The sequence below is a fragment of the Methylomonas sp. Uni0011 genome, assembly GCF_056850255.1.
The window spans coordinates 1-56,428 of the sequence record NZ_JBVVNO010000011.1; the positions used below are offsets into that span (position 1 = coordinate 1).

Below are 56,428 nucleotides of genomic sequence, written 5' to 3' on the forward strand. Positions count from 1 at the left end.
ATCAGGGTCCGAAGGCCTATCAAGTACCTTCATCAAGAGACCGAATATATGGCTGCAATCTTGATCTCTGTTGGAAACATCAATTTTGATAACACTTGGCTTGCAATTGGGGAGGAGTCCATATATGGGCGTTGATCGTATTGGCCTTTGTGGTCATCACATATCCGTTCCTTGGACACGCGGTCGCGTTTGAGCCGCTGAACAATGGTTTGCCGGCCGGTATTTTGATTGCACTATCCGCTCAGCTCTTTACTCAGTCCAAGAGCATCAAGGAAGCCAGAGAGAAGCGATCGCTTTTCTACTTGGATTCGTGTGTCAAAGCATTCGAAGAAGCGAGGAGCCTGCTTCAGGACGGAAGCAACGATCGCGTCACATGGATTGCAGCCGGACGCGCGCTCGGACACGCGCACGAACTAGCGAAAAATGTGACTGAGGATACACACAAGAAGGTGCTGGAGCTTCATCGGTTGAAGTACAGGGGCGTTTTCGGCGCTCTTCTGGCCGATAAACCAGCAGCATTCTTTTACGGTGTTGATCCGACTCTGCCCATTGATGAGGCCGCAAAGCAATCCTCCAAAGGCGAAATGCGGAATGGTCGGCCCCTGATCTCCGGCGTCCGTGCTCTCTCCGACAAGGCGCTACGTGCGGTGTGGGAAGCAGCACAGTGGCCTGAAAACTACCAAGATCCCCTAGACAGCGGCTTCACCGCACAAGAGCAGGAAAGTCTGCGTATTATTTACCCGGGTCTTCACGATTTTCTGGAGCACAAGGCACAGTGGCATTCAGTCGCGGGAAAATTACATTCGCAGGCGCCCAAGGATGCCCTCTAACAAGCGCATACAACCGACGCTCGAAAGGCCTCACGCAGCCGACGCGCAGCGTTGGCCATCAATTCTAACGGTACGCTAGCGCCCTCCATCAATACCGAATCCGATACCAAACCATCCCGACCGCTTCATGCGCCAGCAGGAAAAGGTTGGCCCAGGCCGACGGCGACGGTAGCCAGTCCGGGAAGCGGGGGTCGCCGTTGCGGCCGATGAAGGCGGTCGGTGCCGGCAAGACGTTAAAGCCGGCTTGGCGAAACGCCATCAACGCCCGCGGCATGTGGTAGGCCTGCGTTACCAGCACGATGTCGTTTATGCCGTATTGGCTCAGCAAGTCCCGACTGAAGCGGGCGTTTTCGGCGGTGTTGCGGCTGTCCCGCTCCTGCCAGGCCACCGGGGTTTTGAACTCCTGGTCCAATATCGCCGCCATCAGGTCGGCTTCGGCTACATCGTCCGCCGCCAGCGCGCCGCCGCCGGAAACCAATACCGGCAAGCCCAGTTCCCAGGCCAGTTTGGCGGCATAGCGCAGACGCAGCAGATTGCGCGGATGTAAGGTGATTTGGCCGGGATATTCCGGCGTGTCGAATTGCAGGCCGCCGCCGATAACGACCAGCGCGCCGGGTTTGAAGGTTGCGGCCGCTGCGGCCGGCAACGGCGGCACCCGCTCCCACCACTGCGCCAAGCGGTTGACGACGATGGGCAGACTCAGCAACCACAGCAAAACCAAACTCGTCAGCGCCATGCTCCGCCCCCATTTGCGTTTGCCGGCCAGGACCCCGACCAGCGCCAAAACCAGCAGTAAAACCGGCGGCAACAACAGCGACTGCAGCGCGTAAACCAGCATGGCGGCTATCCTAGCCTAGGCCGGTTGCGCCGGGTTAAACCGCAAACCGCCGGGCAAAGCTGCCTAGCCGGCCAAGCCGGAAATGCCGACCGCTGCCCGCAATTGCTGAATGAACGGCCGGCTGATGGCGCGGGCTTTTTCGGCGCCTTCCTGCAATTGCTGTTCGATATGTTCCGGCGCCGCTATCAAGGCTTCGTAACGCTCGCGGGCCGGGGCGATTTCGTCGTTGATTTTCTCGAACAATACCTGCTTCATCTCGCCCCAGCCGATGCCTTCGGCATAGCGCTGGCGAATCGCGTCCACTTCGTGGTGGTTGGCAAAGGCCTGGTAAATACCGAACAGCGTGCAACCTTCCGGATCTTTCGGTTCGCCCGGTTCCAGCGAGTTGGTTTTGATCTTGTTGATCAATTTGCGCAGTTTCTTTTCCGGCTCGAACAACGGAATCGTATTGTTGTAACTCTTGCTCATTTTGCGGCCGTCCAGGCCCAGCAAGGTCGCGGCGTTTTCTTCCAGCACCGCTTCCGGCAACGCGAAATGTTCGCCGTAGATATGGTTGAAGCGGGCGGCGATGTCGCGGGCCATTTCGATATGCTGGATTTGGTCCTTGCCGACCGGCACCTTGTTGGCATTGAACATCAAAATATCGGCGGCCATCAAAATCGGATAGCTGAACAGGCCCATCGTGATGCCCTTGTCCGGATCGGCGCCTTCGGCTTCCTCATTCTCGGCCACGGCGGCTTTGTAAGCGTGAGCCCGGTTCATCAAGCCCTTGGCGGTGACGCAGGTCAGCATCCAGGTCAGTTCCAGAATTTCCGGTACGTCGGACTGGCGGTAAAACACCGCATTCGAGGTATCCAGCCCCAGCGCCAGCCAGGTGGCGGCGATTTCCAGGCTGGATTGCTTGACCCGGGCCGGCTCGTTGCATTTGATCAGCGCATGGTAATCGGCCAGGAAATAAAACGGCCGGACCTGTTCGTCTTTGCTGGCCTTGATCGCTGGCCGGATAGCCCCGGCGTAATTGCCCAAATGCGGCGTGCCGGTGGTGGTGATGCCGGTAAGAACGATGGATTTAGTCATACTGCTGCCTGCGCTATCGAAATGAAAAAGTGGCGCGATTTTACACAAATCGCCGGGGATAGTCAGGCTCGACGCCTGCGGCCGGGCCGGCGCGGCCGCGGTTGGTCAGATCCGGTCGGCCAGCAGCCGAATCGGATGCATCAGTTTGCGGTCGGTTTCGCCGCGCTCAGCGTTCAGAAAAAACGCGCAGCCGAAATTGGTGCTGACGGCGATATCGGCGCCGCAACCGGCAATGGCCTGGCGCTTCAGCGTTTTTAGTTGCCCAGCATTTTCCGGATGGCTCAACATATAACTGCCGCCGGCACCGCAGCAGGTGTGGTTGTCCGGCAAGGCTTCGATATTCACGCCGGGGATTTTCGCCAACAAGGCATAAACCGCCTTGGCGTTTTTCAAGACGTTACGCTGGCTGCACGGCTCGTGCACCGCGATATTCAGGTTGGATGCCGCCGGCTGAAGCTGGTCCGGCCAATGTTCCAGCAAAAACTCATTGATGTCGCGCAAACTGCGGGTGAACCAGCCGGAGGTTTCGCTATCAGCGCCCTGGTATTCGGTTAGCATCGCCCCGCAACCGCTGGCCAGATACACCACCGCCTCGACTTCCAGCTCGTAAAACGTGGCGATATTGTTTTCGATCAGTGCCTCAGCCGAGCGGCCGTTATGCTGGTGGATCGCGCCGCAGCAGCCCTGGCCTTCCGGCACCACCACCTCGTAGCCGACCGCATTGAGTAGTTTGATCGCCGCCCGCAGCGTGGCGCGGTCGAAATGTTCGGCCAGACAACCGGTAAACAAGGCGACGCGGCCGCGTTGGCGGGCGCGTTTACTCACAGGAAAAACTCCGGCTAAACCGCCGAGCGCCGGCTCGCAGACTAGGCGCTCGGCGGCCGCCAGATTCAGTTTTTGCAACAGGCCGCTCGCCCGCAACGGCTTTTGCAGGCCCGAACGCAAATATAGGGTAAGCAACGGCAACAAGCTGCGCCGCCAGTTTTTGTGTTCGATCAGACGCAGCGCCAATCCGGCAAGCCAGGACGACGGCTGCAATTGCGTCAGTTTGTGCCGCGCCAGGTCGAACAGTTCGCCGTATTTCATCCGGCTTGGACACACGGTTTCGCAGGCCCGGCATTGCAGGCAGTTATCCAGATGGGTACGTTCGTCGGCGCTGAGCGCTTCGTCGCGCAACACTTTTTCGATGCTGCGAATCCGCTGGCGCGGGGTTTCGGCGTCGGTTTGGGTCAAACGGTAGGTCGGGCAGCCGGTCACGCACATGCCGCAGCGCATGCAGTCCTGCGCCTCCGGAATATACGGGCCGGTGTTGGTCGAAAACGATGCGCCGCTATCCTCGCCGGAATCCAGGCCAAAATCCATGTAATCGAACACGCTAACCCTCCATCATCGTTTCGTAGGCGCGGCGCAGCAACTCCATCTCGGCCGGCGGCCGGCCGCGCAGTTCGGGTAAGGTGCGCATCCGGCAATCCAGGCTTTGCATCAACCGGTGCGGCGGATCGAGCAGTTTAAAGCGGGCGATGTAGACGGTGACGATGCCGCCGGGGGTGTCGACCGACTGCTTGTAGCCGGCTTCGGCCTGCAGCAAATCGGCCTCGAAGCCCATCAGCTTACTGATAGCATTGACCAGCGTTGCCGGATGCACGGTCAAACCGGCCGCTTCGCCGCTGTCCTGGTCCAGTGCGGATGATAGCGCCGGCAGCGGTTGCGGAAAACAGACGCTGCCGTTGGCTTGCTGGGCGAATAAAGTCAAAGCGCTGATGTCGCCCTTGTATAACAGCAGCAACCGGTGCCGCTCGAAGTGTTCCGGTACAGCCAAGGTCATACGTTATCCGGCGGCATAGTTGTCCCATAACGATTTAAAACTGGTATCCAAGCGCGACAAACGACCGTTCAATTGGTCGAGCAGCGAATACTGCGGAAATCGGGCTTTATTGCCGGCGTCGTACCATTGCTGCATCGCCGTGGTCAGTTGCGACTTTTCGGCAAAACAATCGGCGATTTGCTGCTTCAGCCAACTGATGCTGCGTTGCGGCGCCAGCTCGGCAATCCGGTAGCGCAAGCCGTTATGGAAAATCCTTACCCCGCCGCCCTGAGCCGCGGTGTGGTACAGCGCTTGCGGGTCGACGACTTCGACGCCGGCCAGATAATCGATACCGAACTCGTGCAATTGCGGCAACCAGGGCACGGTCGGCCCCATCAAAACCGTGGTGGCATGGGAGGCCAGTTCGGTCAGGCGCGGGAAGGTCTTGTTGGTGATGCTGCTGCCGGTCAGAAACACCCAGTCGGCCTGCGGCAACAAAAACTCGCACGCCGAGTCCGGCAGATCGGACGCCGTCGGCTGCCGCTCCAGCACCGTCAGCAACATTTTGTCCTGGTAGCGTTCGATACCGGGGTAGCGGCCGATCACGACCACGTGCTTCCCCTGCAACTGCGGCAGAAAATAATCGAACACCGCCAGATTGGCGTGTTCGCCGTGGCAATCCAGGGCCACCGATTCCGGCAGCGGCCGGGCGTTGATGCAACTGTTGATCGCCGCCATCGCCACGGTGGCCTTGAACGGGTCCCATTCGGTAATCCAGGCCGCCAGATCGGTGACCGGCTTGCCGACCAAGGTCCCCGACCAGGTCAAGGTGCGCGTGGCGAGGCCGGGGCTCATCGCCAGACCGGCCGTGGCCTTGCCCTGACTTTGGCATATGGTCCAGACCAGGCCGATCATCAAATTGTCCACCACAGCATCGCTGCTGCAATAGTCCAACAGCAATTCGTACAAGCGTTTGGGATTAGCCATAGCGCCTCCTTATTGCGGAGTTTCCAACAATTTTGCTTCGGTTTTGATGTTGTCCTGCCGGCCCCAGGCGTTGATGGCCTCGACGAACCAGAGCTTCTTGGTCGGGTGCGGCTTTACCACGTCGTATTCGGCGTAAAAACTGCCGTCGCCGTGGAATTTGATCTGGCCGATGCGCTGTTTGCCGGCGTTATACCAATATCCCACCAAATCCCGGCTTTGGGTAAACGGATCGGTGACCAGACTGAACACCGCGGCATCGAAATCCGGCAAACTCAGATCGGTCTGCAGCGGAAAGCCCAGCTTGACGATGTTCTCGGTCATACGCTGGCATACCGCCTTACCGAAGCTGCGTTTGGCTTCGACTTGTTGCTGCAATTCTTCGCTCACGCCGCATCCTCCGCCAAGGCCTCGGCCAAGTGCATGATCACCGAGCCGCCGGAACGGTCCAGCGGATCCAGTTGCCGCAACACCGCCAGCACCAGCCGCGCCTCCTCCTCCAGTTGCCGGCGCAGGCGGATGAAGCCCAGCGCTTTCAAACTGTACAGATAAAACAGGCAGACGTCGCTGGCATACATATCCCACTGCCCGGCTTCGACCGCCAATTGCCGGTAATCGGCCGGAAACCCGCCTTGGCGCGCCGATTCCGCCAGCGCCGCCAAAGCTTCGCGCTCGGCCTCGGCCAGACGGCCCTGGTAGAAATAAAACTTGTACAGCGCGAAATAGGTCTGCAGGCAGGCCGGATCGAGCTGTTGCGCCTGCTGGAAGTACTTTTCCGCCAGCGGTTTATCGGCATGGCTGGCCGCCACGGCCATTTGCAGCAGCTTGTTCACCGCCTCGGGCACATCCGGGCTAAACAGCACCCGCTCTTCCAGAAACGCCACTCCGGTCATGGCTTACCAGACCTCGGCCGGCACTTGCAACGCCTCGACCGGCGCACCGCCCAACAAATGCTGGTCGATGATGGTCTTGACGTCGTCTTTGGTGACTTTGCCGTACATGACGCCTTCCGGATAGACCAGCACGCTCGGGCCGAGCATGCACGGCCCCATGCAACCGGTGTTGGTCAGGCCGATTTTCTCGAACAGATTCCGGGCCTGGATCTGGTTCATGAACTCGTTCATCACCTCGGCGCAACCGCTGGCCGAGCAGGACCCGCGCGGATGGCCTTGCGGACGGGCTTGAGTACAGACGAATACGTGTTTTTCGGGGCGTGGCATGATAGCTTTCCTTTTTTAAGATAAAAAAATTGGTGTCGCTATCGCGACGTGGATTTGAGTGTCGGTTCTCGGACCGACAACCGAGATACTTTCGCTACGAAAACCATCCTTGGTTTTCGCCCTATCGGGCCAGCCTTTGGCTGTTCAAATTCGTTCCAAACGAATTTGTGCGTCGCCAAAAGAAAGTATCCAAAAGAAACGACACCCGGATTTCGCCCTTATCCTGCGCGTCTCGTTTTTTGCAGGGGTTGGCAAAAGGGGCTTCCTACCCCTTCGCCAACGAGCGGCATCCCTGCCGCTCCCCTTCGGGCGAATCCAGCAAAAAACTGCGATGCTCGGGGTCGAAATACGGGAGTAAAACCATCCCCAATATGAGCGGTTTTCAAAAATATCTACTGGCACTCCGACCAACTACACTGGGACGGAATTTCCCGTATGCCGCGCCGAACGACGAGTCACCGCGTGGGCACAAAAACCGTGCCCACCCTACTCATCCGACGGAGCTACGAAATAAAAATCAAGCCGCAACCTTATGCTCGTGCGTAAAACAATCCTTAGGACAAACCTTGGAGCAGGCCTCGCAACCGATACAGTCGGCGGCGTTTTTCAGGCTCATCACCATACTGTTGTCGTCGTCCTCGAAATCTTCGTAGTCGTCGTCAGCCGCATCGGCCAACACCTCGTCTTTCTCGACCAGATCGAACACGTCGCGCGGGCAGACTTTGAAACAACGGCCGCAGCCGATGCAGGCACGCTGATTGATATCGGTGACGTAGGACGGTGTCCAAACCGTACCGCCGAAGGTCACGCCGGTTACAAATTCGCTCATCGTTCCTCCTAAGCTGAAGTGGCGCTGGCCGCCAAGAATTTCTTGTTGGCGTCGTCCCAGGCCTTGCAGGCATCGTAGGTGGCTTGCGCCACGCCCATCAGTTCGCCGTAGGCATCGGGCAACCGGTCTTCGATCAAGTCGTGCAGTACCGACGCCGCCTCGTTGGCCAGGCGTTTGTTTTTCTTCACTTCTTTTTCCAAGGCTTTAATATCTTCGTCACTCATAATTCACCTCAAGCTTCGGCCACTTCTTTGTATTGCTCGATCAAGCTGACGGCCTTTTCCAGAATCTTCTCGGTCTTCTCGTTCAATTCTTCCAAACTGCCGAAACCGAAACGGTGCACGTCGCGCAAGACTTTATCGACCGCGATCAATTTGCCGACCAGCACCAGCGCCCGGCCGAACCCTTCGTGGGTGATGTTGATCACCGGCACCGCCATCAAGCCGGTGCGTTTTTCGGCCAACGAAGCAATCGCGTTGTAATAGGCCTTGACTCGCGCCAACGTAATTTCGTCCGGATCGCCGACGATCGGAATCTCACGTTTACGTTCCTTGGTCATGATCAACGGATCGATGATTTTCTCTTCCGACCAGCCTTCGTAGGTATCGTAGGTATCCATCGCCCGAAGCTGCTTCAGCATTTCGACGACGATGTCGGAAGTCATCAAGGGGTCGCCGGCTTCGACGACAAGTGCGGGTTGGGACATGGTGGTTCTCCTATATTTAAGTATCAAATCTTTCAACGGCTTCTACTATCGCCAAGCCGTTCCCCGTATGCCGTGCCGAGCATCCGTGGCGTTTATCGAGATCAGCCCGAAGGGGCGCCGCAAGGATGCGGCGCGGCGGCGGAGGGGCTGGGAAGCCCCTTCTGCCGACCCTCGATAAACGTCGCCGAGCGCAGGAAAAAAGCGGCGTCCGGGTGTCTTTTCTTTTGGATACTTTTCTTTGGACAAGCAAAGAAAAGTATCTCGGCTGTCGGGCCGAGACCCGACTTCTAACTCATCCGTCGCGATAGCGACACAAAACCTGTTTTCGGGGAGGGCACAAAACCCGTGCCCACGCTAAACATCAGCACTATTCATCCCACCCCTCATCCTCCATCGCACTGAACCGATCCGGACTCGGTCCTTTATGCTGGTTGATGGCCTTGGCTAGCCAAGTCGACGGGCCGGCTTTCATTTCGTGTTGCAAGTCGCCGATCAAATCCTTGATCGTGGCACCTTCCTGAACCTTGATCGGCTGAATGCCCTGGGCCACGATCTGCTTGATCGCCGAGGCGCCGATGGCCTGGCAGTAAACCGCCGCGCAACCCTCCAGCAATTGAATCTTCACCGACAATTTGTCTTCGTTACCATCCTGCGCCAGTTCGCCGAACTGGGCCGCTTCCAGCATTTCCGACTGCTCCGGGTCCACGGCATAGACGGCAAACGATCTGGCGGAACCGAAATGCTGGTTGACGTGAACCATGTCGGTGGTGGCGAAAGCGACTTTAATGGCGGTTTCCATAGGCATCCTCTGGTCTGGGGCATGCAATACCTGCATGCGGCGTGCTAATGACATGACGGCGAGCAGGCTTGACGTTCGTTTTCCGGCTTTTGGGCGTACGGCGAGTAGTACGGTTCGATGTCCTCGTGGGCGAAATTGATCACCAGATTGGCGAGATCGAACAGGGTTTGGCGAGAGCCGCGGTAGCCGATCCAGGTTTTCTGGTAGCCGCCGATGATGTCGTACAACGGAAAGCCGACCCGCAGAATCGGAATGCCCAAGCGCTCGGCACTGGCCACTGCATGCGAGTTACCGATCAACAATTGCGCCTTGCCGGCGCGGGCCAGGTTTTCCAAATCTTCGAGGTCGCCGATCTTAACGCTGGCGACCGGCGTGGTCGCCAGCACCGGCGCGTTGCCGGCCGCGACCGCCGCAACCACTTCGGCGCCCATGCCGGTGACCAGATGCGCCAACGCGTTCAGTTGATCCGGATCGCCGGCAATCGCCACCCGCAATTGGCCGAGCATGAAATGGGTATCCAGCATCGCATCCTGCAATTGCGCCCGCTGCCGTTCGACCTTGCCCGGTACCGGCATTTCGCTGATGCCGGCCAACGCGCAAATCAAGGCATCGTTGGCTTGCAGGCCATAGAGATGGTCGAAGAAATGGCTGGGAACGCCGGTTTTTTCCTGCAACAGTTCGCCGGCTTTGCGCAGCGACGCGCCGATCACCAGCGTGGCGCGGGCCTCGCCCAGCGTTTTCAATTCCGACACCGGGGTACCGCCTATCGTCACCGGCGAAAAGTCGTCGTCGGTCAAACTGCCGTCCAGCGAATCGGAAATGTCCGGCACCAGCACCGGCCGTAAATTGAATTGCTCGATCAGGTCGCGCAAAGCTTCCAAATCGCCCGGCGTCAGCATAGGGCTGACCAGGACGTTGACCTGGCGCTGCCGAGTTCCCGGCTTGGTGCCGGCCTGCTCGGCGTCCGGTACCAAGCTGCGCACGATTTCGGTTAAGGTCGCTGCATAGCCGGTTTCGACGCAACCGGTAAAATCGGGCGTATTGACTACCACGACCGCGACATGGTCGTATTCGGGATATTTGGCGCGAAATTCGCGCAGGTTACGCTGCACATCGCAACCCTGGGTTTCGGCCAAACCGGTGGTCAATACCGCAATCAAGGCCGGGTTGGATTTTTCGGCGATGACCCGGATGCCTTCGATCACGTTCTCATCGGCGCCCAGCACCGAACTGGCCTGGTCCATCGCTGTGGTTTGCAACGGAATCGGTTCGCGGAAATGGCGCACGAAAAACACCTTGGCAAACGCGGTGCAGCCTTGCGAGCCGTGCAGCATCGGGATCGCCCGGTCGAAACCCAGGCAAGCCAACGAGCCGCCGGTGGGTTGGCTGGCTTTCAGCGGACTGACCGACAGGGCTTTGTTGCGTTTTAAAATTTCGGCCATGGCGAAATACCCCGGTTAAGCGGCGACGGGCTCAGCGAACAGCACCGCCTGTTCGGCGGCTTTGGCAACCTTGGCCGCGGCTTTCCAAGGCACCGGCGCTCTGACCGCTTCCCACACCGGGCTTTCCAACGTCAAAGCCAATTGGCGGACCAGTTCCAGCATGCCTTGGTAACCTTCGTAACCGAATTCGCGCTCCTGGTTAATGTCCAGGAACGGAATCCGCGCTTTCAAGGCGGTGTACATATTGCGGCCACCGGCGATCAGAATGTCGGCCTTGTAGTCGTGCACGACTTTCAGCAAGGCTTTCGGGCTGCCGTCTTCGATCATTAGGGTGTCTTCGCCCATCAGTTCGCGAATCCGGGCTTTGTCTTCTTCGGTGGATTTCTTGGTGCCGGTGGCGACCACCACCATACCCAAATCTTGCAGCGCCGAAATCACCGACCAACTCTTGACGCCGCCGGTAAACAGCAGCACCCGCTTGCCTTTCAGGCGTTCGCGCCACGGTGCCAAGGCTTCGCGAATCCGGTTTTCCTCGCGGGCGATGATGGCTTCGGTACGGGCGGTCAAATCCGGATCGTTAATGACGCGGGCAAAATCGCGTAAGGCCTGGCTGGTATCGGTAATGCCGTAGAAACTGCCTTCGAACCAGGGTATCCGGTATTGCTGTTCCAATTTCCGCGCCACGTTGATCATGGCTTTGGAACAAACCATCATATTGACTTCGGCCTTGTGCATGGTTTGCACTTCGCGGAAGCGGGCATCGCCGGACAAGGTGCACAGCACGCGCAAGCCCATTTCGTCCAGCAGCGGCAATACGTGCCAGAATTCGCCGGCGATGTTGTATTCGCCGACCAAGTTCACGTCGTGGATTTTGATGCCGGCTTTCTCCGCTTCGATTGCGGCCGGCGGCAATGGATCGGGGTCGCGGGTGCCGACCACGTATTTGATCATCGCATCGGCGGCGATGCGGTTGCCCAGGTTTTTGGTACCGTAAAAACCGGCGGCGTCGATCGGCACGACCGGCACGCCCCATCGTTCGGTGGCTTCTTTGCAGGTGGCATTGATGTCGTCGCCGACCAGGGCCGGCACGCAGGTGTTGTAGATGAATACCGCCGGCGGATTAAAGGTTTCCACCGCTTGCTTGATGGCGTGGAACAGGCGCTTTTCCGAGCGGCCCATGACAATGTCCTGCTCGGTCAAGTCGGTAGTCATGCCGATCCGGTAAAGGTCCGGGCCGGAAGAACGGGTACCGCGGTTGTCCCAGGAACTGCCGGCACAGGCGATCGGGCCGTGCACGATATGAGCGACGTCGGCGATCGGTAACAGGGCGATTTGGGCGCCGTCGAAGGCGCAGCCGCCGGCGGCGGAGCCGGGTTTGGGTTTGGCGCAGCCGGATTTTTCCTTCTTGTTATGCTCGCATGCCGGTTCGTCCAGCATTTCGGCAATGTCTTTGGTCGATTTCATGGCACAACCCCAAGTTTTTTGTACTATCTATTGCAACCGTTGTGCCAAGTGCTAAGACAATGATTTTCAAGGTCTTGGCCCGATTTTTTTTGTAGCAAACCCGACAATCGACGATTGCGACCAAACAAAGCCCGGCGCAACCGACGCCAGACCGGCCGGCAGGGGAAAGGAATAACCCGGACGTGGCGAGGAACCTAGGGGGCTGTCAATCAGACTTGACGATGCCGGAGCATCGACTGAGATCCGGGCAAGCAGTCAGCGTTTTCCGGCTGATCGCCCGAATGCTGAAGGGAAAGGCTGTAAAGAGGGAAATTGGCGAGAGCCCCGCCACCGGCGTTGGCTGACAACGGGGCTCAAACCGTCATCGACTGGCGATCAGTTTCATGCGATGGGCAATGTCGCTTGCGCCGGACTCAACACTTGGCCGACGTTATCGATCTCGATGCGCCGCGGTTTCATTGCCTCCGGAATCCGTTTCACCAGCCTGACGGTCAGCAACCCGTCGCGGTAATGGGCACCGTTGACTTCGGTGTGTTCGGCCAGGTTGAAGCGGCGTTCGAAATTGCGACTAAAAATGCCTTGGTGCAGGAAGCGCCGTTTTTCGGCGTCTTGCGGTTTATCGCCTTTGATGGTCAACACCTTGTTTTCGGTTTCGATCGATAACTGGTCCGGACTGAAACCCGGTACCGCCAAACTGATCGCAAACTGGTTGTCGCCGACCACTTCGATATCGAAGGCCGGATAATCGTGATTCGGCCGGTCGCTTTGTAAAATGCCGTCCAGCATTGCGGCCCATTGGCCCAAACCCAGGTTGGGACGGTAAATCGGCGTATATTCGACTCTCATGATTCTTTCTCCCCAATTCAAATAAGCTTTGAAAACATTGGTTGTAACCGAGCCGTCCGGCCCGGACACCGACAAATTAGGGCCGATGACGAAAACTTCAAGAGTGCGGCCACCGGATTTTTTCCGGTCGGATCTGAGCCGAAAGAGACCTAACCGCCAATCCAGCGGCGGTTAGGCTAGAGGGAACAAACTAAAATGCGCAGCCGGATTTGACGCCGAGCTTTTTCAGGATAATCGCCAACGGGCAAAATCCGGTAAATGACGCCTGCACCAAATTGGCGCCAACGAAGGCGGTAAACCACAACCAATTCGGCGAATGCCAATGCGCCAAAGCCAGACTGGCCAGAATAAACGAGCCGGCAAACGCCATCACCATCCGATCGATAGACATAAGCAGCTCCTATTTCAGGCGGACGACGCCCATGAATTTCAGCATCATCCGCTCGTAGAACGGCTCGCTGATGCCTTTTCTAATCTTGCGCATGAAGTATTTTTCGAAGGCGATTTTGGCTAGATGCACCCACTTGCCGTGATTCGACCAAGTCGTGTTGCGGGGCGGAATTTGCGGTACGGCCAAAAACGCCACGCCGGTATCGCCCAGATCGGCCAGACATAGCGCGCTCAAACTGGGCTTGTCGGTCGGTTGTTTGCCGTCCAGTTCGTCGCGGATGTTATGGGCCGTTGCCGTCACCATCGATTCGATCATATAACCGGTTTTCGGGGTACCGGTCGGCACCGGGGTTTTTTCCACCGGCGGCAAGGCTACGCAGACGCCGACCGAATAAATGTTCTTGTAGGTTGGGTTACGCTGATGTTCGTCGACGATGACGAAACCGCGCGGATTGGTCAGACCTTCCGCGCCGCAATGCCGCACCGCATCGACGCCGGTGAACGCCGGCAGCATCATCGAATGCTTGAACGGCAGTTCGTGCTTCTTCTTTTCGTTGCCATCTTCGTCGACTTCGGTGACATACATCATGCCGGCTTCGATCTTGTCCACCTTGGCGTTGGTGATCCATTTGATGGTCTTGTCGCGTAATGCGCTTTCCAACAAGCCTTTGGTGTCGCCGACGCCGCCCAGGCCCAAGTGACCGATGTAAGGTTCGGAAGTGACGAAGGTCATCGGCACCTTGTCGCGGATTTTGCGTTTGCGTAACTCGGTTTCGATGATCATCATGTATTCATAGGCGGGACCGAAGCAGGACGCGCCTTGCACCGCCCCGATCACGATCGGGCCGGGATCGGCCATGAAGCGGTCCCAGTCTTCGGCGGCCAACGCGGCGTGGTCGACATGGCACACCGATGAAGTATGTCCGCCATGCGGCCCCAAACCGGGCACTTCGTCGAAGGCCAGACGCGGACCGGTAGCGATGATCAGATAGTCGTATTCGACCACACTACCGTCGGCCAGCTCGACTTTATTGTTTAGCGGATCGACCTTAGTGGCTGCCTTTTGGATGAAGGTGATGCCTTTTTTTGCCATCACCGGCGCCAATTCGATTTTCAAATCTTCCGGTTTGCGCCATTTCGGCGGCACCCAGGGATTGGAGGGTACGAAGTGGAAGGTCGGCGAATCGGATATCACCACCACTTCATGCTGTTTGCCCACCGTTTCCTTCATTTCGTAAGCCATCGGCACGCCGCCGATACCTGCACCTAACACTACGATTCTTGCCATGACATTCTCCTCGCTGAAATTCAGACACGCACGATTTTGAAGTTTCTTTTTTGGATTATGGTAATTATGCGCCGCAAAATCATGTGACCACAGAATATTAGGGTTCTCTAACATAGTCAACCGATATCTCGCTTTCCTTCAGCAAGCGTATAACTCTGGGTACAATGACCAGTACCACTGTTGATATGGACTGCCACCATGACCGACTCTAATGATGCTGACAAATTTTGGCGCGAGAAGCTGACGCCGGAGCAATACCGCGTCTGCCGCGAAAAAGGTACCGAGCCGCCGTTCACCGGCAAATACACCGATTGCGAAGACGACGGTATCTACCGTTGCGTCTGTTGCGGCGCGGCCTTGTTCGACTCGGAACACAAATTCCACTCCGGCTGCGGCTGGCCCAGTTTTTGGAATCCGCTGCATGCCGAGAGCTTGGACGAGCACCTCGATACCAGCCACGGCATGCGCCGTACCGAAGTGACCTGCCATTCCTGCGGCGCCCATCTCGGCCACGTATTCGAAGACGGCCCGTTACCGACCGGATTGCGCTATTGCATCAATTCGGTGGCGTTAACCCTGGACAAGAAAACATGAGCGCACACCGGCAAGTACAGGATTTATTGGACTTTATCGACGCCAGCCCCAGCCCCTGGCATGCGGCAGCCTGCATCGAACAACGCCTGCAGGCCTTTCAGTTTCAGCGTCTGTACGAGGGCGACGCCTGGAGTTTGAGTGCCGGAGGCCGTTATTACGTGATTCGAGACGACTCTTCAGTGGTCGCCTTCGTTTTGGGTCGGGAAGACTTGGCGAGCAAAGGCTTTAAGCTGCTCGGCGCCCACACCGACTCGCCCGGATTGCGGGTCAAACCGCAGCCGGTGTTGGAATCCGACAAAATTCAGCGACTGGCCGTCGAAATTTACGGCGGGCCGATTCTGGCAACTTTTACCGACCGCGATCTCAGTCTGGCCGGCCGTATCGCATTCAGCCAGACGGACGGCAGCATCGGCAGCCGTTTGCTGCGCTTCGACCAACCGCTGTTGCGCTTGCCGAATCTGGCGATTCATATGAACCGCGGCGTTAACGAAGACGGCCTGAAACTGCAAAAGCAAAACGAGTTGGCCTTGATATTGGCCAGCGCTGCCGAACAATTGCCTGCTAATTATTTTCGCCAGCTGTTGGCCGACTCTGCCGGCATCGACGGCGACAGTCTGTTGAGCTGGGAATTGAACGTGTACGACACCCAAAAAGGCGTATTCTGGGGCACCGATCGCTTATTCTACGCCGACAGCCAGCTGGATAATCTGGCGTCTTGCCACGCAGGTTTGACGGCGATGTTGGACGCTTCGGTACTGAATAGCGGGAATACGCTGGTCTGCGCCTTTTTCGACCACGAAGAGATCGGTAGCGAGAGCTGTAAAGGCGCGGCAGGCAGTTTTTTGCCGGACGTGCTGGAACGTATCGCCACCGACTGCTGCGACCGCACCGACGGCTACCGCCGCGCCCTGGCCAACAGCTTTATGGTCAGCGCCGATATGGCTCACGCTTACCAGCCCGGCTTTCCCGGCGCCTACGAACCCGGCCATAAAGTCATCGTCAATCACGGCCCGGCCATCAAGATTAACGTTAACCACCGCTATGCCTCGGAATGTGTGTCGGAAGCCGAATTCATCCGGTTTTGCCGCGACGCGGACGTGCCCTACCAGAAATACGCGCACCGCGGCGACCTCCCCTGCGGCAGTACGATCGGCCCGATTGCCTCGGCGAAACTGGGCGTGCGCAGCGTGGACGTCGGCTCGCCCATGTGGGCCATGCACAGTATCCGCGAAAGTGCCGGGGTTTTGGACCACGGCTATATGATCCGTGCGCTACGGGCTTTTTTCTGCAGCCAGTGATTTTTCAACTATCCTTGCCCCATGATTTTTTTCGGCAGGCAATAACTTGGTTTCCGTTTTTTCTCTCGCTGAGGCGCGGACACTGCGGCGCATTTGCGTCGCATTCGGCTGGAGCTTCCTGTGCTGTTTTATCGCTCAGGAAGCACACGCCGACGACAACGAATTGGAATACAAGGTTAAAGCGGCCTATCTCTATAATTTCACCAAGTTCATTACCTGGCCGGCCAAAGCCAGCCCCACGTTCAACATTTGCATTATCGGCAACGATCCGTTCGGCCACTTGCTTGATCCGCTGGAAAGCAAAACCGCTCAGGATAAGCCGATCAAGCTGATCCATTTCGACTCTGCCAAACAGGCGCGCGATTGCGACATCGCCTATTTCGATAATCCGGACCTGCGCCCCGAACAGCCCGTGGCAGGAGTGTTGACGGTCGGTTCGTTTAAAACGGCGCTGACGGTCAGCAGTCAGCCGTTTTTTGCCGAATCCGGCGGCATGATCGGCTTTGTGTTGGACGACACCAAAGTCAAATTGCATATCAACCTGAAAGCGTTGAAAAAAAACGGCCTGAACGTCAGCGCCAAACTGATCGAAGTCGCCACATTGGTCGAGGGAGGAGAGCTTGAGTAAGTTTTTCGCTCGACTGTCGATCAAATCCAAGCTGTTTACGATCGCGATCACATCCAGTTTGTTCTCGATGCTGCTGGCGCTGGTGATTCTGGTGACGATCAATATCAGCGACGTCAAACGCAAGGCCCAAGACGACCTGCTGGCCGTCGCCGGGCTGATCGCCAACCGCAGTATCGCGGCGGTGATGTTCGACGACGCCAATCTGGCCAAGGAAAACCTGGCCTCTTTAGCCAATCTGCCCGATGTGCGCAGCGCTTGCTTATACGACAAGGCGGGCGGACTGTTTACTGCACTGGACAATCCGGCGAACCAGTGTCCGGCCAGCCAACAAGGTTTATATACCCACTTCGACCAATTGTCCTTGTACGTTTACCAACCGATGTTACTCGACGGCGAGATCATCGGTGCGGTGTATTTGTCGTCCGACCTCAGCACCGCCTTCTGGCGGGAGTTGAAATTCGTCGGCGTGGTGCTGTTGGTCCTGTTCGTCGCATTGTTCATCACCTTTTTGCTGACGGCGCCGTTGCTGAACCGGGTCGCCAAGCCCATTTCCCAGTTGGCGCGTACTGCGCAGAAAGTCAGCCGCGACCACGATTATTCGTTACGCGCCGAAAAACACAGCAGCGACGAAATGGGCATCCTGGTGGACGCTTTCAACGACATGCTGGATACCGTCGAAACTCAGAACAAGGCGCTGGTCAGCGTCAAAAACAACTATCAGGCGCTCTACGACAATAACCCGACGATGGTATTCAACCTGGACTTGGACGGCCAAATTATCTCGGTCAACCGCTTCGGCGCCCGACAATTGGGTTTGGGGGTCGAAGAATTGCAGGGTTGTTCGTTATTCGCCTTCTCTCACCCGGAGGATATCGGCAACTGCAACCAGTTCCTGCAAATTTGCCGCGACCACCCGGAGCAGGTACACAAACTGGAAAGCCGCATCGTTTGCCGCAACGGCAATACGATTTGGGTCAGGGAAACGGCGCGCCTGGTCAAGGACGAAAACAATCTGCCGCATATGTTGCTGGTGTGCGAAGACATTACCGAAACCCGCCGACTGTCGGAAAAAATCGCTTACCAGGCCAGCCACGACGAACTGACCGGCCTGGTCAACCGCCGCCAATTCGACATCCATATCCAGAATCTGGTGTTGCAAGCCCAAAACGACAACAGCGCCCACGTGTTGTGTTACCTTGATTTGGACCAATTCAAGATCGTCAACGATACCTGCGGCCATCTGGCCGGCGACGAATTGTTACGGCAGCTTGGCGAGTTATTACGACAACAAGTGCGTAAGATGGATATCCTGGCCCGCTTGGGCGGCGACGAATTCGGTATTTTGATGTCGTATTGCTCTCTGGATCAGGCCGTCATCACCGGCGAAAAATTGCGAAATGCGATTTGCGACTTTCAGTTCGCCTGGGAAAACCGCAGCTTCAGCATCGGCGTCAGCATCGGCGTAGCCCCCATCAACCGGTCCAGCGGCAATGCGGTCGACGTGTTGAAGGAAGCCGACGCCGCCTGTTATGCCGCGAAAGAAAAAGGCCGGAACCGGGTGCATGTGTTCAGCCCGGACGACGAGGAATTAACCTTGCGCCAGGGCGAAATGCAATGGGTCGAGAAGATTCGATTGGGTATCGAACAAAATCGCTTCCAATTGTTCGGCCAGTTGATCGTGCCGGTGAATCACAACCACGAGGCCTTGCACTTCGAAACCCTGATCCGCTACCGCGACGACCAGGGCAAAATCATCCCGCCCGGCGCATTTCTGCCGGCGGCGGAACGCTACAACATGGCTCCGCCGCTGGACCGCTGGGTCATTTCCTCGCTGTTCGAGTATTTGGCAACGACACCGGATTTGTTGCAGCGCCTGGAAATGTGCTCGGTCAACCTGTCCGGTCTGTCGCTGTCGGACCAAACCATGCTGGGTTTCATCGGCGAACAATTCCAGAAATGGCAAATTCCGACCGAGAAAATCTGTTTCGAGATCACCGAGACCGCGGCGATCAGCAACCTGTCTTACGCCCGCCAATTCATGGAATCGCTGCGCGGCAAAGGTTGCTCGTTTTCTTTAGACGATTTCGGCAGCGGCTTGTCTTCATTTGCTTATTTGAAAAACCTGCCGGTCGACTACCTGAAAATTGACGGTTTGTTCGTCAAAGACATTCTGGAAGATCGAGTGGATCTGACGATGGTCAAGTCGATCAACGAAGTGGCGCACGTGATGGGTAAGAAAACAATTGCCGAATTTGTCGAAAACGAGTCTATCTTTGATTTACTGCAAACCCTGGGCGTCAATTACGCGCAAGGTTACGGCATCGCCAAGCCGGTGCCCCTACGGGACTTATGAGATTTGTTATGTCTGGTGCTTTGAAAAAACGGCTGTTCAAACCTGGTTTATGGCTTACCTTGATTAGCCAAGCGGCACACGCCGACAAAAGCATGAACGATTTACTGGATATGTCGCCGGCGGAGTTGGCCAATATATCGGTAACAATCGCGTCGGGTACATCCAAACCGATCGCCCAATCCGCAGCGGTCACCAGCGTTATTACCGCCGAACAAATCGCGGCGATGGGCGCCACCGATTTGCATGAAGTTCTGGAAACCGTGCCCGGCATGCATGTCACGATCCAACCTGTGACCAACGATTACAGCTATACCATGCGCGGCATCCGCAACGAGACCAATTCCGAAGTATTGCTGATGATCAACGGTACCCGCTTTTCGTTACCTTACCAAGGCACCCACATGGCCGGCATGATCATGCCGGTGGAGAACATTCAACGCGTCGAGGTGATTCGCGGGCCGGGTTCCGCGCTTTACGGTGCCGACGCCTTCGCCGGCGTCATCAATATCGTCACCAAAAAAGCGGCCGACATCGACGGATTTAACGTGGGCGCCCGCGGCGGCAACGCCGACACCAAGAGCGCCTGGGGCCAATACGGCGGTAAATGGCAGGGCTGGGACGTGGCCGGTAGCCTGCAATACAGCCACAATGGGGTAGACCCGGACCGAATCATCAAAGCCGATGCACAAAGCCAGATCGACCAGTTGCTGTCGACCCGCGCTTCGCTGGCGCCGGGGCCGATGCAAACCCAAAACGAACGCTGGAACGGCCATCTGAATCTGCAACGCAAACATTGGGATTTGGGTTTCTGGGCCTTCAACGAATCGGATTACGGTTTTAGATCCGGCGCTTTCGGCGCTTTGGATAACCGCGGCAAAGGCAACGGCAGCAACTATCTCGCCGACATTCGTTATTCGACCGAAGACGATTTTCAGGATTGGGAGTTGCAGGCCCACGCCAGTTTCTTGCATACGGACGTTTCAGCAGATATTTACGGCTTTCCTCCCGGATCGATACTACCATTGGATGCCAGCGGCAACGTCACCGGACAACCGGCATTGATCAATGCCTTGGTGCCGTTTCCTAATGGCCTGCGCTTCGTCGCCGGTTTTAAAAATACGGTACCCAGTTTCGAACTGACGAGTATTTACAAGGGCTTTTCCAACCATATCATCAGGATGATCGCCGGCTTCCGCTACGAGGAGCTAAACACCGAGGAGGCCCGCAATTACGGTGCCGGCATCACCAGCCTGGGTGGTCCGCTGCAAAATCTGACCGGGACACCTTTCACGTTTCTGGACGACCAACACCGCGATATCTGGTCCACTGCGTTTCAAGACGAATGGCAGTTTGCCCCGGATTGGCATTTGACCACGGGTCTGCGCTTCGACCACTATTCCGACTTCGGCAGCACGCTTAACCCAAGGGCGGCGCTGGTTTGGGATGTCAACGAACAGTTCACCAGCAAATTGCTTTACGGCCAAGCTTACCGGGCGCCGAGCTTTTTGGAGCAATACCAACAAAACAGCACGCTATTTCTAGGCAATCCGAGTTTGAGTCCGGAAACCATCGCCACCACGGAATTGGCGTTCGATTATCATCCGAACAAAACGCTCAGAACGGCGCTGAATTTGTACCATTACGAAATCCACGACCTGATCAGCGGCCCTATCGCCAGTTCGACCACATTGACCGAGCAAAACACACCTGGACAGGACGGCTATGGCAGCGAGTTCGAGTGGGACTGGAAGTTTCTGCCGGATTGGAATTTGCGCGGTAACTATGCCTGGCAATTCGCCCGCAACGAAGCGACGCACACTCGCGTCAGCAACGTGCCGGAACACCACGTGTATTCGGCGCTGGCCTGGAACTTTCTGCCGAAATGGCAAATTCAAACCCAGATCAACTGGATCGGCCACAGACTAAGCAGCCCGGGAGATACCCGGCTGTTAAAAGATTATGAGACGTTGGACTTGACGCTGAATGCGAAAAAACTGATGGGATATTTGGATTTGACAGCCTCGGCCCGCAATTTGTTGGACTCTGACGGCACGGAACCGGCAACCGCCAGTTATCCTTATAACCTGCCGATCAGCGGTCAAATGTTTTACTTCGAAGTAGGATTACACTACTAACTTACAATGCGTCTTGGCCGACACAAGCTTTATGCACCGCATCCAATAAACTGGCGACGAGCTTACGCCCTAACCACGCTTCGCCGGCAGCTACCGCCCGAATCATGCGATTGATATAAAGCGCCAGCGAATCGCTGTTTTGGTAGCCCTTGGCCCCAGCCAACACGCAACTGACCACTTGCTCCGTAGCCAGATCGTTGCCAATGATCACAATATTGCTGGCCGGAGCGGCATTCAACAACAAACCGGTATATTCGGCGGTATCAGCTTCGCGTAGCGCATAATTCAACAAAATCAGCCCAGGCTTATCCTGTTCCGCGGCATTTAGCGCCTGTATCTCGTCGGTATAGAACGCCACTTCGGCCTCAGCCATCAGCAGCAATGGCTCTATTTGCCCGGCATTATCGATTACGTGTATTTTCATGGCGGTTATTTCTGGCTGTGTGCCGAATCGCTGCCCGAAGGATGCGGAACCCGATAAATCACGGTTCTCAACGGGCCTAGCTCCCTTTAGTCGTGATCGGTCGGCGCTATCGACATGAAACCGTGCAATCCACGCTTCGAATCGGCGGCCAACCAATTTTTTAAGTATTGCAGTTCTTCGGTAGATTGCAATTCATCAAGGCTTTTTTTATTTCTTAGCAATCTGAATGCGGCGGAAAGCGCTTTGAGCCTATCGCCAGCAATCCCAGCCCGCCTCAGGCCGACGATATTCAGTCGGTAATGCTTTGCCGGACGGCCGCCGATCAACGTAAACGGTATCACGTCCATGTTGATACCGGTTGTACCTTGGATAATGGCGTAAGACCCGACCCGGCAAAATTGGTGAACCACTACCGCACCGCCCATGAACACATTATTTCCGACCTCGACGTGACCGCCAATCGCCACGTTATTGGCAAAAATGGTGTTATCGCCAACCCGGCAATCATGCGCGACGTGACTGTTATTCATGAAATAACAACCTGCCCCGATCATAGTCGCCGCACCGGCCTTGGTGGCTCGATGGGCGGTAAAACCTTCCCGGAACACGTTGCCGTCACCGATTTCCAACCATGACTCGGTTTCCGGCTGAAAACCGGTGTCCTGCGGGAGCCCGCCCAATACGGCATGCGGGTGCAGAATATTATTCGCCCCCATTTTTACTCGGCCGTGGACGACGGCATGAGCACCGATTTGGCTACCGGAACCGATGCTGGCTCCGGCCTCGACCACCGCAAACGGCCCGACGCGTACGTGCTCCGCCAAAATCGCACCGCTTTCGATGTAAGCCGTTGGATGGATCAAATTGCTCATGTTTAACCTCTGGGGTGATGTTGGCGATGGAGTTCTTTCAAGCGCTGTTGAGCGATATGGGTATAAATTTGGGTTGTAGACAGATCGGAATGCCCCAACAACAACTGCACCACGCGCAGATCGGCACCATGGTTCAGCAAATGAGTCGCAAACGCGTGCCGCAACGTATGCGGCGACAAGTGTTTGTCAATTCCGGCCAGTTTGGCGTAACGCTTGATGATATGCCAAAAAGCCTGCCGTGTCATAGCATCGCCGCGCGCGGTAACAAACAAATAGTTGCTTTGGCGGCCGCCCAGTAACGCTTGTCTGGCTCCCTTGGTGTAACGTTCGGCCCAATCCAGGGCTTCCTCGCCGATTGGGACTAGGCGCTCTTTATCACCCTTGCCGACCACTCGCAAACACCCTTGGCGAAAATTGATCTGTGAAAAACTCAGTCCAACCAATTCCGATACCCGCAACCCGGTTGCGTACAGCACTTCCAGCATGGTTCTGTCTCTAAAACCCAAATTGCTGCTGATTTCCGGAGCCTCCAGCAATGTTTCGACATCGCTCTCGGACAGCGAACCCGGCAAATATCGGCCTAATTGCGGCGCATCTACCAGTTGGGTAGGGTCGACGACGATTTTTGCCTCTCGTAGCAAATAACCGTAAAACCGTTTCAAACAGGATAACTTGCGCGCCGAGGAGCGACTGGAAGTACCAAGTTGCCGCAGGTGGGCCAAAAACCCTTTGATATCCGATTCGTCTGCGGCCGACAACTCTTTATGCTTCAGCCACGCAGAAAATTGCTTCAAATCGCTGCCGTAGGCGGCGAGCGTGTTATCGCTTAACCCGAATTCCAGCCAAAGCGCATTTAAGAAAACTTCTATGGACTGACTCGAATTCATGCTTCCGAATCGCGCAAACGGCGCTCGTAGTCGAGCAACTGCCTTTTCAATTGAACGAACTCGCCTTCGATCTGGCCCATAAAGCCGCCAATACCTTGGCTTGCGACAACACGATGGCAAGGAATGATTCCGGCGTAAGGGTTACGTTTGCAACCAGCAGCAACAGCGCGCGGAGCCGAATCCAAGCATTTCGCCAATTCAGCATAAGTCAACGTCCGCCCGACCGGTATTGCCAACAACGCGTTCCAGACCTTTTTGCTGAATTCGCTACCCTGAGTTAGCAGCTTAAGTTGCAAATCAGTATTATCCGGATCCAGTAGATATTGCCGAACATGTAGCGCCAGATCAGGCAGCCCCCCCTCCGCCGGAAGTGTCTGCATCCGCCAGGAGGCGTCGACGATGACCGACCCGCGCAAGGTCAATAACAATTCAACACCAAACACCGGCACCCCAATTGTGTGCGGTTCCGCATCCGCTGTTGGCTGCCAAACAATATGCAAGGTCATGGATTACTCAAAATGAGCGGCAAAAAAAAGGCGGCCTGATAGCCGCCTTTTTCGGAGCCGATCCGATTGCTGCCAATCGGATAGCAACGGCTTAAGAAAGTCTTTCTTTAATCCGCGCGGCTTTACCGGCCAGATCGCGCAGATAATACAGCTTGGCACGGCGCACATCGCCACGGCGCTTGACTTCGATGCTGCCAACCGCAGGGCTGTGGGTCTGAAACACACGCTCAACGCCAACGCCGTGGGAAATTTTTCTGACGGTAAATGCGGAATTCAAACCGCGATTACGCTTGGCGATAACGATGCCTTCGAAAGCCTGCAGCCGCTCGCGGCTACCTTCGGTCACTCTGACTTGAACAACCACAGTATCGCCCGGACCGAATTCAGGGACGTCTTTTTTCAGCTGTTCCGCTTCCAATTCTTCGATAATTTTACTCATAACCACACCCTATTTAACAACTTCGTTTCTAAATTCTTTCAGCAAGGCGTCCTGCTCTGCACTTAATTCGCGTTTTTCCAGTAAATCTGGCCGTCGCACCCAGGTTCTACCCAAGGCTTGCTTCATTCGCCAGCGGCTGATCGCCGCATGATTACCGCCCAACAAGACCTCGGGAACATTGCCGAGTTCACTACGCTCAGGCCGCGTGTAATGCGGGCAATCCAATAAGCCGTCGGCATGGGAATCCTGTTTAGCCGACTCCTCGTCGCCCAGCACCCCCGGTATCAAGCGGCTGATCGCGTCTATTACAATTAAAGCTGCAAGTTCGCCGCCGCTGATCACATAGTCACCCAACGACCACTCGTCATCGCAAGCATGTTCGATAAATCGTTCGTCGATACCTTCATATCGTCCGGCAATCAGAATCAAACGCGGGCTGGCGCTGGCATCCTGCAACAGGGCCTGTGTGATCAATCGCCCTTGCGGGCTCAAATACACAACTTTGGCGCCATCCAGCTGCTGACTCCGTTTTGCGTCGTTTACAGCATCCAATAAAGGCTGGTACTTCATTACCATGCCGGGCCCGCCGCCGTATGGCCTGTCATCTACCGTTTTGTGCCGGTCGTTCGCGTAATCGCGCGGATTCCAGACCGATAAACCGACCAAACCTTTTTCTATCGCTTTCCCGGTTACGCCATAACCTGCCGCTCCGGAGACCATCTCCGGAAAAAGGCTGACCACATCGAAATGCATATCCGCCTAAAAATCCGGATCCCAATCGGCGACGATCAACCCGCCAACCAAGTCGACTTTCAAAATCGTGCTGGGATGCAAAAACGGTATCAAACGTTCAGTCTCGCCGTCGACAACGACCAAGACATCGTTGGCTCCGGTCTCCAGCAAATGATCGACGGTACCTAGCCTGAAACCTGCTTGGTTCTCTACTAACAGGCCTATCAAATCGGCCCAGTAGAATTCACCCGCTTCAGGCTTGGGCAATTGCTGCTTGCGAATCAGAATTTCCGCACCCATCCACTCGGCGGCAGCATCTCTGTCGCCAATATTTTCAAGCTGGGCAACAATCAAATTGCCTTGTCGGCGACCACCAACAACTTTCAATTCATGGCGCTGGCCGTGTTTTTGTAACAGCCATGGCGAATATTTCAGGATATTTTCGCGGGGATCGGTAAAAGAAAACACTTTTACCCAGCCCTTTACACCAAAAACGCCGGATACTTGTCCGACGTTCAGATACTCCCCTGCCTGCAAAACTAAGCGTTACGCGGCAGCTTTAGCAGCGTCTTTGATCAGTCTGGCAACACGGTCGGTCGGCTGAGCACCGTTGGCTTTCCAATATTGAACGCGTTCAGCATCCAACACCAGACGCTGCTCCGCACCACGTGCCAGCGGGTTAAAAAAACCGACCCGCTCAATGTAGCGACCGTCGCGGCTGCTTCTGCTGTCGGTTACGACAACATGATAAAAAGGACGATTCTTTGCGCCGCCTCTGGACAAACGAATGCTTACCATTTGAATACCTTAAAAAACATTGAATCAAAAAATTTAATCAATCTATTCTACGCGATTTTGCGAATAAGTGAAGGACAAATTGCGCCGATCACATTCTCAGGCCGCGCATATTACTCTTCAAGCCGCGCATCATGTTGGCGATATTGCCTTTGCTGAACTTCTTCATCATCTTTTCCATCATCTGATGTTGTTTCAACACCCGATTTACCGCTTGTAAATCAAGGCCGCAACCGTCGGCAATACGTTGCTTGCGACTACCCTTGATCAAATCGGGAAACCGCCGCTCCTGCTTGGTCATCGAATTGATCACGGCAATCTGATGTGCCAAATCCTTGTCGTTGACCTTTTCCCTAATATCTTTCGGCACATTGTTCATACCAGGCAACTTATCCATCATCGCCCCCAGACCACCCATGTTTTGCATCTGCAACAACTGTTCCTTCAAATCATCCAAATCGAAGCTTTTACCTTTTTGCAGCTTCTTGGCCAATTGCTCGGCTTTTTTCTTGTCGACTTTTTGTTCAATATCTTCGATCAGCGACAACACGTCGCCCATGCCCAAGATACGGGACGCCAGCCGGTCCGGATAAAACGGCTCCAACGCATCGGTTTTTTCGCCGACACCGATGAATTTGATCGGCTTACCGGTGATTTGACGAATGGACAATGCCGCACCGCCGCGGGCGTCGCCATCCGCTTTGGTCAGGATCACACCGGTCAACGGCAGCGCGTCGTGGAAGGCCTTGGCGGTATTGGCGGCATCCTGGCCGGTCATACTGTCGACGACAAACAAGGTTTCGATCGGCTTGATTGCGGCATGCAAGGCCTTGATCTCGGCCATCATCTCGTCGTCGACATGCAGCCGGCCGGCGGTGTCGACGATTAGTACGTCGACGAATTGGCGTCTGGCCGCATCAAGCGCCCGATTGACGATATCGACCGGATTCTCGCTGGCATCGCTCTCGAAAAACTTCAGGCCGATGTCGTCAGCCAGGGTTTGTAATTGTTTGATCGCTGCGGGCCGGTAGACATCGACACTGACCACGCCGACTTTTTTCTTTTTCTTCTCTTTCAGATGTCGGCCCAGCTTGGCGACCGTCGTGGTTTTACCGGCACCCTGCAAGCCCGCCATCAACACGATGGCCGGCGGATTGGTACGCAGATTCAACTCTTCGTTGGCCGCACCCATCACATTTATCAGCTCGGATTGCACCACCTTGATCAGAGCCTGACCCGGCGTCAAACTGGTTTGCACTTCCTGGCCGAGCGCGCGCTGAGTAACTTGCTCGATAAAGTCGGTCACCACCGGCAGAGCGACATCCGCCTCCAGCAAAGCCATCCGCACCTCGCGCATGGTCTCCTGAATATTGCTCTCGGTCAGACGGCCTTGGCCTTTTATTTTTTTAAGTGCGCCACTCAGGCGATCGGATAAATTATCGAACATAGATACGTCTTGTTTTGCTGGTTAATTACGACTCGTTCCGGCTCAAGCGGAGTTAGAACAATGCTCCGGCTTAGTTTAACATAAGGCCTACGCAACGCCTTTTGATAATTCTGCCCCGCCACTCCAATGACTATCGCAATTGTCGGCATCCTATCGGTTTTATGCTATTTGGCCGCGGCCACTTTCATCGCGAAGGACCTTTTCGCCGGACAGGAGCGCCGCCCGCTACCTATCCGCCTGGCCTGGATCGGCGCCGCATTGCATGCCGCTTACGCCGGGACCCTCTTCCTTGGCGAACAACCATTAAACTTCAGTTTCTTTAACGCAGCGACCCTGGTAGCGCTAGTCATCTCGTGGTTTCTACTGTGCGCCGCACTGGACAAGCCGGTCGAAAAACTCGGCGTCGCGGTATTCCCTCTGGCGGCGGCATTAATCGGCCTGGATATGATTTTTCCGGAAACCAACCATCCGCTGGTTACGCATAGTTGGCAGATGAGCGTCCACATTCTGACTTCCATCGTCGCGTTCAGTTTGTTGAATATCGCGGCGATTCAGGCCATCTTGCTGGCGATTCAAGACCAACAACTGCGCAGCCACCAGCCGAAAAGACTCATGCTGGCGCTGCCACCGCTACAAGCGATGGAAACCTTGTTATTTCAAATGATCGGCACAGGATTGGTGTTTTTAACCGCGGCGCTGATTAGCGGTTTCATTTTTATCGAAGACATCTTCGCGCAGCATCTGGCCCACAAGACAGTCCTGTCAATTTGCGCTTGGTTGATTTTTTCCGGGTTGTTAGTCGGGCGACTGCGGTACGGCTGGCGTGGCAGTACCGCAATCCAATGGACGCTGATTGGCTTTGTGCTGCTGCTCTTGGCTTATTTCGGCAGCAAACTGGTATTGGAATTGATCTTGAAAAGAACCTGAGCGCCGCGAACACGCATCAAGCGTAAGTATCGATTTTGCCGGCAGCAGCGGTAGCGGCCGAATCAATCAGCTTCAGCGCGGCCTCTCCCTGAGCGGCTTCGACTTCCTGGCCTTTTTTGACGACAGCCACCGCCAACTCTTGCTTATTCGATGCCTGCTGCAACACCGCTGCCAGCAGACTGGATGAATTAATACCGGATATCGAATCAGCCATCGCACACCTCCAGAACAAAAGATAGCACTGCCAAGCTTATCGCCCGACAACGCGAAATCTTTAGCCCTAACCCGCCGTTTTCTGCTCCGACAGGTGCCGCTTCAAAGCCAACGCCGCAGCGTAATCCGGTTTTTGCTGCAAAATGTAATCCAGCATCATATCCGCCCCATCGTAAATCCGGCATTCGCCGTACAACGCCGCCAATTTCATCTGTACCAGTACGTCTTGCGGGAACTGTCCGATATACGCCGCGTACGAATCGATAGCCGCAACCATGTCCTGCTGCAACCGTTGAATTTCGGCGTAGAACGGCAAATACACCGGATTCAATTGCGACAAGCACTCCAAAGCCAATCTGGCCGTTTGCCCGTCGTCGTGACTGACGCCGATCGCGGCAATTCTGGCCAGAGCTTCCTCCAGCAAGGCATCCCCCAAATCGACCACCCGCTGGTAAGCGTCCAACGCATCTTCCGGGCACTCCTGCAATTCTGCCAGATAGCCCTCGACCAAAAAGCGGTAACAATTTGCCGCCTGCTGTTGCTCGTGCTTATCCAGTGCGGCAAGCAAATCTCGCAGTTCTGCCGTTTTGCGATGTTTGAACAGCAAACCGGCCCGATGCTTTACCGCAGCCAGATTGCTGTGGCTCTTGGCTCGAGCCATGTGCTTGGTATTGCGATCGCTCAAGACGTCCGCATAACGCCGCTCCATCTCGGCAAATTCAGCAGCGAACCCGGCCGGTAACGATTCTTCGCCGAATTTTCGCCGCCACAATTTGACTCGGCCGTAACTGCGGTCTGTTGCCGCCTGGGCAAGCAGCTGAGCAAAATCGGGCTGCGACATTTGCTCTTGCCGACGCGCAGAAACCCGATCGATCGCTGCATCGATCAAAGCCAACAACTTATTGGCGCCTTCGGCATAGGCATCGTAATAAACGTTGCCCAATTGGCGGGCTTCCTCGGCGCTCCATTCCGCATCATCGAACGGCTTGGTCAATTTGATGAAACTGCGAATACCGAATTTTTTGACCAGCCGGCTGTATTGCCGATATTCGCGCTTAAATTTTTTCTCGATTTGGTCAAGGTTTTTCTTGTCTTTAAAACTGACGACCGTACCCTCGCTCCGATACATCGCGTCATTAATTTGGCGGGCGTTAGCAGACAGTTTGGCAATCGCTTTGACTTGGTGTTGCGCGCGTTTCAATTCGGCATGAACCTGCTCGAGATCCTGGCACCCGCCGCTCGCCGATGACAGCCGTGCCGCCAGAATGGAGCCCACATCGACAGGCTCTGAGTCCAGCAGCAACGACGCCGCCGGCAGATATTCCACCGCTTCGATTTTTGCGGCGCCCTCGGCCAGGTTGACGATGCGACAACCGGCACGGCTTAGCAACTGGGTCTGCCGTCCCAACGACTTGATCGCTTGGGCAAAATCGCAACTGGTTGGCGCCAGATAACCGCCATTGGTCTCAACTTGCAATGAGGTGAGATTGAACCGCGGCCCAGCCAAGTGTTCGTCGCTGCCTTTGGCGTGAGTAAAACCCTCGCGGGTAAAACACAGGTCGACGCCGCATAAAATAATGCGACTGAAACCGAATTCGTAGGCCATGTTCAAGGCCGTGTTGGTCACGGTAGGACCCGCGCTGCTCAGGTTTTTGATATTCAAGTCGCTCTGCCAGGGCAAGCGGGCCCCCAGATAGAGCATCGTGCCCGGCCATTGACTGACCAACGTCGGCACAGTGTGGTAAGAACAGACAAAAACGGTTCTTTCGCTGAAGTTCAGCATTTCCTTGCTGATATCGAAACTTAAATCGGTGGGGTCGACGGAAAACACGAAGTCCGGTTCGATACCGGCGGCCAGCAGTTGCCTGGAAATGCGGGAGACGGCAAATACCACGCACTGCTGCCGATGCTGGATTACCCAGGGCAAAGCCTGATCGAGCGACGGCCCGCCGGCAAGAATTGCCACCGTTTTGCCGCTGAACGCCTTCGCCAATAATTTGGCCGGCAACCGGTTGTCGGCTGCATTGGCGATTTGCCGGGCAATAAACGCTTCCGAACCCAATTCGGCGCTATACCGCCAGTTCAGTTGCGACAGAACTTCGGCGACGTGCCAACTCAACTCGGCGTATTCGTCGATAAAATCGTCCTGTGCGCACAACGCATTGACCGATTTCACCGCATCGATATAAAAATAATCGGCGGCTTTGAATTTTTGCAGGGTCTGCGGCCACTCGCCGGGACCGACGCAAACGATACGTTCGTCCGTTTCCCCAAGCAAGTCATGGCTGAGCAAGGCCTGCAATACCCGATCCGGCTCTATAAAAATATACCGGGTACCCTTCGGCAAAGTCTTGCCGCGCAAATACTGCAACAACATGCCGGAATCGGTACCGACAACGATGTTCAGCTCGTCTTCCCTGAACAACAGATCGCCGAACTTGGTCTCGAACAACGCCGCCGCGCCGAGCTTATCGAACGCGTGGCGATTCAGATTGAAAAAGTAGCGGTCGCCGAACGCGTTCGTCGTTAACGGCCCCAGCGCTTGTTCATCCGACAAATCGATCGTTTCTGTCATACCTGCGCCTGGTAGCCCGGTTTATTGCAATAGTTTCAAGACCCCTTGCGAGACCTGATTCGCCTGCGCCAACATCGCCGTGCCGGCTTGTTGCAGGATCTGGCTGCGGGTCAGATTCGAAGTTTCCGAAGCGAAGTCGGCATCCATGATTCTGGACCGCGCCGCACTTTGGTTCTCGATAGACGATTGTAGATTAGCAATCGTGGTCGTGAAACGGTTTTGAATCGCACCGAGGTTGGAACGGAAGATATCGATCTTCTCGATCGCGGTATCGATCGCATCGATCGCGGACCGCACGAACGTGGAAGTCGCAGCGCTACCGATCGAGCGGTTAGTGCCGAACAGCTCGTTGATGCCGGACATACTCAACAGATTGGATACCGTCACCGAAATCTGGTTATCCGAGGCGGTGTTGGCACCGATTTGGAAGTTCGCGCCTTGCAACGAGCCGTTCAGGATTTTCTTACCGTTGAACTCGGTGTTGGTGATAATCCGCTGCAACTCGTCGCCCAACTGGGCAAACTCGGTTTGCAGTTTTTGCCGGTCGCCATTGCTGACCGCCGCCCGGTTCGCCGCCTGAATCGCCAGATCGCGCATCCGTTGCAAGGTTTCGGTCAGGGTTCCCATGCCGGCCTCGGCCGTTTGCGCCATGGAAATACCGTCGTTGGCGTTGCGCATGGCAACCGTCATACCGCGGATCTGCGAAGTCATCCGGTCGGCAATCGCCAAACCGGCCGCGTCGTCTTTCGCGCTGTTGACCCGCATGCCTGAAGACAAGCGCTCCATAGACGTTTGCAGACTTTCGTTAGTCCGGCTCAGATATTTCTGGCTGTTCAATGAAGCGATATTCGTATTGATGACCATTGGTGATGGCATGATCGTTCTCCCGATAAATCTCTAATGAGTTTGGCATTATTGCCGCCTACCCGGATCATTCACTTTCCATGCCATATAACTTTTATATAAAAAAAACAAAAACTTATATAAAAACAAAAAATATTTCATCCGCCGAAGTCTGGCAAAGGCGCAATTTATTGCCGCCCCGGCACGGATTTCCAGTCAGATTCTTGACGCCGCGCAGCCGGCAATCATTTGCCTAAACACCGTCGCAACGCCACCATCAATCGCCGTTGGGCAAACGGCGCCGCACCAGATCCGCCATTGCTGCTGCTTGCGGCTGGCTGCAGGATTGCAATCCTGCGATTACCCCGAGCCGATTGGCGATGGGCTGGTTTTGACTGACTTTCCACTTCCCCTCCAAGCGCTCGACGGCAATTTCGATACCGATAATCTGGTTCAGCAAATTGCCAGTAAATTCGGCCGGCGCATCGGCCAAAGCCCACGGCGAGGCCAGACCGGTCTCCTGCACGTCGGTCATCTCCGCCAAGTGTCGATACAACCAAGCGGCATCTTCTACAACCCGCAGCCGGCCATGAGCATGCACGACGGCGTAATTCCAGGTCGGCACAACTTTGCCATGCTCGCGCGTGCCGACGTACCAGGTTGGCGAAATGTAAGCGCTGGGGCCTTGGAACACCGCCGACGCCGGCTGGCGTCGGTCGTATTCACGCCAAACCGGATTGTTGCGGGCGACATGACCATGCAACACGCCTTGCTCAGAGCCGTCATCGCGCCAAAGCAACGGCAGGTGATTGATTTCCGTTCCCGTTGAAGTCGGTGTAATCAGGCATGCCAACGGGTAGTCCCGCATCAATGCCTGGAGAAGCTGTGGGTCGTGCTCTTGAAACTGAACGGGGCTATACATGTTGAAAACTACCAATAACCGGTTTTGAAGTTATTCCGCCAGCAGCGCCGGGGGATAGCAGCTGACTTTAACACGTTAGTCAAGATTGGCACATGGGCGGCGAATCGTTAGAATTCCGGCGACGGTCGGCATTCCAGCCCAACCGTCAGCTAGTTCACTCGACCACTAACGCGGCGCAGCTAACCAGCTGCCGCCGGCCAAGTCTGTTTCACGTTTAGGATCTAATCAATGAAATGTCCAACACTCTTAACCGCAATCGCGGTCATCCTGACCGGCTGCGCGGCGATCGAAACGCCGGCGCCCGCCGAAACCCTGGCGCCGATTCCCGACTTTAAACCCGCGCCCCCTCAGACCAAGACCCAACCGGCAGAGAAAACCGGTCCGGTCGATGTCTATCTACTACCGCTAGACGATTTCTCCGCCGATTACGCCGCACAAATGGCGAAAACGTTGACTAAGGAGTTCGGCATTCGGGTCAAGGCCACGCTGCCGTTGGGTAGCTTGCGCTTGCACGCCTTTCCCGGCACGCAACAATTCGCCGCGCAAGACATCTTCGAACAAGCCGGTACGGTGATGCGACGCTTGCCGGAAGGCGGCAAGCACACCCATTTCGTATTCCTGACCAACCGCGACATCAATGCTCGCGACCGCAATTTTCGTTTTCAATTTTCCTTCCACGACCGCGATTGCCGCTGCTCGGTCGTTTCTGCCGCACGCATGCACCAACCGGGAGATACCGCGACCAGTCCGGCAGTGGAAACCCGCTTTCTGAAAATGACCAAGCGCGCAATCGGCGAAATGGATTTGGGTTGGCCCCGCTCTACCGACATCAAAGACCTGATGTATTCGCCGATTATGAGCCTGGACGATTTGGACGAACTCGGCAACCGCCATCCGCCGATCCGCTCCCGCTAACCGAGTTGGCTATTGAAGGCTGGCGACCAGCAGCCGGGCTCGGGCAAGGCAAGACTAAGCCGGTCGCGATGGAAGTCGCCAAAACCTTGACGCGGCCGATATCGCCCCTGCGAACAATGCGTCACCGAGCGAACAAAACTTCCGCCCTTCCGCTTCCCCCGGCGGCAAAGGCTGGTCACTCGTATCGCCTGAGCGGCCACAAGCGCCGCCAAATGCTTTATGATGGGCCGCGACTCGTTCGACCACAATCAGAATAACAATGAACAGCACCGCACAAACTGCCCGCCAATCTTCGATTTCTCCCGTCATTCCGTTCGCCGCAACCCTGTTCGCCAGCGCCACGTTAATGTTCGTGCTGCAGCCGATGTTCGGCAAAATCCTGCTGCCCTTGCTGGGCGGTACGCCGGCGGTGTGGAACACCTGCATGGTGTTTTACCAGACCCTGCTGTTCCTCGGCTATCTGTATGCCGATTGGCTCAGTTCGCGTTTCGGCAGCCAGCGCCAATTACAAATCCATACCGCGCTGCTGATTTTCAGCGCGATCGCGTTACCGGTAGCGTTGCCGGCAGACGCGACGCCGCCCACCGCCGGCAATCCGACGCTATGGCTGGTTTGGACTTTGTTTCTAGCCATCGGCCTGCCCTTCTTCGTGGTGTCGACCACGGCGCCGTTGCTGCAAAAATGGTTTTCGCACAGCGGCCATCACAGCAGCGGCGATCCCTACTATTTATACGCCGCCAGCAACGCCGGCAGCCTGTTGGCGCTATTAAGCTACCCGTTTTTGATCGAACCCAATTTGGGCCTGACGACGCAACGGCTGGCCTGGAGTGGTGCTTACGTCGGCTTGTGCCTGCTGATTCTGGTTTGCGGCATCAGTTTTTGGCGGAATCAGGCCGATAAGGCCGACGACGAGGTCTTGACCGACGCCGGCATTGAACCGCCCACGACGCTGCAACAACTGCATTGGCTGGCCTTGGCTTTCGTGCCGTCCAGTTTATTGCTCGGCTTGACTCAGTTCATCAGTACCGACATCGCCGCAGTACCGTTGTTGTGGATCGTGCCGCTGACCTTGTACCTGCTGACCTTCATTCTGGTGTTCGGCACCTGGGCCGACCGGCTCCGGCCGTGGATGCTGGCCGCGCAACCGGCGGTATTGACGGTATTCATCGCCTATTCCTTCATCAATCCGGCCACGCTGCCTTATTGGCTGGACCTGATTCTGCACCTGATCGCGTTTTTCCTGGCGGTAATGGTTTGCCACGGCGAATTGGCGAAAAGCCGGCCGCATCCGCAATATCTGACCCGTTTTTATCTGGTCATGTCGTTCGCCGGCATGTTGGGCGGACTGTTCAATACCTTCGTCGCCCCGTTCGTGTTCAACTCGGTCTACGAATACCCGATCATGATCGTCGCGGCACTGTTGTTGCGGCCCGGCTTTTTCGACGGCAAATGGTTTCTGCAGCCGATTTTCCCGGCCGTGGTGCTGGCGGTCGGCCTGATCGTTTATTTCAGCAGCCGCGAATTGTTCGATTATCTGGATCTGATCGGCGGCGCCCTGATCCTGCTGGCCGGCGTCAGTTACGCACTGCGCCATAGCCCGATCGCGCTGGGCTCGCTGACCGGCGTCTTGCTGCTGTTTACGCTGGGCCTGCACAGCATGGCCTCCAACACCCTGTACCAGGAACGCAGCTTTTTCGGCGTAATGTCGGTGCGCGACACCGTGATCCCGGACGAAAACCAGAAGCCGGAAACCGTGCACGAGCTGTACCACGGCACCACTAAACACGGCGCACAACGCCTGACCCCCGGCAACCTGACGACACCGTTGACCTACTACAGCAAACCCGGCCCGATCGGCCAAGTGTTCGCCGAGTTCGACGCCGAAAACCAGCATTGGCATATCGGCGCGGTCGGCTTGGGCGCCGGTGCGCTGGCCTGCTACTTCAAGCCCGGCCAGCAATGGACGTTTTACGAAATCGACCCGCTGGTGGTCGAGGTGGCGCAAAATCCGAAATGGTTCAGCTACCTGAGCCGCTGCAACCCGCAAGCCGAAATGGTGGTCGGCGACGCCCGCCTGTCGCTGGCCAAAGCCGCCGACCGCAGTTTCGACTTGCTGGTGATGGACGCCTTCAGCTCGGATGCGGTGCCGACCCATCTGCTGACCCGCGAGGCCTTGCAGCTATACTTCGCCAAGCTGAAAGACGACGGCCTGCTGGCGTTTCACATCACCAACCGCCACCTGGCTTTGAAAAAAGTCATGGCCGACCACGTCAACCAGTTGCATCTGGCGGCCTTGCTGCAGGAATTTAAACCGGAAACCGATGTCCCTCTGGTGGTCGCCACCGACTGGGTGGTGATCGCCAAGAATCCGGCACGCCTGCAACGCTTGCAGCAAAGCCGGCTCGGCCACTGGCAAAAATTACCGTTGACCTTCGGTCTGCAACCCTGGACCGACGACTTCACCCATATTATTGGAATCTGGAAATAGGAAACGACATGCTGATTAAGGATCTGGCCCAACACTGCGACGCCACCGTACACGGCGGCGACGCGTCGGTCTTCATCAACTCCGCCGCCGACATCATGTCTGCCCACGCCCATCAGGTGACGGTACTGAGCGACGGCAAATACAAAAAATATTTGAAAGACACCCAAGCCTCGGCCTGCTTTATCAGCGAAGCCTTGATCGACAGCGATATCCCGGAAAATCTGGCCCTGTTGGTGTGCAAGGACCCGGAAATCAGCTTCTTGAATGCGGTGAAGGCACTGCACCCGGAACCGGCGCTGAAACGCCAGGTGTCCGAACATGCGGTACTGGCCGACACCTCGACGCTGGGCTACGACGTCCACGTCGGCCCTTTCGCCACGATCGGCCAGCACAGCAGCATCGGCGACAGCAGCACCATCGAAGCCGGCGCCCGCATCGGCAACCACGTCTCGATCGGCAAACACTGCCACATTCATCCGAATGCGGTGATTTACGACCGCAGCGTGATCGGCAACAACGTCATCATCCATGCCGGCGCGGTCATCGGTGCCGACGGCTTCGGTTACAAATTCCGCGACAACCAGCACGTCAAAGTGCCGCACGTCGGCCACGTCGAAATTGCCGACAACGTCGAAATCGGCGCCAACACCTGTATCGACCGCGGCGCGCTGGGCGCGACCAAAATCGGCGCCGGCAGCAAGATCGACAATCTGGTGCAACTGGGCCACAACAATATCGTCGGCCGCAACGTCATCATCTGCGGCCAGTCTGGCATCTCCGGTTCCTGCACCATCGAGGACGGCGCGATTTTGGCCGGCAGCACCGGCGTCGCCGACCACGTCAAGATCGGCTCCCGTGCCGTGGTCATGGCGCGCAGCGGCATCTCGGCCGATGTCGATCCGGGCGCACAAGTGTTCGGCAGCCCGGCCAAGGATCGTAAAGTGGCGTGGCGGGAATTGGCGGCGCTGGCCAAACTGCCGGAACTGTTGCAGAAATTCAAGGCGCTGGAAGCCCGAATCGCCAAACTGGAAGAATAAAGCCAACCAACACAGGAGCAGACGACCATGAACGATAAACAACGCGTCGCCCACTACGCGGCTCAGCAAGTGCAAAACGGCATGATCGTCGGCCTCGGCACCGGCTCCACCGCCAATTTTTTCATCGAAGAACTGGCGCGCCGACAGAACGAAGAAGGCTTGAAAGTCAAAGTCGTGTCCAGCTCGGTGGTCAGCGCCAATAAGGCCAAACAGCTAGGTCTGTCATTACTGGGCATGGAACATATCGATGGGCTGGATTTATACGTCGACGGCGCCGATGAAGTCGCGCCGGACCTGACACTGCTGAAAGGCCGCGGCTACGATCTGGTGCGGGAAAAATTGCTGGCCAAAGCCGCCGACTCGTTTTTGGTGTTGATCGACGCCAGCAAACGGGTAAAACGGATCGGGGAAAACTTCCCGATTCCGATCGAAGTCAACCCGTTCGCCTGGCGTTTGGTGCAACGCAGCGTCGCTGCGATCGGCGGCCACGGCAATTTACGGCAGACCCCGAACCAGGATGGCCTGGTGGTGACATCGCACGGTAGTCTGGTACTAGACGTGGCCTTCGAACCCAATCTGGACGGTAAAAGCTTAAACGACCGTCTGAACGCCATTCCCGGCATCGTCGAACACGGCATTTTCAGCGGCCTGACCCGCGCGGTGTTTTGCGGGCACGACGGTAAAATCGACGAGCAGTGGGCTTAACCGAGCGGCGAATTTCTCCCTTACCAGAGCCCTTAGCCGGAGCCGACTTTGCCCCACTGCTTTTGGGGTAGATAGGGCCTGAAAACTTGGTTCATAATCGGCCAATTGCGGTTTCAACCAAAAACCGCTCCCAATTTCAACGACCGTTGGTCTTGAAAACCCGGCGCCCGCCAACGCAGCGCCACCCGGACTTGGCTCCGGTTCCTACAGGCCGAAATCGAGAGGAGAATCGCATGTCACAATTAGAAAAAAACCAGGAAGCGCCCTTCTTCCGCGCCGTCAACCAACACAATAAACCGGTTTATCTGGCCGACTATCAGGGCGAAAAGAACATCGTGCTGTATTTCTATCCGAAAGACGACACGCCGGGCTGCACCATAGAAGCCAACGACTTTACCGGCCTGGCCGACGAATTCGCGGCGCTGGATACCGTGGTGATCGGCGTCAGCAAAGATGATTGCGAAAGCCACCGCGCCTTCATTGCCAAATACGGCCTGAACGTACAACTACTGGCCGACACCGACGGCACCTTGTGCGACAGTTACGGCACTTGGCAGGAAGTGGAAAAAGACGGCGTCAAAAAATGGAAAATCGTTCGCTCCACCTTCATTATCGATAAAGACGGCAAACTCGTGGAAGCCATGTACGGCGTCAACCACGAAGGCCACGCCCAAGCGGTGCTGGACATCGTCAAAGGTTTGGCGGCGGCTTGACCCGGCGCCCCGGGTTGCGGCATGCGCCGGAGCCCGGTTCCCGTTTTAATATTTTAAAGCTATCGGCCGCCGCCCGGCCGATAGCCTGCCCCCGCTGATCACCCACCGGCCTCTGCAGCCTCGCATATAGCGTTCGAATCGCCAAGCCGCGTAACATCCACCTCTCGGATTCCGCTGCCGCGGCCAAATGCAAAATTCTTACATTTTCTTTACCTCGGTTAACGCCTTTTTTACGGCAATTTTACCGGTCGGTCTTTACCCTATCGCCAATGGCTGCAAAGCCGGCTTAATTCGTGGAGGTAACGATGGACATCCTGTATTTACTGGTAGTAGCGGCCTTCTTTGCCGCCGCCGTCTCGTTAGTGGCCGGCTGCCATGCGCTGAGGAGGCAAGCATGAGCTGGATTTATCTATTGAGCGGCGGGCTTGCCTTGGCCGTGTTCGTCTATCTGCTGGTCGCGCTGTTTTACCCGGAGAAATTCTGATGAGTGGACAAGGTTTTCTGCAAATCGCTATTTATCTGATCGCGCTGATAGCGTTGGTCAAACCGCTGGGTAGTTATATGGCGCGGGTTTACCAAGACGAGTCGGTGGGATTGAACCGCTGGTTCGCCGGGGTCGAGCGGCTGTGTTACCGTCTGAGCGGGGTCGATCCCAACCAAGACATGCGCTGGCAGCAATATGCCTGGGCGGTGCTGGCCTTCAATCTGTTCGGCTTGCTGGCCGTCTATTTGTTGCAACGCTTTCAAGACGTGCTGCCGTTGAATCCGCAAGCCTTGCCGGCGGTGACGCCGGATTCGGCCTTCAATACCGCGGTCAGCTTTGCCACCAATACCAACTGGCAAGGCTACGGCGGGGAAAGCACGATGAGCTACCTGACGCAAATGTTGGGGTTGAGCGTACAAAACTTCCTGTCGGCGGCCAGCGGCATGGCGGTATTGGTCGCTTTGATTCGCGGCTTCGCCCGCCGCAATGCCCAGGGTATCGGCAATTTCTGGGTCGATATGACCCGCAGTACCTTGTATATCCTGCTGCCGTTGTCGTTCGTGTTGGCCCTGGTCCTGGTCGGCCAGGGCGTGGTGCAAACCTTCAACCCGTATCAGACCCTGAATACGCTGCAAGCCGTCAGCTACTCGGCGCCGAAGCTGGATGCGGATGGCACAGCCATGGTCGATGCCGAAGGCAAGCCGGCCAGCGACACCCTGCAGACTCGACAACAAACCCTGGCCTTAGGCCCGGCCGCTTCGCAAATCGCCATCAAGCAACTGGGCACCAACGGCGGCGGCTTCTTCAACGTCAACTCCGCCCATCCGTATGAAAACCCGACACCGCTGTCCAATTTCCTGGAAATGCTGGCGATTCTGTTGCTCCCGGCGGCGCTGTGTTACAGCTTCGGCGTCATGGTCGGCGACACCCGCCAGGGCTGGGCGATTCTGGCGGCGATGACCTTGGTGTTCGTCGCGTTGATCTTTGTCACGGTGCCGGCCGAACAACGCGGCAATCCGGCCCTGACGGCGTTGGGTATCGATCAAAGTATCGGCGCGCAACAAGCTGGCGGCAATATGGAAGGCAAGGAAACCCGCTTCGGCATCGTCAATTCCGGATTGTGGGCGATAGCGACCACCGCCGCGTCCAACGGCTCGGTCAACTCGATGCACGATTCCTACACGCCGCTGGGCGGTTTGGCGCCGATGTGGCTGATGCAACTCGGCGAGGTGATTTTCGGCGGCGTCGGCTCTGGCCTATACGGCATGATCGTGTTTGCCATCGTCGCCGTGTTCATCGCCGGCCTGATGATAGGCCGCACCCCGGAGTACCTGGGCAAAAAGATCGAAGCCTTCGAGATGAAAATGGCCGCCATCGTCATCTTGATCCCGCCCTTGATGGTGCTGGGCGGCACGGCACTAAGTCTGATGCTGGACGCCGGCAAGGCCTCGATCTTCAATCCCGGCGCCCACGGCTTCAGTGAAGTGCTCTACGCCTGGTCGTCGGCCGCCAACAACAACGGCAGCGCCTTTGGCGGCTTGTCGGCCAACGTGCCGTTTTACAACCTCTGGCTTGGTCTGGCGATGTTGTTCTCCCGCTATTGGCTAATGATTCCGGTGCTGGCGATTGCCGGTTCTTTGGCGGCCAAAAAGACGATACCGGTCGGTCCCGGCACGTTGCCGACGCATACACCTTTGTTTGCGGTATTGCTGATCGTCACCGTGCTGATGGTCGGCGCGCTGACTTTCGTGCCGGCACTGGCTTTGGGCCCTATCGTCGAGCAGTTGCAAATGCTCGGTCACCATTAAATTCAGCCATGCGCCGGAAACACCGGTTTTCGCTACCGCTCGAACCGCTTTATTCCGGCCTACAGAGCATTGATAGAGGTAACACTATGACCAGCAAACCCGTTTCAACGTCCTTGATGGACTCGCAAATCCTGCAACAAGCGATTATCGGTGCTTTTGCCAAACTGACGCCACGCCGGCAATGGCAAAATCCGGTGATGTTCGTGGTCTACCTCGGCAGCTTACTGACGACCGTGTTGTGGCTGCAAGCCTGGAACGGCGACGGCGAGGAACCGGCCGGCTTCAGTCTGGCGATTACGCTATGGCTATGGTTTACCGTGCTGTTCGCCAATTTCGCCGAAGCGGTCGCCGAAGGCCGCAGCAAAGCCCAAGCCGCCTTTCTGCGCAGCGCCAAGCGCGACATTGACGCCAAAAAGCTGGATGAAGCGAAATACGGCAGCAACTACAGCAAAGTCGCCGGCTCCAGCTTGCGCAGGGGCGATGTGGTGCTGATCGAAGCCGGCGATTTCGTACCGGGCGACGGCGACGTCATCGAAGGTGTGGCCTCGGTCGACGAAAGCGCCATCACCGGCGAATCGGCGCCGGTGATCCGCGAGTCCGGCGGCGACTTCAGCTCGGTGACCGGCGGCACCCGGGTACTGTCCGACTGGTTGGTGGTGCGGATCTCCACCAACCCCGGCGAAAGCTTTCTGGATCGGATGATCGGCATGGTGGAAGGCGCCAAGCGCCAGAAAACCCCGAACGAAATCGCCCTGACCATCTTGTTGGTGGCGTTGACGCTGGTGTTTTTGATGGCCGTGGTCACCTTGCTGCCGTTCTCCATTTACAGCGTCGAAACCGCCGGCAGCGGCCGCCCGATCAGCGTCACGGTGTTGGTGGCCTTGCTGGTCTGCCTGATCCCAACCACCATCGGCGGCCTGCTGTCGGCCATCGGCGTGGCCGGCATCGGCCGGATGATGCAGAAAAACGTCATCGCCACCTCCGGCCGCGCGGTGGAAGCGGCCGGCGACGTCGATGTGCTGCTGCTGGATAAAACCGGCACCATCACACTGGGCAACCGCCAAGCTTCCGGATTTTTTCCGGTCAAGGGCGTCAAGGAAGCCGTTTTGGCCGACGCCGCGCAACTGGCCTCGCTGGCCGACGAAACCCCGGAAGGCCGGAGCGTGGTGATACTGGCCAAGCAAAAGTACGGTTTGCGCGAACGCGATATCCACTCCCTGGGCGCCACCTTCGTCCATTTCAGCGCCCAAACCCGGATGAGCGGAGTTAATCTCCCCTCTCCCCCTGGGAGAGGGGGCGGGGGTGAGGGTCGGCATATCCGCAAGGGCGCGGCCGACTCCATCCGCCAGCACATCGAAGCCCAAGGCGGCAAATGGCCGGCCGAATTAAAAACCCTGGTCGACGACGTGGCTCGGCGCGGCAGTACGCCGCTGGTGGTCGCGGAAGGCGACAAGGCTCTGGGTGTGATCGAGCTGAAAGATATCGTCAAGGGCGGCATCAAGGAGCGCTTCATCGAACTACGGCAAATGGGCATCAAGACCATCATGATTACCGGCGACAACCGACTGACAGCAGCGGCGATTGCCGCCGAAGCCGGCGTCGACGATTTTCTGGCCGAAGCCACTCCCGAGGCCAAGTTGGCCCTGATCCGCCAACACCAAGCCGACGGCCGCCTAGTGGCGATGACCGGCGACGGCACCAACGACGCCCCGGCCCTGGCGCAAGCCGACGTGGCGGTGGCGATGAACAGCGGCACCCAGGCCGCCAAGGAAGCCGGCAACATGGTCGATCTGGATTCCAATCCGACCAAGCTGATCGAAATCGTCGAAACCGGCAAACAAATGCTGATGACCCGCGGCGCGTTGACCACCTTCAGCATCGCCAACGACGTCGCCAAGTATTTTGCGATCATTCCGGCCGCGTTCGCGACCACCTATCCGGTATTGAACGTGCTGAACGTGATGCGCCTGGCCACGCCGGCCAGTGCCATATTGTCGGCGGTGATATTCAATGCCTTGATCATCATCGCTCTGATTCCGTTGGCCTTGAAAGGCATCAAATACCGTCCGGTCGGCGCCGAGCAACTGCTGCACAACAACTTGCTGGTCTATGGCGTCGGCGGCTTGATCGTGCCGTTCATCGGCATCAAGGCGATCGATCTATTTTTGGTTGCGCTGAATTGGGTGTAAGGAGCGAAAATGTCCAGTTATTTAAGACCCGCAGCGGTGATGCTGCTGTTATTGACCCTGGCCACCGGCGTCGTCTATCCGGCCTTGGTGACCCTAGTCGCCCAAACCGTGTTTCCCGAGCAAGCCAACGGCAGTCTGATCCAAACGGCCCATGGCGAAGTAGTCGGCTCAAACGTGATCGGGCAAAGCTTCAGCGACCCGAAATATTTTTGGAGCCGGCCGTCGGCCACCGCACCCTATCCTTACAACGCCACCGCCTCCAGCGGCTCCAACCTGGGGCCGACCAATCCGGCGTTGCGTGACGCCGTTGCCGCCAGGATTCAGGCATTGAAGGACGCCGATCCCGGTAATAACTTACCGATACCGGTCGACCTGATCACTGCCTCCGCTAGCGGTCTAGACCCGCATATAAGTTCTGCCGCGGCAGAGTATCAAGTCCATCGCATCGCCAAGACGCGTAAACTCGACGAAGCAAAAGTCAGAGACTTGGTCGCAGCCAATACCCAAGGCCGACAATGGGGGATGTTGGGCGAACCGAGGGTCAACGTCTTGCAATTGAATCTGGCGCTGGATGCCGTTAGTTTTCCTGCTCCGAATTAGCTTTCCCGATTCGGCGCGGCCGGCGGCGAAAGCCGGCCATTGCCCAATCGGACATCAATCCGTATCAGGCCGATTGCCCGTAGACCCGCCTGACCGTCCGGTAAAACCAGCGCGGCCGACTCAAGATGATCGCAAAGGCGATTACCGGGGTGACCGGCAGCGGCAGGATATCGACTAAAAACAGCAGGAACAGACCGGCAAAGCTTTTGATGCGGGCCGCGCGGGTTTCGGCAGCGCTCACAAAATCGGCATCGTCGGGATAATCGTAGATACCGCGCACCAAGCGGTGGAACCAATCTGGACGCTTGACCACGACATACATGCCGATCAAGCAACCGGGAGAAATCGGACCGAAACCGATGATTGCGAATATCGCAAAAACGGACAAGGCTTTGAGTTGGGCGGCATTAAGCATGTTGCGGCAGGTTCTGCGGAAAGAGCGCTAAGCATAGCCAATTGGCCGGCTTTAGGTATTGAATAGGTTTACCGGCGCAATACCGGCATTCGCTGTCCGGTTATCGAATCGACTCAGAGAGAAGCGGGCGGCGGCACGGCCGCCGCCCGTTTACCGGACTTAATTCAGCAAATCCAGCGCTTTGGCGGCGGCTTTTTGCTTGGCCTTGCCTTTGGCAGCTTTGACCGCTTCGCCGGCGGATTTGGGTGCGGCATCGGCTTTGCCTTTCAGATTCGCGGCGGCTTCCTTGCCGGCTTTAACGGTTTCCGCGCCCTGTTTGACTTCGGCCGGCACCGCTTGCTCCAGCTTTTGCTGCGCCGCGTCTTTCACCGCTTCCTGGGCCTGGTTTTTCAATGCACCGGGCGCATTTTCGACACCTTGTTTGACTTGCTGAGCCTGCTCCAAGGCTTGGCTGGCCTGCTCCGCCCGTTGCACTGCGCCCGGCGCTACCGCGGCCGCAGTATCTTTTGCCGCCTGTTTCGCCACGCCTTCCAGAACGCCGGTTTCGGCGCAGGCCGCAGATGATGCCAATAGCAACGACCCGATTAAAATAGCTTTGTTTTGCATGTTGTCTCCTTGGTGTTATGTGTTATCGCGGGTCTACGATATCCCATGGAAACTTAACCACAAATTAACCGAGGCGATATTGACGATAGACCGGGATTCAGCCGGCAATCCGCCGCAAGGTTTCCGCCACCAACCTTTGCGCCCGCTGCATGTCGTCGGCCTCGGCGTAGCAACGCAATTCCGGGGCATTGCCGGAAGGCCGCAAATGGACGATGTCGCCGCTAGCGAAGGTCAGGCGCAGACCATCGGTGACATCGCTGTGCACCGGCGCGCCCAAGCTATCACCCCACAGGCCGCGATAGGCGGTGTCGTCGGCTTGCAAGCGGTCCAGTAGCGCTCGGCTGTTGGCCGCCGGAAAATCCTGAATCCGATCGCTGGCGGTAAAACGTTGCGGCAAGCCTTGCAGCAGACCGGACAATTTGCCGCCCTGCCCGCGCGCCATCGCCAATAGTGCCAACGCCGGCAGCAGCGAATCGCGAGTCGGCAACGCGGCCAAGGGTTTGGCGTCGACGCTCAGACCGTTGCCGGCCAAAAAGCCGCCGTTCGCTTCGAAACCCGCCACGCCGCCCGCCGCGACCTGCTCCATGCCGGCGATCACGTAGGGCGAACCGATCCGGGTGCGTATCACTTGCTTGAACCAGCCCGACGCTTCGATCGCGGTATTGCAACTGACCGGTGTGACGACAGTATCGGCGCCCAGGAATTTGGCGCACAGCAAGCCGACGATGTCGCCGCGCAGCCATTCGCCGTGCTCGTCGCCGATCAGCGGCCGGTCGCCGTCGCCGTCGGTGGAAATCAAAGCGTCGAGTTGATATTGCGTCGCCCAGTCGCGGCCGCGCTGCCTGTCCGCTTCGCCGACCGCTTCGGTATCGATCGGCACGAAGGTATCGGTACGCTCCAAACCAATCACCTCGGCGCCCAGTTCGGCCAGCACCTCTTTCAACACATCGCGGGCGGCGCTGGAATGTTCGTAAACACCCACCCGCCAGCCGGTCAGCAAATCTCTAGCAAACAGTTTGGTGTAGCGCTGCCGATACTGGTCCAATGCCGCCGGATTGACGGCCGGCAATTCGGCAGCCACCGCTTCCACTTCGACCGTCGCACCGGTCATCGCCGCCTCGTCGGCCTTGCTGATTTCGCCGTCGGCCCGATAAAACTTGATGCCGTTGCGGTCGAACGGAATATGGCTGCCGGTGACCATGATCGCCGGAATGCCTTCCGCCAGCGCGTACAGAGCCAGCGCCGGGGTCGGCAACACCCCGCAAAAATCCACCTCGCAACCGGACTGGCGGATACCGGCGACGCAGGCTTGGGCAATCTCCGGGCTGGACGGCCTCAGATCCATGCCCAAGGCAATGCGCTGGCCGCGGCGGGCGAGATTCAAGCCTTGAATAAACGCCAAGGTGTAAGCGGCGCAGACCTCGCCGCTCATCTGGCTGACCAGGCCGCGCGCACCGCTGGTGCCGAACGCAACGCCGCTGTCGGCCATCATTTGTTGGATGTTGATTGTCGTCATGGTAGGGATAATGGTTGAAACGGTGAAGGAAAATGGCGGCCGCACCGGCCGCTTAATCTGCCATGATAGATAAAAGCCGGAATTCGGCAAACCGATTCTTGCCGGCGGCTACAAAATCATTGCGGTGTGCAATGCATGCTGCGGATAAAGTCTTGTAAAGTCTGGCCGGGGTCTTCGCTGAAGGCTTCGTCCAGCACCAGCGCGCGCTCGATACGATCCAAGCGGAAGTTGCGAAAATCGCCGCGCAACTCGCACCAGCCGACCAGGGTCCAGACGTTGCCCCAGAAATACAGCCCCAGCGGCCGGATCCGGCGCTGACTGAATTCGCCGTCGCCGCGGCGGTAATCCAGATGCAGCACGCGCTTGGCGTCCAAGGCTTGGCGGCAAATGTCCATCGTGACGTCCAAATCTTCGCGCGGCGAAAACCGCAGCGCGAACAATTTGGAACGGTCCAAACGGTCGCGCAATTCGGCCGGCACCACCGCCGTGACCTTGTCCAACACCGACTGCGCCGACCGACCCAGTTCGGTACCGGCCCAGGTTTTGACCATGCGGGCGCCGACCACCAGCGCCTCCAGTTCGGCGGCGCTGAACATCAACGGCGGAATATCCAGACTGTGACGCAAGGCATAACCGACGCCGGCTTCGCCTTCGATCGGAATCCCGGACAAGCTCAACACCTGGATGTCCCGGTAAATGGTGCGTTCCGACACTTCCAGCCGCTCGGCCAGCGCCTTGGCCGTCACCAGCCGCCGGTTACGCAGAATCTGCACGATCTGAAACAGACGGTCGGCTCTGCGCATCGTGGCTGCCGCTTCGGACTATGCCGGCGAGTAGAGGCCGACTCGATTGCCCTCGCTGTCCAGCACCAGCGCGAAGTAACCGCATTCGCCGTCGTGGATCGGCGTTTTCGGCATCAAGACCTTGCCGCCGGCAGCTTCGACTTTAGCCAAAGGTTGGCTCAGATCTTCGCCGCTGTTGAAATACACCACGGCTCCGGTTGCCGAAGGTTGATAGTGCTCGTTTTTCACCAACATGCCGCTGACCGCGCCGTCTTCGGCTTCGAAAATCGCCAATTGCATGTCGCTCATGTCCTCCAGCTTGAAACTGGTATCCAAGACGCTACGGTAAAAATCCTGGGCGCGGCCGAGGTCGGTTGCAGGCAATTCGAACCAGGTTGCGATATTTTGATTCATGGTGGATTCCTCCATTGGTTTAAAAGAGCCGCCATCCTAAAACAGCCCTCCTGACAGCGTGGTGTCAGCAATGTTTGCCGCTAGCGGCGGCGTCCGCCCAACAAAGAACCTAAAACGCCGCGAATGATTTGCTTGCCGACTTCCTGGCCGATGCTGCGCGCCGCGCTTTTAGCTGCAGCCTCCAGCACGGTTTCGGCCGAACTTCGTCGGCCGCGGCGGGAAGTCGATTTACCGGCCCCGCCGCCCATCAACACCTCGCCCCAATCGAAACCGCTGCCGCCGGTATCGCCACTTCCGGCCGGCCCGGCTTGCTCGGCGCGGCCTTTCAGAATCTCGTAAGCCGATTCCCTGTCGACCTGTTTTTCGTAATGGCCGGCGATCACCGAGTTCGCTATCGTCTCCCGCCGCTCGGCGTCACTGGCCGGCCCGATCCGCGACCTCGGCGGTTTGATCAGGGCCCGCTCGACGATAGCCGGTGTGCCTTTGGCTTCCAGAAACGATACCAACGCTTCGCCGACGCCCAGTTCGCCGATCGCCGCGGTGACGTCCAACTTGGGATTACTTCTGAAGGTTTCGGCAGCGGCCTTGACCGCCTTTTGGTCGCGCGGCGTGAAGGCCCGCAACGCATGCTGCACCCGGTTGCCGAGCTGGCCCAGAATCACGTCCGGAATATCCAGCGGATTCTGGCTGACGAAATAAACACCGACGCCTTTGGAGCGGATCAGGCGCACCACCTGTTCGATTTTTTGCAGCAAGGCCGCCGGGGCATCGTTGAACAGCAAATGCGCCTCGTCGAAGAAAAACACCAGCTTCGGCTTGTCCAGATCGCCGGCTTCCGGCAGGTTTTCGAACAACTCCGACAGCAGCCACAGCAACATCGTGGCGTAAACCCGCGGCGAGTTGTAGAGGGTATCGGCGGCCAGGATATTGATTACGCCGCGGCCGCCTTCGGTTTGCAGCAGATCGTTGAAATCCAGCGCCGGCTCGCCGAACAGTTTTTCGCCGCCTTCGTGTTCCAATTGCAGCAAGCCGCGCTGAATTGCGCCGACGCTGGCCGCCGAGATACTGCCGTACTCTCCGGCCAGCTCGGACGCATGTTCAGAGGCGTACTGCAACATTGTTTTCAGGTCTTTCAAATCCAGCAGCAGCCAGCCGTTGTCGTCGGCGATTTTGAAGGCGGCGGTCAACACACCGCTCTGCACCTCGTTCAGATTCAGCATCCGCGCCAGTAGCAACGGCCCCATCTCCGACACCGTCGAACGCAACGGATGGCCTTTCTCGCCGAACACGTCCCAAAACAACACCGGCGCGGCCGCCGGCTGCAGTTCCGGCAAACCCAATTCGGCCAGACGCGCGTCGACTTTGGCATTGCCGCCGCCCGGCCGGCTCAGCCCGGACAGATCGCCTTTGACGTCGGCCATGAATACCGGCACGCCGATCTCGGAAAAAGCCTCGGCCAGCGTTTGCAAGGTAATGGTCTTGCCGGTGCCGGTGGCGCCGGCAATCAAGCCGTGGCGATTGGCCATGGCCGGCAACAAGTGCAACTCGGCGGTGGCGGATTTGGCGATCAGCAGCGGTTCGGTCATCGAAAATATCCTTGGGGGGTTGGAAAAAGCCGGCCAACGCCGGCGAGTTTTAGAGCAGGCCGGTCAAATCGGTTTCCAGCTCGTCGTAGGCACCGAAGCGGCTCGCACGCAGGATGCCGGCCCTATCGATCAACAGATACGACGGCGTGCCTTGCAGCCGATAGCGCTCGAAGGTTTCCGGACGGAACGGCCGTTGCGCGAAATAGGTCCGCAGCCGGGCGCGGATGGCTTGGCGTTCCACCGGCGGGCGACTCTCGAAATCCGGCAACTGTCGGGCGACGAACGCGTCGATCTCGACTTCGAGATTATCCGCCGATTGCGGCACCAGCCGATCCATCGCCACTGGAAAACTCAAGGAATACGGCAGCCGCTCGCCTTTGAGAAACGCATGCTGCTTCAGCAGCTTTTCGGTTTCGCCGATCACGCGGCCGCTGTCCAGCAACAAACGTAAATTGTCGACCGTGTTTTTATCGAAATCCTCGAACGCAGTGGCCAGGCCCAACACGGTCAAGCCGCGATCCTGGTAGCGCCAATGCAAATCCTCGACCCGCGGCAGGCAATGCAAAAAGCAGCCGGGGCAATTGACCTGGAATACCGCCACCAGCACCACGCGTCCGGCCAGGTCCGCCAGTGGCGTCGGCCGACCTTGCAGCCATTCGCCGATTACCAGCGGCGGTGCCGGATGGCCGATGCGCGCTTCCATCAGGGTCTGCCGGCCGGGATCAATCCCGGAAATTGTTGAATTGCAGCGGTTGTTCCAGATCCTCAGTGCGCAGCATTTGGATCACTTCCTGCAGATCGTCCCTTTTCTTGCCGGTCACGCGCACCTTGTCGCCGTTGATCGCGGCCTGCACTTTCATTTTCTTGTCTTTGATCAGCTTGACGATTTTCTTTGCCAGATCGCTGCCGATGCCTTGCTTCAGGGCAATGGTTTGGTTGGCGGTCTTGCCGGTATCGGTGATTTTTCCGCTCTCCAGCGCCGAAATGTCGATGCCGCGCTTGCTCATCTTGGCGTACAGAATCGGCAGCATTTGCTGCAATTGGAAGGTCGATTCGGCTTTCATCATAATGCCGTCGTCGGTCTGTTCGAAATTGGCATTGGAGCCCTTGAAGTCGAAACGGGTCGAGACTTCCTTGTTGGCTTGATCCACGGCGTTGGTCACTTCGTGGCTATCGAGTTCGGAAACGATGTCGAATGATGGCATAGCATTGATTTACAAGTATAAAAGCCAGGCAATATAACGGCGTTACCGGCATTATTCAACTGCAATCTGAGCAAGGGCGCGGCCTTGTCGGCCATCGGCGAAACGGGTATCTTTAGCCGGCAACGGAGGAGAACCCCATGAAAACACACCCCAAACACCTGATTTTTCCGGTCGCGGCGCTGGCGCTGTTGAGCGGCGCTTTGCTGGCCGGCTGCGGCCAGGAGCAACCCAAGACCATCGTCGCCAAGCCGGCCGGCACCCAAGTTTTACGGGCGGCCAGCCTGACCGGTGCGGTCAGCAACAACAGTGGTCCGATCAAATCCGGCGAGGTCAAATTGCGCTCCGAAGCGGGCAAATTGATCGCCAGCACCGAATTGAACAACAGCCCGCGGTTCGAGATACCAGTGCCGGCCAATACGCCGTTGCCGCTGATTTTGAGTTACGGCGCGGGCACCGACGAACTGGTCAGCGTCATCATCCATCCCGACTCCGGCAAATACGACATCAACCCGACCACGACCGCCATCGCCAAACAGGCCAAGGCCATGGGCGGCTACAGCCATGGCAACATGGTCAGAGCGGCTGAAGAAACCGCGCACGTGCCCGACGCCAACAAGACCACCTCCGGCTTCCGCGGCGACCCGACCACCCAGTACGGCGGTTGGCATTAACAGAAAATCCGACAACAATTTCGCAGTAACGCTCACTAGACCGAGATCGGGGCTCAACCGGTTCAACCGGCAGTCGTCGCCCCCCCACCGGGGCGGCGCGTTCAGCGCATGCCGCCCGTGTATCTAATCAGAAACAATCCCTGACAATCCCGCCAAATTGATCCCGCCGCCGAACTTTCGGCATTCCGAGTCGGCAGCAATATTTCCCTAGCCCTCACGCCAGAATTCGCGGCCCCCCCCGACCCCGCATGGCGAATTTCTTGCCGAAATTGCCGGCTAGCCGGCAATTTATCCATCGAAATAGCGCCGGCCCGAATCTGTAACAAAGTTGTCGCAATTCCGTTTTAACATCCGCCGCGCGAACTCACCGCGCCTTAACCATACCAGGAGTCAGAAACGATGAAGGACATCGACACCAAGGCCAGCTCGCCGGTGATTTTTGTGGCGGTAATTGGCGGTTTTGCCGTTAGGGATTCCATCGGCCGTTATCCGGCGCATCGATTCAAACCTAAGGTCCGGAAGGGCACAGACAAACGCCCATGTCACCCGACTCTGCCAACAATCGACGGCCAATATCAGCATCGCCACCAGAGTCGCTCAAATCGGGCAAATCAACGACCCGCACTATCCAGCCATTGCTGTTTAGGGGCAAAACCAGCGCCTTTCAACGCCTAAGTTAGGCCGGCTGCTGTCCGTTAAACCGCCAAGTATTTTCCAAATTACCGATTGCTATTTTCGCCCATGAACATCAGCCGAATTACCAAGATCGTCAGCCTACTGTTAATCCTTACGCTCAGCGGTTTCACCATTGCCGTAGTGTCCGCGTTGCGCCACTTAAACCAGGCGTTTTCGACCGTCGAATATTTCGGACAACAGCAAAACGGCTTTTACCTGCAGGTCAGCCAGCCGATCTTTGCCTATTTGTCTACCGGCGACGCCACGCTGCTGACCGCGATAGACCACAACGTCCGCCAGACCGTTAACGATGTCGAAGCCAACCCAACAATCGCCGCCCATCTGAAAACGCCGCTTCTTGACCTGCTCCGCAACGTGCAGGAATCGGTGATCGCCGAATTGGCCGCCGCCGGCAAGCTGGCCGACCCGCAACTGCTATTGATCAATAACGAACAACAGCTCGCCGGCCATCTGCAAACCTTGCTCGATTACGCCGAGCGGGCGCCGGCCGAAAACCACACCAAACAGCTTTACTGGGTGACGCTCAGCCAGGCGCAAACCGCTTTGCTGTCGCTGTCCCGAGCTAGGCAAAGTTATTTTGCTTCCCGCGGCAACGGTTCGCCGGACAACGTGCACCACTATCTGCAGCAGCTCATCGCCGTAACGGAACGCATCCAACACCTGCCGTTGCTGGGTTTATTGAAGCCGCAAGCTGCCGATGAACCCGATTTCGGCTTGGCGCTGGCCGGAACAGACCGGCCGGCGGAGGATTTCGCCGCCGAACCGGTGGCCGAAATCGCCGCACTGGCGAAGCGTTACGACAAAGAACTGACCAACGCCAGCCAGTTGATCGCCCAGAAAAAAGCCGGGCAGGACCAGGCGGAACAGCAAATGCATGCGCTGCAGCAACGCCTGGACGGATTACGCAGCGAAATTTCCGCCGAATACCAAGTCTACGAGCGGGTACTGTACGGAATCGTCGGTTTATGTACCGCCGTGCTGGTCGCAATCAGCGGCTTGATGATTTATCTGAAACGCCATCTTGCCGAAGTTATCGGCTATATCAGCGGCCATGTCGACCGTTTGGCCAACGGCAATCTGCGCGGCTCGGTCGACTTAAGCAGCCGGATCGCCGAGATAAACCTGCTGAAAGATTCGCTGCTGAAACTGCACGATTACTTCGAACGGCTAATCCGCAACATCAACCGGGAATCGTCCGAGCTAAACCGGCACGGCCAGAATATCCTGCAGGTTGCCGCAAGCCTGGAAACCATTATCGCCGACCAACGCCTCGCCACCGAGAACGGCGCCCGCCAGATGACCGAACTACACCGTTCGTTTGCCAGCGTTGCCGACCATGCCGCCCATTCGCAAAGCGTGACGGCGTCGGCGCGGGATTTGATCGACCGCGGCCTGTCCACGATGAAACATACCCGTGAGCAAATCGACACGCTGGACCGCTGCAACGAAGCCACCGGCCGCGCATTGGAGCGCTTGCAACGCGATGCGGCGGGCATCGGCAACGTGCTGGATGTGATTCAAGGTTTTAACGAACAAATCAATCTGCTGGCCTTGAATGCGGCTATCGAGGCGGCCAGAGCCGGCCAGCACGGCCGAGGCTTCGCGGTGGTGGCCGACGAAGTGCGCAAGCTGGCGGCGCAAACGGCGGTTTCGGCCGGGCAAATCCGCACCTTGGTCGAGAAGCTGAATGCCGCGACCGCCGACACGGTGGACTTGATGGACGGCCAACAAAGCGCCGCCAAAAATACCGCCGCAGCCGTCGAACAAGTCGGTCAGGTTTTTGCCGGCATCAAAGACTCGGTAGCCAGCCTATTGCAACAAAGCCGAATCATCGCCGAGACCTCGCTACAACAATCCCAAGCCAGCGAACGTATCGCCTCCAGTTTCAACCAGACCGCGGAATTGGCCCGGCAAACCAGCCGCGAAGCCCAAAACAACAAAGCCAGCGCATCGGCCATCACCGGCATCAACCGCAATTTGCGCGATTTAATTGCGCAGTTCAGTATCGGTTGAGCGCATCCGGCGGCCCGAACGGCCGCCACCGGCTTTGCCGGCCACAACGATTTCCTCAAACCGGATTTGTCGCATGTCCGACAAATTCACTGAAATTTATGCGGTTGTTGCCGTAGCCTTCCTGGCCGATAGCAGCGGAAAGCCGCGGCGGACAAGGCCTGCCGCCAAACCGGAAAAATTGGATTGAATTTTGCTTTCCCCCAGTATCCTTTACTATCCTTGATGGGGCGCGACATGTCCAACAGTGTGTTTTCCGAAATTTTAAGCGGCTTGTACGACAACCAAGTCATCCCGTACCTGGGGCCGGGCGTGTTGTTCGACGCTCAAAACAAGCTGACCCGCGAGCCGATGCCGGCCGACAGCGACAGCCTGATTCTGGCAATGAACGGCGGCAAGCCGATGGCTCCCAAGCTGATGTACGAATTTCCGCGGGCCGCAATGAACCAGGAATTGAAACGCGGCCGCAACTTTCTGACTCAATTTCTGAATAAAACCTACGGCGAGGCGCAATACACCCGCGCCGCGCTGCACGATTGGCTGCAGGAATGGCGGCCGAAGTACGTGGTCGATATCAACCGCGACACCCAGTTACAGGACAGTTACGCCGACGAGGAACACACTCTGATCGTCGGCGTTGCCCGCATCGTCGGTACCGCGTTCCGTTTCAGAATTTACCACTACGACGGCAGCGGCTATTTCGAGGTCAGCCAGGAGCAAGTCGACAAAAACCTGCCGGTCCTGTTCAAGCCGATGGGCACACCGAAACCGGAAGCCAACTATATCGCCTCGGATGCCGATTACGTTGATTACATTACCGAATTGATGGGCGGCTTTGCGATTCCGGATTTTCTGAAGGAATACCGCAAAGGCAAAAAGTACCTGCTGATCGGTTTACCGTTGAACCGCGACTCGGAGCGGATGGTGATGAGCGACATCGTTTACGGTGCGACCGAGCCGAAAGGCTGGTTTTTGCGCAAAAATCCGACCGATAAGGAAAAACGTTTCAGCGAACGGATGGGCTTCGAACTGATCAACGCCGACGTCCAAGACTTCCTGCAATCGGTGCAAGCCGCGGCCGTCGCCGCCTGATCGCCGATTCGGCGCTGGCGGCGCGGATCGAGCGCCGCCGCTAGCCCGGTACCGGCATCGCCGCCAGCAACGGCGGTTTGAAATCGAAGCCGAAATGTTTCGGGTCTTCGCCGATCACGGCCGCGGAGACGATGTAAAACACATAATCGTAAGTCTCGGCCGGAATCTCGTATTGCTGGATGAATTTCCAGAAGTTCTTGTCGCGCGGATTGTCCGGCATGTTTTCCACCATGCTGCGCACTTTGTTGTGGCCGTAGTTATAACTGGCCATCACCAACAAGCCGGAAGCCTGGGCCTGGGTGCCGTAGATGTACTTCAAGTACTTGGCACCGGCGCGGGTTGCCTGGTTGAAATCGAAACGGGCGTCCTGCTCGTCGTAATCGCGGGTATTGGCCAACGGCCCCGGCGCCAAGCCGTAATCCTGGCCGGTGGTCGCCAGAAACTGCCAGGCGCCCTTGGCGATGCCGAAGCGGGTTTCCGGACCGACGGCTTTGCTGTCGTAATTGCTTTCCTGTAGCGGCAGATAGAGGAAGTAAGCCGGCAAGCCTTCTTTTTCCAGTTCGCTCAGCACGATAGGCGCATATTGGTTGGCTTCCAGGTTACGAATCGCCAATTGCAGGCGGGAACTGTTTTTCCAGTTGTCGATGTACTGCTTGACCTTGGCGACGAACTCTTCCGGCACCTCCAGTTCGCTTTCGCCGAAACCGCGCGCCACCCGCGTCACCAGTTCCCGCTCGTACTCCTCGTCGCTCGGAAAACTCAGCCGCAGAAAGTCGATTTGTTGCAGATAGACCTGGTATTTGACTTTCATCGCTTTCAAGCGCTCGCGCTCTTCGGCCAGACGTTTCTTTTCCTGTTGGATCCGCAATTGCTCTTCCTTGATCCTTTCCTGCGACACCCGCATCTTTTCGTCGTTGACCGCGGCCAGGGTTTGCGCCAAGGTCTCCGCGCTTTGCTCCAGCCGAATATCGGCTTGCGACAGGCTGACTTCCAGCGTTTTGATGTCGTAGAACATGTTGATCGCCAGCGTCCGGGCGTTGTCCAGCGCAAACCGCTGATACACCGCCAAACCGGCCACCAGCACCAACAATCCGGCCAGCGACCAGATCCATTTTTTGTAACTTTTGGTGCGGACGGTGCGGTCCTCGCGGATGAAACCGCGCACCATCCGGGTGTAGTCGCCCATGTCTTCCGACTCCTGCTCGGACAACAGCCGGTTTTTGATTTGCTCGGGCGTTAATTGCGGGCGGGATTGGCTATGCTGCTGCGGTTGCGGCTCGACTTGGGCGATTGCTGCGGCGCCGGGTTGCGGCAAGATCGGTTTTTGCTGGGCGGCGGGGTCGCTGAGTTTCAAAACGAACGCCGCCGGGCCGAAACCGACCGTCGCCG

At 57.2% G+C, this 56,428-nt stretch carries 59 protein-coding genes (1 of these 59 cut by a window edge); 20 read left to right on the plus strand and 39 right to left on the minus strand.

The features are described 5' to 3' along the window. Positions 1-131: 131 nt before the first annotated feature. Positions 132-830 (plus strand): hypothetical protein, encoded by a 699-nt coding sequence (locus tag AC0IM9_RS13215; RefSeq protein WP_482804314.1) that lies wholly within the window; start codon positions 132-134, stop codon positions 828-830. An 88-nt stretch (positions 831-918) separates the two neighbouring features. Here the strand turns inward: AC0IM9_RS13215 and AC0IM9_RS13220 are convergent, their stop codons facing one another. The 17 genes from AC0IM9_RS13220 to AC0IM9_RS13300 form a co-directional block, all read right to left on the minus strand. Next, complete coding sequence (locus AC0IM9_RS13220) at positions 919-1,668, minus strand: YdcF family protein (RefSeq protein ID WP_482804315.1); 750 nt, start codon at positions 1,666-1,668, stop codon at positions 919-921. Between the two features lie 63 nt (positions 1,669-1,731). Beyond that, complete coding sequence (locus tag AC0IM9_RS13225) at positions 1,732-2,745, minus strand: tryptophan--tRNA ligase (RefSeq protein WP_140911760.1); 1,014 nt, start codon at positions 2,743-2,745, stop codon at positions 1,732-1,734. 105 nt (positions 2,746-2,850) lie between these two features. Then, positions 2,851-4,119 carry a (Fe-S)-binding protein gene (locus AC0IM9_RS13230; RefSeq protein ID WP_482804316.1) on the minus strand — a complete coding sequence of 423 codons (1,269 nt, stop codon included), beginning with the start codon at positions 4,117-4,119 and terminating at the stop codon, positions 2,851-2,853. A 1-nt stretch (position 4,120) separates the two neighbouring features. Further along, positions 4,121-4,570, minus strand: coding sequence for a hypothetical protein (locus tag AC0IM9_RS13235; RefSeq protein WP_482804317.1), 450 nt, complete (start codon positions 4,568-4,570; stop codon positions 4,121-4,123). A 3-nt stretch (positions 4,571-4,573) separates the two neighbouring features. Further along, entirely contained in the window at positions 4,574-5,536 is a 963-nt protein-coding gene (locus AC0IM9_RS13240; RefSeq protein ID WP_140911757.1) for a DUF364 domain-containing protein, read from the minus strand. A gap of 9 nt (positions 5,537-5,545) precedes the next feature. After that, on the minus strand, positions 5,546-5,923 hold the full coding sequence (locus tag AC0IM9_RS13245) for a hypothetical protein (RefSeq protein ID WP_140911756.1): 378 nt from the start codon (positions 5,921-5,923) through the stop codon (positions 5,546-5,548). Continuing rightward, positions 5,920-6,426 carry a hypothetical protein gene (locus AC0IM9_RS13250; protein ID WP_482804318.1) on the minus strand — a complete coding sequence of 169 codons (507 nt, stop codon included), beginning with the start codon at positions 6,424-6,426 and terminating at the stop codon, positions 5,920-5,922. Before AC0IM9_RS13250 ends, AC0IM9_RS13245 begins: the two co-directional genes overlap by 4 nt. A 3-nt stretch (positions 6,427-6,429) precedes the next feature. Continuing rightward, positions 6,430-6,753 (minus strand): (2Fe-2S) ferredoxin domain-containing protein, encoded by a 324-nt coding sequence (locus AC0IM9_RS13255; protein ID WP_140911754.1) that lies wholly within the window; start codon positions 6,751-6,753, stop codon positions 6,430-6,432. Between the two features lie 517 nt (positions 6,754-7,270). After that, the gene (fdxB, locus tag AC0IM9_RS13260) at positions 7,271-7,582 is read right to left on the minus strand and encodes a ferredoxin III, nif-specific (protein ID WP_445371431.1); all 312 of its coding nucleotides are present in this window, start codon (positions 7,580-7,582) and stop codon (positions 7,271-7,273) included. 8 nt (positions 7,583-7,590) lie between these two features. Continuing rightward, positions 7,591-7,806: a CCE_0567 family metalloprotein gene (locus AC0IM9_RS13265; RefSeq protein WP_278210863.1), complete on the minus strand. Its 216-nt coding sequence runs from the start codon at positions 7,804-7,806 to the stop codon at positions 7,591-7,593. Between the two features lie 8 nt (positions 7,807-7,814). Further along, positions 7,815-8,288: a NifX-associated nitrogen fixation protein gene (locus tag AC0IM9_RS13270; protein ID WP_140911751.1), complete on the minus strand. Its 474-nt coding sequence runs from the start codon at positions 8,286-8,288 to the stop codon at positions 7,815-7,817. Between the two features lie 367 nt (positions 8,289-8,655). Further along, positions 8,656-9,087 carry a nitrogen fixation protein NifX gene (gene nifX / locus AC0IM9_RS13275; RefSeq protein ID WP_482804319.1) on the minus strand — a complete coding sequence of 144 codons (432 nt, stop codon included), beginning with the start codon at positions 9,085-9,087 and terminating at the stop codon, positions 8,656-8,658. Between the two features lie 44 nt (positions 9,088-9,131). After that, on the minus strand, positions 9,132-10,529 hold the full coding sequence (gene nifN / locus AC0IM9_RS13280) for a nitrogenase iron-molybdenum cofactor biosynthesis protein NifN (RefSeq protein ID WP_482804320.1): 1,398 nt from the start codon (positions 10,527-10,529) through the stop codon (positions 9,132-9,134). 15 nt (positions 10,530-10,544) lie between these two features. After that, positions 10,545-11,993 carry a nitrogenase iron-molybdenum cofactor biosynthesis protein NifE gene (gene nifE / locus AC0IM9_RS13285; RefSeq protein ID WP_140911747.1) on the minus strand — a complete coding sequence of 483 codons (1,449 nt, stop codon included), beginning with the start codon at positions 11,991-11,993 and terminating at the stop codon, positions 10,545-10,547. A 381-nt stretch (positions 11,994-12,374) separates the two neighbouring features. Then, the gene (locus tag AC0IM9_RS13290; RefSeq protein WP_482804321.1) at positions 12,375-12,839 is read right to left on the minus strand and encodes an Hsp20 family protein; all 465 of its coding nucleotides are present in this window, start codon (positions 12,837-12,839) and stop codon (positions 12,375-12,377) included. A gap of 190 nt (positions 12,840-13,029) precedes the next feature. Continuing rightward, complete coding sequence (locus tag AC0IM9_RS13295; protein ID WP_278210860.1) at positions 13,030-13,230, minus strand: YgaP family membrane protein; 201 nt, start codon at positions 13,228-13,230, stop codon at positions 13,030-13,032. A gap of 9 nt (positions 13,231-13,239) precedes the next feature. Next, the gene (locus tag AC0IM9_RS13300) at positions 13,240-14,517 is read right to left on the minus strand and encodes an NAD(P)/FAD-dependent oxidoreductase (protein ID WP_482804322.1); all 1,278 of its coding nucleotides are present in this window, start codon (positions 14,515-14,517) and stop codon (positions 13,240-13,242) included. A 198-nt stretch (positions 14,518-14,715) separates the two neighbouring features. On the opposite strand from AC0IM9_RS13300, the gene msrB reads away from it, so the two are divergent. Genes msrB through AC0IM9_RS13325 form a run of 5 tightly spaced genes read left to right on the plus strand, consistent with a single transcriptional unit; the run spans position 14,716 to position 21,525 of the window. After that, positions 14,716-15,111 (plus strand): peptide-methionine (R)-S-oxide reductase MsrB, encoded by a 396-nt coding sequence (gene msrB / locus AC0IM9_RS13305; protein ID WP_140911744.1) that lies wholly within the window; start codon positions 14,716-14,718, stop codon positions 15,109-15,111. Further along, entirely contained in the window at positions 15,108-16,409 is a 1,302-nt protein-coding gene (locus AC0IM9_RS13310; protein ID WP_482804323.1) for a M18 family aminopeptidase, read from the plus strand. Before msrB ends, AC0IM9_RS13310 begins: the two co-directional genes overlap by 4 nt. 46 nt (positions 16,410-16,455) lie before the next feature. After that, the gene (locus tag AC0IM9_RS13315) at positions 16,456-17,037 is read left to right on the plus strand and encodes a YfiR family protein (protein WP_140911742.1); all 582 of its coding nucleotides are present in this window, start codon (positions 16,456-16,458) and stop codon (positions 17,035-17,037) included. Continuing rightward, entirely contained in the window at positions 17,030-19,390 is a 2,361-nt protein-coding gene (locus AC0IM9_RS13320; protein WP_482804324.1) for a sensor histidine kinase, YfiR-like protein-associated, read from the plus strand. Before AC0IM9_RS13315 ends, AC0IM9_RS13320 begins: the two co-directional genes overlap by 8 nt. 8 nt (positions 19,391-19,398) lie before the next feature. Further along, entirely contained in the window at positions 19,399-21,525 is a 2,127-nt protein-coding gene (locus tag AC0IM9_RS13325) for a TonB-dependent receptor plug domain-containing protein (protein ID WP_482804325.1), read from the plus strand. A gap of 1 nt (position 21,526) precedes the next feature. On the opposite strand, the gene AC0IM9_RS13330 is transcribed toward AC0IM9_RS13325, so the two are convergent. From AC0IM9_RS13330 to ffh, 9 genes are all read right to left on the minus strand, one after another. Beyond that, positions 21,527-21,949, minus strand: coding sequence for a response regulator transcription factor (locus AC0IM9_RS13330; protein ID WP_140911739.1), 423 nt, complete (start codon positions 21,947-21,949; stop codon positions 21,527-21,529). 86 nt (positions 21,950-22,035) lie between these two features. Then, positions 22,036-22,821, minus strand: a complete 786-nt coding sequence (gene lpxA, locus AC0IM9_RS13335; protein ID WP_482804326.1) for an acyl-ACP--UDP-N-acetylglucosamine O-acyltransferase — start codon at positions 22,819-22,821, stop codon at positions 22,036-22,038. Positions 22,822-22,823: 2 nt separating this feature from the next. Beyond that, positions 22,824-23,708: a site-specific tyrosine recombinase XerD gene (gene xerD, locus AC0IM9_RS13340; RefSeq protein WP_482804327.1), complete on the minus strand. Its 885-nt coding sequence runs from the start codon at positions 23,706-23,708 to the stop codon at positions 22,824-22,826. Further along, positions 23,705-24,214, minus strand: a complete 510-nt coding sequence (locus tag AC0IM9_RS13345; RefSeq protein ID WP_482804328.1) for a methylated-DNA--[protein]-cysteine S-methyltransferase — start codon at positions 24,212-24,214, stop codon at positions 23,705-23,707. The genes xerD and AC0IM9_RS13345 overlap by 4 nt, the downstream gene beginning before the upstream one ends. A 91-nt stretch (positions 24,215-24,305) precedes the next feature. After that, on the minus strand, positions 24,306-24,653 hold the full coding sequence (rplS, locus tag AC0IM9_RS13350; RefSeq protein ID WP_054759399.1) for a 50S ribosomal protein L19: 348 nt from the start codon (positions 24,651-24,653) through the stop codon (positions 24,306-24,308). A 9-nt stretch (positions 24,654-24,662) separates the two neighbouring features. Next, positions 24,663-25,406 (minus strand): tRNA (guanosine(37)-N1)-methyltransferase TrmD, encoded by a 744-nt coding sequence (trmD, locus tag AC0IM9_RS13355; protein ID WP_482804329.1) that lies wholly within the window; start codon positions 25,404-25,406, stop codon positions 24,663-24,665. A gap of 6 nt (positions 25,407-25,412) precedes the next feature. Continuing rightward, positions 25,413-25,922: a ribosome maturation factor RimM gene (gene rimM / locus AC0IM9_RS13360; protein WP_482804330.1), complete on the minus strand. Its 510-nt coding sequence runs from the start codon at positions 25,920-25,922 to the stop codon at positions 25,413-25,415. Between the two features lie 9 nt (positions 25,923-25,931). Further along, complete coding sequence (gene rpsP / locus AC0IM9_RS13365) at positions 25,932-26,183, minus strand: 30S ribosomal protein S16 (protein ID WP_140911734.1); 252 nt, start codon at positions 26,181-26,183, stop codon at positions 25,932-25,934. Positions 26,184-26,271: 88 nt separating this feature from the next. Next, positions 26,272-27,627 carry a signal recognition particle protein gene (ffh, locus tag AC0IM9_RS13370; protein ID WP_482804331.1) on the minus strand — a complete coding sequence of 452 codons (1,356 nt, stop codon included), beginning with the start codon at positions 27,625-27,627 and terminating at the stop codon, positions 26,272-26,274. 126 nt (positions 27,628-27,753) lie between these two features. Between ffh and AC0IM9_RS13375 the strand changes: the two genes are divergently transcribed. Further along, on the plus strand, positions 27,754-28,554 hold the full coding sequence (locus AC0IM9_RS13375; RefSeq protein ID WP_482804332.1) for a cytochrome C assembly family protein: 801 nt from the start codon (positions 27,754-27,756) through the stop codon (positions 28,552-28,554). A gap of 16 nt (positions 28,555-28,570) precedes the next feature. Here the strand turns inward: AC0IM9_RS13375 and AC0IM9_RS13380 are convergent, their stop codons facing one another. From AC0IM9_RS13380 to AC0IM9_RS13395, 4 genes are all read right to left on the minus strand, one after another. Then, entirely contained in the window at positions 28,571-28,768 is a 198-nt protein-coding gene (locus tag AC0IM9_RS13380; protein ID WP_482804333.1) for a hypothetical protein, read from the minus strand. A 66-nt stretch (positions 28,769-28,834) separates the two neighbouring features. Then, positions 28,835-31,342, minus strand: coding sequence for a motility associated factor glycosyltransferase family protein (locus AC0IM9_RS13385; protein ID WP_482804334.1), 2,508 nt, complete (start codon positions 31,340-31,342; stop codon positions 28,835-28,837). Between the two features lie 21 nt (positions 31,343-31,363). Then, a complete protein-coding gene (locus AC0IM9_RS13390) occupies positions 31,364-32,218 on the minus strand; it encodes a flagellin N-terminal helical domain-containing protein (protein ID WP_278210844.1) in 855 nt (284 codons plus the stop codon). 244 nt (positions 32,219-32,462) lie between these two features. Further along, positions 32,463-33,107, minus strand: coding sequence for an FMN-binding negative transcriptional regulator (locus AC0IM9_RS13395; RefSeq protein ID WP_445371444.1), 645 nt, complete (start codon positions 33,105-33,107; stop codon positions 32,463-32,465). A 228-nt stretch (positions 33,108-33,335) separates the two neighbouring features. On the opposite strand from AC0IM9_RS13395, the gene AC0IM9_RS13400 reads away from it, so the two are divergent. The 9 genes from AC0IM9_RS13400 to kdpC all read left to right on the plus strand — a co-directional run bounded on the left by AC0IM9_RS13400 (position 33,336) and on the right by kdpC (position 44,046). Then, a complete protein-coding gene (locus AC0IM9_RS13400; RefSeq protein WP_482804335.1) occupies positions 33,336-34,022 on the plus strand; it encodes a hypothetical protein in 687 nt (228 codons plus the stop codon). 259 nt (positions 34,023-34,281) lie between these two features. After that, a complete protein-coding gene (locus AC0IM9_RS13405) occupies positions 34,282-36,510 on the plus strand; it encodes a fused MFS/spermidine synthase (protein WP_482804336.1) in 2,229 nt (742 codons plus the stop codon). Between the two features lie 8 nt (positions 36,511-36,518). Next, positions 36,519-37,547 (plus strand): UDP-3-O-(3-hydroxymyristoyl)glucosamine N-acyltransferase, encoded by a 1,029-nt coding sequence (gene lpxD / locus AC0IM9_RS13410; RefSeq protein WP_482804337.1) that lies wholly within the window; start codon positions 36,519-36,521, stop codon positions 37,545-37,547. A gap of 27 nt (positions 37,548-37,574) precedes the next feature. Further along, entirely contained in the window at positions 37,575-38,252 is a 678-nt protein-coding gene (rpiA, locus tag AC0IM9_RS13415; RefSeq protein WP_482804338.1) for a ribose-5-phosphate isomerase RpiA, read from the plus strand. Positions 38,253-38,485: 233 nt separating this feature from the next. After that, the gene (locus AC0IM9_RS13420; protein ID WP_445371449.1) at positions 38,486-38,965 is read left to right on the plus strand and encodes a peroxiredoxin; all 480 of its coding nucleotides are present in this window, start codon (positions 38,486-38,488) and stop codon (positions 38,963-38,965) included. Positions 38,966-39,359: 394 nt separating this feature from the next. Next, the gene (locus AC0IM9_RS13425; protein WP_140911723.1) at positions 39,360-39,449 is read left to right on the plus strand and encodes a potassium-transporting ATPase subunit F; all 90 of its coding nucleotides are present in this window, start codon (positions 39,360-39,362) and stop codon (positions 39,447-39,449) included. After that, positions 39,449-41,257, plus strand: a complete 1,809-nt coding sequence (kdpA, locus tag AC0IM9_RS13430; protein ID WP_482804339.1) for a potassium-transporting ATPase subunit KdpA — start codon at positions 39,449-39,451, stop codon at positions 41,255-41,257. Before AC0IM9_RS13425 ends, kdpA begins: the two co-directional genes overlap by 1 nt. Before the next feature lie 86 nt (positions 41,258-41,343). Further along, positions 41,344-43,446 (plus strand): potassium-transporting ATPase subunit KdpB, encoded by a 2,103-nt coding sequence (kdpB, locus tag AC0IM9_RS13435; protein WP_482804340.1) that lies wholly within the window; start codon positions 41,344-41,346, stop codon positions 43,444-43,446. A 9-nt stretch (positions 43,447-43,455) separates the two neighbouring features. Continuing rightward, on the plus strand, positions 43,456-44,046 hold the full coding sequence (gene kdpC / locus AC0IM9_RS13440; RefSeq protein ID WP_482804341.1) for a potassium-transporting ATPase subunit KdpC: 591 nt from the start codon (positions 43,456-43,458) through the stop codon (positions 44,044-44,046). Between the two features lie 64 nt (positions 44,047-44,110). On the opposite strand, the gene AC0IM9_RS13445 is transcribed toward kdpC, so the two are convergent. The 8 genes from AC0IM9_RS13445 to AC0IM9_RS13480 all read right to left on the minus strand — a co-directional run bounded on the left by AC0IM9_RS13445 (position 44,111) and on the right by AC0IM9_RS13480 (position 50,570). Beyond that, positions 44,111-44,461: a hypothetical protein gene (locus AC0IM9_RS13445; protein WP_445371453.1), complete on the minus strand. Its 351-nt coding sequence runs from the start codon at positions 44,459-44,461 to the stop codon at positions 44,111-44,113. 159 nt (positions 44,462-44,620) lie between these two features. After that, positions 44,621-45,067 carry a hypothetical protein gene (locus AC0IM9_RS13450; RefSeq protein WP_482804342.1) on the minus strand — a complete coding sequence of 149 codons (447 nt, stop codon included), beginning with the start codon at positions 45,065-45,067 and terminating at the stop codon, positions 44,621-44,623. A gap of 97 nt (positions 45,068-45,164) precedes the next feature. Continuing rightward, positions 45,165-46,583, minus strand: a complete 1,419-nt coding sequence (locus AC0IM9_RS13455) for a phosphomannomutase (protein WP_482804343.1) — start codon at positions 46,581-46,583, stop codon at positions 45,165-45,167. Positions 46,584-46,699: 116 nt separating this feature from the next. Then, a complete protein-coding gene (locus AC0IM9_RS13460; protein ID WP_140911717.1) occupies positions 46,700-47,386 on the minus strand; it encodes a helix-turn-helix transcriptional regulator in 687 nt (228 codons plus the stop codon). An 18-nt stretch (positions 47,387-47,404) separates the two neighbouring features. Next, on the minus strand, positions 47,405-47,779 hold the full coding sequence (locus AC0IM9_RS13465; RefSeq protein WP_482804344.1) for a VOC family protein: 375 nt from the start codon (positions 47,777-47,779) through the stop codon (positions 47,405-47,407). Positions 47,780-47,859: 80 nt separating this feature from the next. After that, a complete protein-coding gene (locus AC0IM9_RS13470) occupies positions 47,860-49,365 on the minus strand; it encodes a helicase HerA-like domain-containing protein (RefSeq protein WP_482804345.1) in 1,506 nt (501 codons plus the stop codon). Positions 49,366-49,414: 49 nt separating this feature from the next. Continuing rightward, positions 49,415-50,068 carry a TlpA disulfide reductase family protein gene (locus tag AC0IM9_RS13475; RefSeq protein WP_482804346.1) on the minus strand — a complete coding sequence of 218 codons (654 nt, stop codon included), beginning with the start codon at positions 50,066-50,068 and terminating at the stop codon, positions 49,415-49,417. A gap of 19 nt (positions 50,069-50,087) precedes the next feature. Continuing rightward, positions 50,088-50,570 carry a YajQ family cyclic di-GMP-binding protein gene (locus AC0IM9_RS13480; RefSeq protein ID WP_482804347.1) on the minus strand — a complete coding sequence of 161 codons (483 nt, stop codon included), beginning with the start codon at positions 50,568-50,570 and terminating at the stop codon, positions 50,088-50,090. A gap of 137 nt (positions 50,571-50,707) precedes the next feature. On the opposite strand from AC0IM9_RS13480, the gene AC0IM9_RS13485 reads away from it, so the two are divergent. The 4 genes from AC0IM9_RS13485 to AC0IM9_RS13500 all read left to right on the plus strand — a co-directional run bounded on the left by AC0IM9_RS13485 (position 50,708) and on the right by AC0IM9_RS13500 (position 55,039). Beyond that, positions 50,708-51,241 (plus strand): hypothetical protein, encoded by a 534-nt coding sequence (locus tag AC0IM9_RS13485; RefSeq protein ID WP_482804348.1) that lies wholly within the window; start codon positions 50,708-50,710, stop codon positions 51,239-51,241. 399 nt (positions 51,242-51,640) lie between these two features. Continuing rightward, a complete protein-coding gene (locus AC0IM9_RS13490; RefSeq protein ID WP_140911711.1) occupies positions 51,641-51,916 on the plus strand; it encodes a hypothetical protein in 276 nt (91 codons plus the stop codon). A 66-nt stretch (positions 51,917-51,982) separates the two neighbouring features. After that, entirely contained in the window at positions 51,983-53,950 is a 1,968-nt protein-coding gene (locus AC0IM9_RS13495; protein WP_482804349.1) for a methyl-accepting chemotaxis protein, read from the plus strand. Positions 53,951-54,184: 234 nt separating this feature from the next. After that, positions 54,185-55,039, plus strand: a complete 855-nt coding sequence (locus AC0IM9_RS13500) for an SIR2 family protein (RefSeq protein ID WP_278210827.1) — start codon at positions 54,185-54,187, stop codon at positions 55,037-55,039. Positions 55,040-55,079: 40 nt separating this feature from the next. Here AC0IM9_RS13500 and AC0IM9_RS13505 read toward each other — a convergent pair whose 3' ends face one another. Then, positions 55,080-56,428 carry the 3' portion of an FHA domain-containing protein gene (locus AC0IM9_RS13505; RefSeq protein ID WP_482804350.1) on the minus strand. Its footprint extends 328 nt past the window's final position, so only the last 1,349 of its 1,677 coding nucleotides appear in the window; the start codon falls outside the window, past its right edge — the gene reads right to left on this strand; its stop codon occupies positions 55,080-55,082.

Excerpts from the sequence above, each read along its gene's own strand:
- AC0IM9_RS13220 (WP_482804315.1), bottom strand. The coding sequence starts at position 1,668 with ATGCTGGTTTACGCGCTGCAGTCGCTGTTGTTGCCGCCGGTTTTACTG.
- AC0IM9_RS13225 (WP_140911760.1), bottom strand. The coding sequence starts at position 2,745 with ATGACTAAATCCATCGTTCTTACCGGCATCACCACCACCGGCACGCCG.
- AC0IM9_RS13235 (WP_482804317.1), bottom strand. The coding sequence starts at position 4,570 with ATGACCTTGGCTGTACCGGAACACTTCGAGCGGCACCGGTTGCTGCTG.
- AC0IM9_RS13240 (WP_140911757.1), bottom strand. The coding sequence starts at position 5,536 with ATGGCTAATCCCAAACGCTTGTACGAATTGCTGTTGGACTATTGCAGC.
- AC0IM9_RS13250 (WP_482804318.1), bottom strand. The coding sequence starts at position 6,426 with ATGACCGGAGTGGCGTTTCTGGAAGAGCGGGTGCTGTTTAGCCCGGAT.
- AC0IM9_RS13255 (WP_140911754.1), bottom strand. The coding sequence starts at position 6,753 with ATGCCACGCCCCGAAAAACACGTATTCGTCTGTACTCAAGCCCGTCCG.
- fdxB (WP_445371431.1), bottom strand. The coding sequence starts at position 7,582 with ATGAGCGAATTTGTAACCGGCGTGACCTTCGGCGGTACGGTTTGGACA.
- AC0IM9_RS13265 (WP_278210863.1), bottom strand. The coding sequence starts at position 7,806 with ATGAGTGACGAAGATATTAAAGCCTTGGAAAAAGAAGTGAAGAAAAAC.
- AC0IM9_RS13270 (WP_140911751.1), bottom strand. The coding sequence starts at position 8,288 with ATGTCCCAACCCGCACTTGTCGTCGAAGCCGGCGACCCCTTGATGACT.
- nifX (WP_482804319.1), bottom strand. The coding sequence starts at position 9,087 with ATGGAAACCGCCATTAAAGTCGCTTTCGCCACCACCGACATGGTTCAC.
- nifN (WP_482804320.1), bottom strand. The coding sequence starts at position 10,529 with ATGGCCGAAATTTTAAAACGCAACAAAGCCCTGTCGGTCAGTCCGCTG.
- nifE (WP_140911747.1), bottom strand. The coding sequence starts at position 11,993 with ATGAAATCGACCAAAGACATTGCCGAAATGCTGGACGAACCGGCATGC.
- AC0IM9_RS13290 (WP_482804321.1), bottom strand. The coding sequence starts at position 12,839 with ATGAGAGTCGAATATACGCCGATTTACCGTCCCAACCTGGGTTTGGGC.
- AC0IM9_RS13295 (WP_278210860.1), bottom strand. The coding sequence starts at position 13,230 with ATGTCTATCGATCGGATGGTGATGGCGTTTGCCGGCTCGTTTATTCTG.
- AC0IM9_RS13300 (WP_482804322.1), bottom strand. The coding sequence starts at position 14,517 with ATGGCAAGAATCGTAGTGTTAGGTGCAGGTATCGGCGGCGTGCCGATG.
- msrB (WP_140911744.1), top strand. The coding sequence starts at position 14,716 with ATGACCGACTCTAATGATGCTGACAAATTTTGGCGCGAGAAGCTGACG.
- AC0IM9_RS13310 (WP_482804323.1), top strand. The coding sequence starts at position 15,108 with ATGAGCGCACACCGGCAAGTACAGGATTTATTGGACTTTATCGACGCC.
- AC0IM9_RS13325 (WP_482804325.1), top strand. The coding sequence starts at position 19,399 with ATGTCTGGTGCTTTGAAAAAACGGCTGTTCAAACCTGGTTTATGGCTT.
- AC0IM9_RS13330 (WP_140911739.1), bottom strand. The coding sequence starts at position 21,949 with ATGAAAATACACGTAATCGATAATGCCGGGCAAATAGAGCCATTGCTG.
- lpxA (WP_482804326.1), bottom strand. The coding sequence starts at position 22,821 with ATGAGCAATTTGATCCATCCAACGGCTTACATCGAAAGCGGTGCGATT.
- xerD (WP_482804327.1), bottom strand. The coding sequence starts at position 23,708 with ATGAATTCGAGTCAGTCCATAGAAGTTTTCTTAAATGCGCTTTGGCTG.
- AC0IM9_RS13345 (WP_482804328.1), bottom strand. The coding sequence starts at position 24,214 with ATGACCTTGCATATTGTTTGGCAGCCAACAGCGGATGCGGAACCGCAC.
- rplS (WP_054759399.1), bottom strand. The coding sequence starts at position 24,653 with ATGAGTAAAATTATCGAAGAATTGGAAGCGGAACAGCTGAAAAAAGAC.
- trmD (WP_482804329.1), bottom strand. The coding sequence starts at position 25,406 with ATGCATTTCGATGTGGTCAGCCTTTTTCCGGAGATGGTCTCCGGAGCG.
- rpsP (WP_140911734.1), bottom strand. The coding sequence starts at position 26,183 with ATGGTAAGCATTCGTTTGTCCAGAGGCGGCGCAAAGAATCGTCCTTTT.
- ffh (WP_482804331.1), bottom strand. The coding sequence starts at position 27,627 with ATGTTCGATAATTTATCCGATCGCCTGAGTGGCGCACTTAAAAAAATA.
- AC0IM9_RS13375 (WP_482804332.1), top strand. The coding sequence starts at position 27,754 with ATGACTATCGCAATTGTCGGCATCCTATCGGTTTTATGCTATTTGGCC.
- AC0IM9_RS13380 (WP_482804333.1), bottom strand. The coding sequence starts at position 28,768 with ATGGCTGATTCGATATCCGGTATTAATTCATCCAGTCTGCTGGCAGCG.
- AC0IM9_RS13385 (WP_482804334.1), bottom strand. The coding sequence starts at position 31,342 with ATGACAGAAACGATCGATTTGTCGGATGAACAAGCGCTGGGGCCGTTA.
- AC0IM9_RS13390 (WP_278210844.1), bottom strand. The coding sequence starts at position 32,218 with ATGCCATCACCAATGGTCATCAATACGAATATCGCTTCATTGAACAGC.
- AC0IM9_RS13395 (WP_445371444.1), bottom strand. The coding sequence starts at position 33,107 with ATGTATAGCCCCGTTCAGTTTCAAGAGCACGACCCACAGCTTCTCCAG.
- AC0IM9_RS13400 (WP_482804335.1), top strand. The coding sequence starts at position 33,336 with ATGAAATGTCCAACACTCTTAACCGCAATCGCGGTCATCCTGACCGGC.
- AC0IM9_RS13405 (WP_482804336.1), top strand. The coding sequence starts at position 34,282 with ATGAACAGCACCGCACAAACTGCCCGCCAATCTTCGATTTCTCCCGTC.
- lpxD (WP_482804337.1), top strand. The coding sequence starts at position 36,519 with ATGCTGATTAAGGATCTGGCCCAACACTGCGACGCCACCGTACACGGC.
- rpiA (WP_482804338.1), top strand. The coding sequence starts at position 37,575 with ATGAACGATAAACAACGCGTCGCCCACTACGCGGCTCAGCAAGTGCAA.
- AC0IM9_RS13420 (WP_445371449.1), top strand. The coding sequence starts at position 38,486 with ATGTCACAATTAGAAAAAAACCAGGAAGCGCCCTTCTTCCGCGCCGTC.
- AC0IM9_RS13425 (WP_140911723.1), top strand. The coding sequence starts at position 39,360 with ATGAGCTGGATTTATCTATTGAGCGGCGGGCTTGCCTTGGCCGTGTTC.
- kdpA (WP_482804339.1), top strand. The coding sequence starts at position 39,449 with ATGAGTGGACAAGGTTTTCTGCAAATCGCTATTTATCTGATCGCGCTG.
- kdpB (WP_482804340.1), top strand. The coding sequence starts at position 41,344 with ATGACCAGCAAACCCGTTTCAACGTCCTTGATGGACTCGCAAATCCTG.
- kdpC (WP_482804341.1), top strand. The coding sequence starts at position 43,456 with ATGTCCAGTTATTTAAGACCCGCAGCGGTGATGCTGCTGTTATTGACC.
- AC0IM9_RS13445 (WP_445371453.1), bottom strand. The coding sequence starts at position 44,461 with ATGCTTAATGCCGCCCAACTCAAAGCCTTGTCCGTTTTTGCGATATTC.
- AC0IM9_RS13450 (WP_482804342.1), bottom strand. The coding sequence starts at position 45,067 with ATGCAAAACAAAGCTATTTTAATCGGGTCGTTGCTATTGGCATCATCT.
- AC0IM9_RS13455 (WP_482804343.1), bottom strand. The coding sequence starts at position 46,583 with ATGACGACAATCAACATCCAACAAATGATGGCCGACAGCGGCGTTGCG.
- AC0IM9_RS13460 (WP_140911717.1), bottom strand. The coding sequence starts at position 47,386 with ATGCGCAGAGCCGACCGTCTGTTTCAGATCGTGCAGATTCTGCGTAAC.
- AC0IM9_RS13465 (WP_482804344.1), bottom strand. The coding sequence starts at position 47,779 with ATGAATCAAAATATCGCAACCTGGTTCGAATTGCCTGCAACCGACCTC.
- AC0IM9_RS13470 (WP_482804345.1), bottom strand. The coding sequence starts at position 49,365 with ATGACCGAACCGCTGCTGATCGCCAAATCCGCCACCGCCGAGTTGCAC.
- AC0IM9_RS13475 (WP_482804346.1), bottom strand. The coding sequence starts at position 50,068 with ATGGAAGCGCGCATCGGCCATCCGGCACCGCCGCTGGTAATCGGCGAA.
- AC0IM9_RS13480 (WP_482804347.1), bottom strand. The coding sequence starts at position 50,570 with ATGCCATCATTCGACATCGTTTCCGAACTCGATAGCCACGAAGTGACC.
- AC0IM9_RS13485 (WP_482804348.1), top strand. The coding sequence starts at position 50,708 with ATGAAAACACACCCCAAACACCTGATTTTTCCGGTCGCGGCGCTGGCG.
- AC0IM9_RS13490 (WP_140911711.1), top strand. The coding sequence starts at position 51,641 with ATGAAGGACATCGACACCAAGGCCAGCTCGCCGGTGATTTTTGTGGCG.
- AC0IM9_RS13495 (WP_482804349.1), top strand. The coding sequence starts at position 51,983 with ATGAACATCAGCCGAATTACCAAGATCGTCAGCCTACTGTTAATCCTT.
- AC0IM9_RS13500 (WP_278210827.1), top strand. The coding sequence starts at position 54,185 with ATGTCCAACAGTGTGTTTTCCGAAATTTTAAGCGGCTTGTACGACAAC.